A 57,671-nucleotide genomic window follows, 5' to 3' on the forward strand; every position below is an offset into this window, starting at 1 on the left:
ACCAAAAGATGTGGGAGCAGTTTATCGCCCGTTGTAAGTCGAAAGGGACGACGGCAACAGCCACGCTGACCCAATTTATCGAACTCTACCTAGATTCACTAGATAACCTTGATGCAATTGGTGGCGATAATTTAGATAAACGCTTGGACTCTAAGATTAAGGCAAGTGTTGAGGAGTACTTAGTTACTAGTAACAATAGTAACCCCAGTCTGACGAATGAAACGATATTAGCTATTTGCTCACGACTTGATAAGCTGGAGTCACAGTTTTCAAGTGAATCTAGTAACGAAACCGAAGCAATCCATAATCTCGCCGATTTATCAGAAAAAGTGGAGGGGATAACAGCCCGAATGACACAGTTTACCGAGGCGATTATTAAAATTCAAAATCATCTCAACAATCAGCAAAAGCGGGGCAATAAATCGTACAACAACAATTCATCATTCATTGGGCATACTCCGCGAATCCAACCGTTGACGGAAGAAGGTTTAGCTTCCAGACTTGGTGTAAGTCAAGAAACTGTACGCGAACAGCGAATGAAGCTGCACCCACCGCTTTTTGTGGCATGGTGCAAGGGCAAGGATAAATCGGGTATGGGATGGGAATTTAACGAAAATACGGGATCATATCATTCGGTAAGTTAGTATTTTTATTATTTTCAAGAATTTCTGAATTTACACTGATTCGCGCTGTTAATGCGATCGCTCTTAGCGCATGAGTGCGATGGTAACTGAAGAAAAGTATCGTCAAACTTTGCAGGCGAGTATTTTAGAGTCAGAAATCATAACTTCATAAACAGAGATATAAGCGTTATACTTCAGAGATTGCAGTTATCAATTTAACCCGGCACAGGTGAAAGCTGCCCAATAATAAGGGTGAGAGAAAGGTTTAGACTCTCCACAAAAAGATTCCAAATCTTTTTGTGCGTCATAAATTCGGTTGCCAATTTGGTCATGTTTTTTGTATTCTTCATTGCGTTGCTGATACAGTTGAGAATCTTGTGGATGAATATCCCGTTCTTTTTTAGTTGTTTTACGCAGCGTTTCAGTTTCCTTGGCTTTCTGCGTCAAAAAAGAACTTAACTTGGGTTTGTAAATAGTGGTAAGAGTTTCACCTGTAAGGGTACGCAGTTCAAATTGAGCTTGTCTAATTGATTGCAGTCGTTTGTTTCCCTGATGTCGGGATTGATAGTAAAATACTGAAAAGAGTGCTGTTGCCAAGTCATCTACTGCCCAGAGTGTACTGATAACACTTTTAGCGCCAGCACAAAGAAAACCTGTTGAAAGAGTGAGAATATCGTCGGTTATTTCAGTCACACCTAAACCAGTTTCGCAGCAAGATAGAAATACATCTTCTAACTGAGGAGTGCGCCAACTTGGAGTTAATAACTGACTTAACGTAATATAGCCATCTCCTAAAATTAATGCTGATTCTAGAGGATTATCGAGCCGCGATCGCGCATGATGACTAGAATGAATTACTTGAACTTTTTGTATCAGTTGACGATAGTTGCTGACACTAGCTTCTTGACTACCTTTTAAACGTTGATTATCAGAAATATCATACAAATTTGCTAGTTGTTCTCCTTCCCAACTAGCGTAGGGTAAATCTTCAGTAGCATCTTCAACAATACCGTAGTTCATAAGACTACTTACTGAGGGACGGTTGTGACAAAATTCTAAAATTTGGCAGCTAGGAACATAACGAATGAAAAATTTATCTCCCAGATATTGACTTTCTGCAATTGGTAAAGCAGCAAAAGGGATTTGATGTAATGCCAGATGAGGAACAAGAATCAATTCATCAATATTTTTCAGATGTTGTGCAATTAAATCATTTAACTTTAAGACTTCAGCTAGTTCTGCTATTAAAAAACTAAATTGCTCTTTCCAAGTATCTTTGTGATGAACATATTGCCCTAACCAGTGAGTTAAAATCGATGATTGTAAAGTTTCAAATCCTAATTCCGTACAAGTGTGCAAAGTAATTTGATTCTGCCGGATGATAAAGATATGGGTGTCATTCGAGGTAGTATAAAAGCTCAGAATAGCTGTTGTAGGTACTTTAATTAGCTGCTGTATAGATGACAAATTCATGGGACTTACTTGAATTTGACCAGCCAGAACAGGATCTAGACGGCGCATTTGTTCCCAAATTTGCTGTTTTTCAGCTTCCAAATCTGCAATAGTTTCGTTATAAGCTTCGATAGCAGCCCGACTATGTGGGCTTTTACCGAGTTTATTACCATCCAAGTTACTGCTATTATAATAGTGTCTTAGTTCATTATCAATTTGCCGTTGTATAGCTTCAAAATCTTGTAAATACTGTTGAATTTCAGCAGGAATTTCACCATCTGAGTAAAGGTCATTACTTGCCATTAAATCTACGAGTCGTTTTGAGCGAGAACGTTCGACATATTCAATAGCTTTATTCAGTTGTTTATTATTAATACAAGCTTGCACCATATTTTCATAAACATGGAGAGAATTAGCTAAAATTTCTTGACGGCGTGATTCTGAACTTGCCCAAGTGCGACTGGTTTCTACAGCTTCAATTGCCACACTATAGCCCCTAATCGCTTCAGCCCAATCACCAATGTTAAAAGCAGTGTTTCCCAGCATTTGTCCTGCTTTTAGGCATTCGTCAGGAAAAGCGGTGGGAGTGAAGATTTTTAAAGCTGAACGATAAGAGGTAATTGCTGCTTCTATTTGCTCTTGTTGTAAGAAGACATTTCCTAGATTCAGATGAGTCATCGCCCATTGTCGGGGAGATTCATCTTTGGTTAAGACTTGTAAAGCAGATTGATGAGCAGCGATCGCCTTTTCTAAATTTTCGCTCCTATCCCCATGAATTCGGTGAAGATAGGCATTAGCCAAATTCATGTGTACTTCTGCCCAATTTGTGGGAAAGTCTTGTTTTGTGTAGACTTGTAAAGCAGATTGATTAGTAGCGATCGCTATTTCCACATTTTCTGCTGCATCACCTCTGAGTCTGTGACGATAGGCAGATGCTAAATTCATTTGAGTTTGCGCCCAAAGTTCTGGGAAGCCTTCACGAGTACGAATGGAAAGAGCATTTTGATAACAAGCGATCGCTTTTTCTAAATTCTCAGCTTTGTCACCTGCAAGGCGTTGGCTTTGCCCGCCGCAGGCATCGCGGTAAACAATACCTAGATTGTTTTGGATTTTTCCCCATCCTTCAGGAGATTGATCGCGAGTCCAAACCTGCATCGCAGCTTCACCAGCCTTAATCGCTAGTTCTGCATTCTCTACTTGATCGCCACGAATCCGATAGCCATAAACAATGGCCAAATTACTGTAAATTTCTGCCCAAAGTTCGGGAAACTGCTCACGGTTACAGACTTTCAAAGCATTGTGCAAGTAAGAAAGGGATTGTTCCAGGTTTTCTGCTTGCTCACCTTTTATTCGACGGTGGTAAGCATTGCCCAGCATGAATTGACACATACCCCATGCTTCTGGTAAAGCTTCGCAAGTAAAAACTTCAGAGGCAAGTTCATACCCTGTAATGGCAATTTCTAAATTATTCGCCTCATTGCCATATCGAAATTCTTTAATCAGAAGGCTCAAACCTAAAAGGTTGGTAGCAATACCTTTGGCATAATCTGGTAGTGCTTCAGACAGAATAGTTGTTGTCCTCAATCGCAATACAGTAGCAAAGCGTTCATCAAGTTTGTCTTTGTTTGCTTTCAGTAACGGATATACACCTTCAGGGTTTTCTAGGTTCTCGAATACTGCTTCAAATAGCTGAATCTGCAATATTTCGCGAATGGCATCTTGAATGCTTCCCCATTGTTCAGGGAAATCTTTCTTGGTAAAAACAGTAGCAGCTACTTCATAACCTGTAACAGTAATTTTTAAGTTAATTCCTTTATCGCCTTGCGGGAACTCTCTAATCAGATTGCTAAAACTTAAAATAGTTGCAGCAAGTTGAACGGCTTGCCCTGATGTCATCTCTTTGCAAACATCCTCAAGCCTTTGCAAGTACTGAACAAATTGTTCGTCTAAATGATTCAGGTTATTTTCTAGTATTTGATATACAGCTTGTGAGTCACCATTGCTTTCGCTTGTTGCTTGTAATACCTGCTCAATAAATTGTGAATTTGAGGAAATTTGCTGAAATTCATCAGTATCGAAAAAGTTTAAAAGGTGTCGAGAACCAGAACGTTCGGCATACTCCCTGGCTTGATCTCGTTGCCCATTAGTAATGCAAAACACCACCATATTTGTGTAGGCAAGTATCTCTTTTGGAATTTCTTGTTTATGAGAAATACCTGCCCAAAGTCGGCTTTGTTCAACAGCTTCAATGGCAACAGCATAACCTGCAAAAGCATCTGTCTTCATGCCAGCAGCCAAAGCTGTTTTACCTAAACTCAATCCAGTTTGTATACAATCTCTAGGGAAATTGGTGGGAGTGAAGACTTGCAAGGCAGCGCGGAGACAGTCAAGCGCTTCAGTAATTTGACCTGTTTTATAATAGGTATTTCCCAGGCTGGTTTTTGTTTCCGCCCATCGCTGAGGATAATCAGAAATAGTGTAGACTTTTAAGGCGTTAATATATGACGAAATCGCCTTTTCTAGATTCTTTTGTTTATTACCCAGAATCCTCTCAGCGTAGGCAGAACCGAGGTTATTTTGACTGCTAGCCCAATAATAGGGTGATGCCGAATGGGTACGTACTTGTAGGGCAACTTGATAACAAGCGATCGCCTTTTCTAAATTCTGTGCTTTATCACCTTGAATTCTAAAAAGGTACGCATTCCCCAAATTATTTTGAAGAGTACCCCAAAGTTCAGGAAGTTGAGCGCGGTTAATAACTTTTAAAGCAGCTTCATAGCAAGAAATCGACTTTTCGATATTTTCAGCTTTGTCTCCTGTAATCCTATCTGTATAAATAAGTCCGAGATTATTTTGCAGTGTCGCCCACTTTTCGGAAAAATCGTCGCGGGTGTAGATCAGTAGGGCATTATTACAAGCAACAATTGCCTTTTCTTGGTTATCGGCGCGATTTCCTCGAATTCGATGGCGGTAAGCTGGTGCTAAATTAGTTTGGATATTAGCCCATTCTTGTGGAAACGCTTCACGGGTAAAAATGGTAGCAGCAACTTCGTACCCTGTAATCGCAATCTCTAAGTTGATATCCCTCTTACCCAATGGAAATTGATAGATTAGAGTGCTGAAATCATTAATTACTGTTGCCACCATCTCTGCTGTTTCTGGTTTAGCATTCGGCAAAGTAGAAAAAGCCCAGTTATGAATCTGCTGAACAAATTTTTCATCCAGTTTGTCTTTGTTTGCTTGCAGCAGACTGTAGACAACTTGCGGGTTGCCTTGGCTTTCTATAATTGTCTTACATATCTCATCTAAAAGAGGGGGAATTTTTACAGAGTTTGCTCTCTGTGATGCACTTTTGCTCGCATCTGTCGCAGTGGTAGCACTTTTAAAAAATGGTGCATTGGGCAGATGTTTGGCAATATGGATTAAATAATCAGCTAAGTTCTGGTTTCCTTGCTGTGACATCATAGTAGATATCTGCTTAATCGCCTCTACTAACCCATCATCAATTAAGTCAGGATGTGCCATCAGAATCTTTGGCTCTTCTCCATCACGACAGGTTAGCAAATGGTTAATTAGTCTGTAATAATCTTCGCTACGTTGTTCCATTTTTAGACACTTCAAGGCTTATTAAAAGTATGTTACCCATTCCCACAAAAACTACGTAACATCTCCCCAAATTTCGGCTAACTTCTCCAATAGCATTTCGGCTAAATCTTGTAATTCGCTATCATCTTGCTGAATTGCTTCACGAGTAGCACCAACAGCGCGAGTATCTCCAGCTAATATTTCCCCTCCGGCGTAGCGCCACTCAAATTCATCGCCAGTTCGGTAAAGAAGCTCAAACTGTGCCACAATCTCTGATAAGGGTTTGTTGTCTAATACAGAGCGTACTTGTACTGCCACCGAGTCATCAGTTTGCAGAAAAGCGATCGCAACTTCAAGACGAGTAATTTGCTGTAGGAGAGACTCAATCGGCTGGAGTTCTGACACTGCTAGCTGTGCAGGCGGATTCACTTCATCAACGGCTGGTGCAAATCCTAATAGCTGCACTGAATCTAGGCTTTCCTGAAACTGTATAGCTACATAGCCAATCCGATTTTCTATAGTATCTGGTAATAAAATGACAGTTTCTTGGGGTAAAACTGGACTGCATTCTAATGTTCCCACATTTGGAATTACCAAATCAGCTACATTCGATAAAGCTGCTTTAACTGGATTCCAAGAATCTGATGAATTGAAATCTGTTGGTATTTGCAACCATTTTAAATAGCTATGGACTGCGTAAACTGCTAACGCATTCAAATAAACTCGCTTACCTTTTTCTACTGTGCTTTGTTGAGCGGCTAAATGTCTTGCTCTAGAATGAATTTCTAAATCTAGCGGAACCATTAACAAGGGTGAAGTTGTGCTGTTCATAACGATTGCTCCTGTTTATATCCCAAATCTGCGGCAATTTTTTGAAGTATTGGTTCGCATTTTCTCTTCCAATGCGAATTGACGGTTGTATAAGGAATGCTCAACTCTCGTGCTATATCTGCAACTTTATCAGGTGGTTCTTTGAGTACACGTCTTTGGCTGAGGAATTGACAATTACACCCAACAGAAGAACCAGAATAACTATTTTTGAGCTTACCTTCGGGATCTTGCTCAATGTAAAGCTCTAATTCTAGACCAATCCGTTGCGTAGTTTTTCTTTGAGAGTTTTCAATTAAACTATCTAAACCACTCAAAGTAGAATTGGGTAGATTATCCAGCAGAGTTATTTCCCCAAAGTCGGAGGCTATGGGAGCATCTAAACTGAGTGGAGCATCTTTATCAGGAGAGTACAAATCTCTAATTCGCCAACCAAGGTAGCTATTGATCCATTTCAAAAAGCTTTCGGAAACTGAGGGAGAATTCAGATCAAATTTGGCAAGATTAAGGCTGACATACTCTAAAGTACGGTTTAGGGCTGTTGGATAGTCTGGATGAGAGGATTTGGCTAATCTTGGTAGTTGCTGAATTTCTAATAGTAGTCGGTGCATGGACAATCGCCATTTTATGCTGTTAGGTGGTTGTTGACGTACCTCTGTAATTAAAGTATTCAATCGTTGATCTAAATCATCCATACATTTTTATTAATGTGTGGTTTTTATGATGGACATTATCTCATTTAGCCAGAGGCTTACACCAAAGATATGCAGAATTTATCGGAAGTATCTTTTGATAAAATTCAACTAAATGCTATTCATAAGTTCTATTTGTAAGTTCAAAAGTCTTTCTATTTTGTGGAGGTAATAGACTGTTTCCACGGGAATTATTGCAAGTGAAACAAGCCAAACGCAAATTCGAGAGACTATTAGAGCCGCCCAGACTCTTGGGAACTAAGTGTTCAATGGTTCTTTCGGATTTGGTCATTTGCTTGCTACACCAGCAACAGCGGTTTCCATACATTTGTAATAATTGGTGTCTCTTGCTACGCCTAGAGGCTGGAGACATATTAGCCATAATTTAACTGCCTGAGTATCAAGGTTTGAAGGTGTTCACTTGTTTAACAGGGCAGTACTAAAAAATGACGCAGAGTTTTTGATTGCGTTGCAAAAAGCAGAAACTATAGCAGTTCTCATTTGGATGCAACACATCGTAGGGACACAGCGATGCTCATTGGTATCAACTTAACCTTAAAAAGGCGCTTAGAAACCGCACGCCAGTCACCTCTCCTATCGGAGACGCTGCGCGAACAAGTCGAGCCAGTCGCTTGCGGGGGTTCCCCCGTGCGGACTGGCGTGGGAAACTCGCCCACGGCGCTGGCTCGTCTACACAAACAAAAGTTACCGATCCTGGATTCCAGACAAGGGACTAGTACCGCAAGGCGGAATTAAAAATTAAAAATGAATACAGCGTAAGCATTTCATGGTTACTGAGCGGAGCCGTAAAACCTGCGGCATAGCTACGCTTAGGGCGCAGCCTCTCCAAGAGTTGTATTGATTTGAAATGGGTGATTTACTTCCCCTGTGCTGTACTAGAGCTAACAGAGTGTTCTGATTATTCTGTAACTGAAAGCGAAAATTTGAATCATGTAGGGGTACATTTGACGAAGCAATGTAGGGAAATGACCGAACTATATAAGGCTGGAATCATTGAGATAACAGAAGCAGAAGATGAAGATGAAGATGAAGATTTATTTGACGTTGCGGTGCATTTTGACGGCGATATTTTTCTTCCCAACGTCGTTTTTGAAGGCAAAGACCACGCATTGCGGCAAGCTAAAAAGCTCTATGATTGGCTAGAAGCTAATCCAAAAGAAATCAAGGGAGAGCAACTGCGTTGGCAATCATACACAGTTAATCGTGAATCTTTAAGAGAATATCCAGCTTGCTATTTACCTTACTACTACTCAAGATATGAGCAAAGTTTAGAAGTTTCAATTATTGAGCGAGATAAAGAAGCTATTGCTTATGGTTGGTTGAGCGCTGAACCTTTACCTTACTATATGAATAAAGAAGATGGTTTGGTAGTTCTTGGAGACATTTCAGATGATGCTGTGCTTGCTGGTTGGCATAAAGCTATTGATATACGCATTAGACTTTACTCTTTTCTCTACCAGTCAAATAGCAGTCACAATTTTTGCACGAGCTATACTGTGAGGAGGGCAATTGAGCTTTTGACTAATCTTCTCAGAATAGCTTGACTGCAAATCCAACTTCAGTCAGACTCGGCAAGTTGAGGTAATTCACCAGCTATTTGATGTCTTAATATCTATAACAACTGGAATAGGGCTGAGAAACTTTTGGGCGGCAGCAACCATACAATTGTGTAATATATGGCTAACTTGGTCAACTTCAGCCTCTGGACATTCCAGTACAATTTCATCATGCCTTACACAGATGAGTTTTGTTCTGAATTTAGCTAATGGATTTGAAAGTTTTACCATAGCTAATTTGTTGATGTCGGCATTTAAACCTTGTACTGGATGGTTAAATAGCTCTGATAGTCGGGGCTTGTTTACCCATCTCCGTCGTCTATTTGCTAGTGTACGACTTTCCTTAATGCCTTGGATGTATTTACGTTTGATGTTTTCATGCCACCTAGCTATTCCAGGATAAGCTTCAAAGAATCGTTTTCTGAAAGCTTTTGCTTGTTCTAATGTCATTGCCACCCCATATTTTACTTGGGCGTAAATTTGGAGTTTGGCAGCGCCCATACCGAAAATCAATCCAAAGTTTATTGCTTTTGCTAGTCTGCGGTCTTCCTCAGTCACTTCATTGATATGTTTTCCAGTTACTAGAGATGCTGTTAATCGATGTAAGTCAGCCCCCTGGCGATAGACTTGGCACATCTTTGTATCACCACTAAGCCGAGCCATAATTCGTAGTTCTATTTGGGAGTAATCGGCTTTGATAATTTTATAGCCAGGGGCAGCAATGAAGCAGCTACGAGCAGCTTGATCACGGGGAATATTTTGTAGAGGTGGTTTGCGGCAAGAAAATCTACCGGATTTTGCCCCTAATTGATAATAGTTGGGATGAATTCTCCCTGTTTTGGGGTGGATATGCTGGGGTAGTTTCTCGGTAAAAGTGCCGATGATTTTGGATAGACGGCGGTAATCTAGCAATGCTTGAATTATGGGATACTGTGCAGCTAAAGAAACTAATTTACTTTGATTAGTTGAATTGATTTTAATACCAATAGCTTGTAGAGCAGCCAAAACTTGCTGAGGTGAATTCGGGTTTACTGCATCTGTCAGTTCTGGCAGCAATGACATCTGAGAGCTAGCAATACGGAGTTGCTTGAGTTGGTTTAAAGCATCTGTTTTTTCAGCTTCTAGTTTTGCACCCAGTATCTGCCATCGAGATAAGTCAAATAGCATTCCGTTAAGTTCCATTTGAGCTACAACAGGCATACACTGAAATTCCAGTCGGGCAATTTTGAGTAACTTTGCCTGCTTTAACTTCTTGAGGAGAATTGGGTAAAGGTCAAGTAATATGGCAGCATCTACGGCAGCATAGTGCAATTGAACCTTGGTAAGAAGTTTACACCAATCACTGATTTGTTGAGTTTTATCTAGTTGAAGGTGTAGTAGCTTTTTAGCTATATTTTGTAAGGATGAGCTTGTTTTTAATCCTGCGGTTAGAACTTTATAAGCAAGTTGGGTATCAAAGAATTGACCAGAGGGTTGAAGTCCTGCGAGTGTGAGAAATTGCCAGTCGAATTTGGCATTATGTGCAATTTTGACAGCAGAGTTACAAAGCAGTTTTTTGAGCAGTTGGCGATCGCTTTTGGGAATAGCTGGTAAATCTATCAGTACTACCGGATGGTTTGGTGCAGCTATTTGAATCAGTCTAATAGAATCAGTTAGAGGGTCAAGTCCTGTTGTTTCACAATCTATGGCTAAAACTTCTGCCTGAAACAGAGGTTGGAGAGCAGAATTAAGAGTTGAAAGATTAGAAACAAGAGTATATTCTGGAGTATAAATACTGGAATTATTTGTATTTATTAAGCCTGTATTCATAATAAATTAAATTAGAATTTATCACCTAGAAGCGATAGCTTGTATATCTAGCAACTTCAAATTAGTTTTATACAAAGATTTGAAACCTATTAAAGAGAGGTAATACTATCGATATTCCTCTCTTTATATGATTAACTGACTTTACACTTACCTGTTTTTGCAATGCTAGAATGCTGAATATTCTCTCGAACAGATGTAAAAGCAGTAGGAGCCAATTCTCTAATAATGGGTGTGACAATTTCTGGTGCCAGTTCTAAACGATGCTTAATCTGTGCTTGCAACCAGGCTAAAGGAACACTTTTACTGTTGACTTTTTGTTTGATAATTAAGTCAGGATTGGATTTTGAAGCTTTTTTTATGGCAGTGGCAATTTTTCTGGCTGTCCGTAAATCAATTTTGTCTACATCAATGCTAATAAAGTTGTCTGGTTGAGGTTCTGGTTTTGATGTAATATGGTTAGTCGATTGATTTTGGTTTTTCACCTTGAGAGATTTCTTAATATCAATAGATTGCAGGTGTGATTTTTCAGATGTTGTGTTTTCTATGTTGACTGTAAATTTCTGCCACAGATGGACTATTCCCACAACGAAATCAACGACCATTACAATGGTATATAAGGCTGTAATTCCAATGATGAGATGAGTTAAAAATTCTTGAATTTGTTGAGTATTCATGATGAATAACTTGAAAATTTATGTTCATAATTCAAGAAGCGAACGCTTCCATTTAACAGAAAAATCCTCATCTGAAAATTTGAATAGACTGAGGATTTTTTGAAAATTCAGAACAAGCTGATTTGCACAGTTGAATTTGATGAAGGTTTAGGAGTTGGAGTGCTTTGGGTCGATTCTAAGTGAGACTTGGCATTGACATTACGCTTACCCCATCCCTCTTGTGCTGCGTGTTTAACTATGCTGCGTCGAATTGACCTGCTAAGATAGTTGAATTCATTTTTTACCTGATTAAAATGAATGATGCGATTATTGCTGGCATTGCTCGTATCACCATCACCTATAAATTCATAAAAACTCTTGCAACCCTTTGGTAATTTATCGTATTTGGTTAGAACTTCATTACCTACCCAAAGATAAAGGTCAGCGTAGTCCCTATGCAGAGGTGCTTCATAAGTTGCAGGCATCATGTAGGTAAGAACTTCTGTGGCTGTGCTGGAAACACCAACCCGATCCTGTTCGTATTCAGTGAAGATAAGTTCCAATCGCTCCTGAATACAAGCAAACTTCAGCCATTGGGGAATCGTATCACTCCAAGGACTGCGATGAATTACCAATGGCCCTGCAAGGTAGCGAACATGATGTAGGGAAAATTCAGATATTTCTAAGAGACTTGCTAATAATTCTTTTGGTGTATTTAAACTAGCCAGAATTTGCAGCATTTTTTGGGTGTTGTCTGGCAGTTTGGTACTATTACCATTACTAATTTCTGCCATTATTTCTGGTGTAATCAAATTCATTTGCTCCATTTTTCATCTCGATATGAGCGCATCACCAAAAATAGCCAATCGGCTAAAAAATTAATGTCCAATAGGTGAAGGCTGATATTAGATAAATCTTTTTATGCTGGCATTGATACAGCTTTTTTAGGTAATGTCAATGAATAACGAACCCACAATTAACCAAAATCTTGATACTGACGACAGTAGTAATTATCAGTCTGGCAGTGGCTATCAATCTTTATGTTACGGTGTTGAGCAATTAAGTTATGGAGATAGTAGTAATCCCTTGCAAGCAGACCAATTTAGGGATGGTTATCAAGAGAATATTTTTGAAATCAATCTTGGGGATACACCTTACACTGAATCGGCTGCTAATCCCAATCCTCAATTACCAGGATATGGCTCTGGCTCCGGTTACAAGTCTAAGAAAAGTCAACAGTCAGCAGAAGAGGAGCTAGAGTTATAAGTCATATTTTCACTCTCTTCCTATACCCCATAAGCAACAAGTAATTGGGTTATTATTCAATAAATTACTTTGCTTTTTTTGGTATAGTTGCTGTAATTTTTAAACCTAAAATTATGAAGATACCAAAAGCATGGATATCTCTTCTGTTTGTCATTGCTTGTATTATTTATAGTATCGCTGTACAAGCTACAATCAACACATTTGGTGATGGCAATTTACCGACTCGAATTGTAGAAGTTGCAAATCCTCAGTCGAGACTACCTGCTACTAAAGTTTTGCTGCCAGACTGGAGCCGCATTTCTCTGGCCCAGCTACCAGGTATCAGTCAATCCGGTGCAATTGATGGCAGTCCCTACAGTCAAACACTAGGTTATGACCTCAGTCGCACTTGGAATGTGGGTATGACTCCTGACCAATATTTGAAGTTAGGAGATATCAGTGAAGCATTACAGGCAGAGGAGTTTTCTTTGCAGGCGATCCAGGCGATCTGCGCTTCTCTGCGAGACGCTACGCGAACGCAGCAGCGCTTCGCTATCGCTCTGGGCACAGTACCAGAGGCGAACACAGACATTAACAGTATAGATTCAAATAAAATTGCCTTGAGTGAATTTCCCCTAATTGGGGAGCAGACATTGAGCCATTTAGCTCAGGTTGTTCCAGAATTAGCTAAGACACAAGTAAACAATATTACACCTGTTGCAACCTTACTAAAATCTAAGGGAATTGCCGCATCTAATTTAACACTAGCTCAGGTACTAACACAGTATGAAGTTGGGCAAATGAAGCTGGGAGAAATCGACTTGTCAGAGTTTTCTATTTCTTCAATTCCTAACTTAGATGCAGTACAGCTACAACAATTTACAGGTTGGATGAATAGCAATGTTTCGGATATTCCTGGTTTGGGACAAGTACCTTTAGGATTAATGCCTAATCCCATCACTGAAATTGGTAGCTTGGTAATGCGGATTGATGTAGTTTATGGGCCAGCAGAAAACCGCCGTAACAATACGATTTCTGGTTCAGACGTGCAAGGGTTTTCTGTGCCTTGTACTGTAAAAGACTGCGCTTACTTAGAATTGGATGATTTGGAGAATACAGGTCGTAGCGATCGCAGTAAATTGGAAGGAAAGCAGTGGATTTCCGGTAAATACCAAGAAGTCGAGGGCGGGCGGGGTATCCTAAAAGCAGTGAATAACGGTCGGGAACCAACAGGACGGCTACCGTTTGGTAAAGCTTTTAAGGTGGTGGTAATGGAGCCGGATGAAACTACTGATACGGTGGATACGGCTTTGTTCTTTCGGTTCTGTGCTTGGCGAATGGGTTGTACACCTTACTTTATCGGCCCTGTTCCTTTTTTCAGCTACAAGGTTAACTCCCTGATATTTGTAGGTAATTTGAGTGAACAGAGGACAAATACCGCGTCTTTACCAACTGGAGCGACAAGAGAGCCTAAAGCTAGGACTACCAACGGTACTGGAGTAAGAGAGAAGATTAATCCATGCACCTTTAGTAATGGTAGTCGGTCGATAACAGATCAATCACTCTCTGGTATTGATTTGCGATTGCCTCCGGCAGTGCGCTTGGCGCAATCGCTCTCAAATGCAATCGCGGAGATTGAGAGCGCTGGTAGCGGGGATTACAAAGCCATTGGCATACATACTTGTGCAGATGGGGGTTTAAATTGTGGTCGCGCTCTCGGTCGCTACCAGTTCATGAGTTCTAACCCTTATGCAGTGCAGTTAATTGCTGTCAAGCCTGGAGGTCAAGAGTTCCTGAGTCAAGTGGAGCAAGGGCATCAACCAACAGAGGCTGAACTATTTGAGTTTTTTCCTCCAGCTGACCAAGATAGGGCGTTTATGGCTGATATGGCTAACAAAATTCAAGTGACACAAGAGCAAATCGATCCGGCTACAGGAGAGCGATTTACGGGCGAACGCCTAATTGAACGAGTGGCTCAAAAGCACTTTGGTGGTGATTACAGCAAAGTTGATGGAAATGGCTCAGATGCCCTCGGTCGCCTCAGTCTCAAAGATTACGGCAAAACTGCTTTAGCTAGTTATCGCAACAACGGTAATAGCGATAATGGAACGCTGACCTGTTCTCCTAATGTAAATTCTAGCTACATCAGCACTGCTAAAAATACTGAAAATGGGAGGTAGAGTATGGCAGATTTATCTAAAACTTTTATTACTTCACCCCATGAGATAAAAGAAATACTGGATACTGAGTTGCATTCAAAAATACACTTTGGGCAAACAGGGGAAGGAAAGGGAGTTTATTCTGACTCCGCCTCCCCTACTCAGTCTCAACCACTGAAGACAACTGCATATCAATTACCAGCACCGACTATGAGGGTACGCTACTGGGTTCATTGGTTTCGCATTGGTTTGGGCATCTTTTTGTTGCTGTCGATTCTCATGAGCTTAGGGGGCTGTAGCTTAAATGCGGCAACCGTTACTTGGAACAAAGCTGCTAATGTTGTGCCTGCAACAGTCGTTGAACAGGTGATTGTAGAAAATACAGAGTTGAATGCCAAAGTATCTGCTAAAAATATACTGGCTTGGAGTGTGGAAGGGAAAGACGGTAGGTTCGCAGTTTTCAACTTAAATACGCCTGATGTCTGTGGTGCTTTGGGATGTCTGTATACTGGTTACTGGCTCAGAAAGGACAAACCAATTACTCAGGTATTCTTGAGTTACTTGAATCCCAATCTGCCACCAGATAAGCATTTGTTGTCAGTGGGAGAGAACCGAGGTCAGGCATTACCGTGCATTAAAGTACTGCAAACCGAGCAAGAGCAGCTACGCCAATTGAATTTTTGTTTCAATGGCACCGGCTATCAACTTGCTGATAGTCAGCTTTTCACTAATAGTAAAAATTCCCAAAGTTGATAACTTGAAAGCTGGAAGATAACTCTGCCATAGTCATCTTAGCTACGGCAGAGTTTTCTTCTAAAACCTCTAGGAAATTCCCATTAAATCGGTATCTAGGTCAGTGGTGGATGAAGAGTGCTGAGTGCTGAGTAGTGGGTAGTTTACCAGCACAGACGCTATAGTTGCATTGGACTATTCCTCATCATCTAGTTCATCGTCTTCCTCCTCAAAATCATCATCGTCTAACTCAGCTTCCAAATCGTCGGTTTCATTGAGGAAGTCGTCATCGTCAATAAGTTGAATTTTGCGAGGTGGCTTGGCTGCTGGTTTCGATTTCCGAACGCTTTGAGTTTTGTTCCTATTCTTATTTGGTGGCAATACTTCCACGTCTACAGATACCGATTCTCCCGGTAAAGCGGGTAGAGATTGAGGTTCATTAAAACCAGCGATCGCATCATGTTGTTGCCAAATTAGGGCTTTAGCTGTGGGCTGACCCAAATAAAATTGAGACAGATTTTCAACGGTGGGTTTGGTATAAGCTACAGTCTTACAACAGTCGTGTTTATTCTTACCTTCGCCTTCTTTGACAGCTTTGAACTCGACTTCCAGTACACCTAAGCTACGCCACCTATCGCTTTTGCCGCTAAATGGCACTTGGAAATAGTTAGCAAAGGTTTTCTCCAAAGAACGGTAAAACTCCTCACGCACTGACTTAAAACTCCAGAGAGCTACATTCTTAAAGCGGACAACGACAGGAGTAGTATGCAGGGGTTGATTATCCTCATCCAGAAACATCAGTGCATGTTCTGAACACACATCCATTGTTTTCTTGTCAAGGTTATGCTTGTATTCATCATAAAGCCCAACAAAAGAACCACCCAAGTCTTCAACATCTGACTTATAACGGATATATTCTGGTACAAAAGCTAAAACTAGTAACCGTGCTTGAGTAATTAAGAGTCCAGTAACATCTTCAGTTAGGGTGACAATAGTTAGGTCGTCCTCAATTGGCATATCAAGCCAGCCAGCCTTTTCTAGCTGGTCTTCTGGAATTAGAAGTCCGGCAGGTTTGTCATTAACGACAATGCCGTAAGGCAGTAACGGTCGTCTAACTTGGTTATAACTGTCGCTGAGAAGTTCTGGGTCAATATCGTCAATATCAAGGTCTGACAATTGAGTGTTAGGAGCTTTGGATTTGGCTGCTTGAGTTTTAGTATTAGCTTTGGGATTATCAGCAGCAGTTTTGGCAGTAGATTGATTAGAGCGATTAGAGTTGTTTGAAACCCTAGATTTAACCATTGGACTACATAAATATGATTGCCCAACGCATGAGGCGTTAGCCTCAAAACTTAGTTGTTTTGCCTATTTTGCTTACCGAATAAAGGCAGAGGCAGAAGGAAGAAAATATAATTTCTGCCCTCTGCGGAAAGGGTCTAAAGCCCATTAATTTATGAAAAACTCAGGCGGGAAAAAGATTTAAAAAGCTTCTATTACCTCTAAAAAAAATGTCCATAAGGTCAATTACCTAGTTTTAACTTGGTAGCTAAAATTTATGTTAAATCCATACTTAACGGCTATGAACCTTTACCAGAAAAATCTACCAGACAACCAGATCACTGCTAACTCGACATTAATTGAGGTGTCATCCTTTCAAGCACAAGAGGCTAGCATTGACTTTGGCAAGTTGTTTCAACAGTATAACAATCCCCAAGGTTGGATGATGGTAGGTGGAATACTGTTCGTTATACTGTTGTTGCAAATCAGTGGTACTGGTAAGGGAAAAATCACCACTGGTAAAGTCTCCGGTATCAGCGAGAAACTAGCAGCAACTAACCTAGCACTCAAGCAAATCAAGGAGTGCAAACACAATAAAGTTACCCTGTGGTCTGGTACTCCTCGCTATTGGGTAAAAGGTAAATGGCGGGGGTTGCTGGCTAACATACAAACTATGCTTGGTGCTGCACCTACAGTTTGGTTTCCCAATGCCGAAAGGGGGACACTGGTAATAGGTGCGCCTGGGTCTGGGAAAACCTACTCTACCATAGACCGGATGTTAGAAAGTGCGATGCAGCAAGGTTTTCCGATTTTACTCTATGACAAGAAGGGCGACCAACTACGACTCCATGCACCCCTAGCTGCACGTTATGGCTATAAAGTACGAGTATTTGCCCCCGGTGAACCCTTTAGCGGTGTGATCAATCCTTTGGATTATATGCGTGATGCACGCGATGGGGTAATGGCGGGGGAAATTGGACAAGTGATTAACCGCAATGCTTCCAGTGGTGGTAAAAGTGATGAGTTTTTTGCTAAAGCCGGGGACTTGTTAGCTAAAGCACTTTTACAGTTAGTTAAGGGTTCACCTTACCCAGATATGGCGATGCTTTATGCGGTGCTGCGGTTGCCAAAACTGGTACAGCGTCTTGACCATGCGGTACAGTCCAAAAGGTTGGATGAATGGGTGGCGACTTCGTTTATTCAATTTTTGAGTGCCAAGGATGCAGAGAAGACTATTTCGGGGATTTTGACCACAGCAGCAGGTACTTTCTCATCTTTCATCCAAGCTGATTTGCTGAGGGCATTTATAGGGAAATCGGACATTCCCACTAAGCTTGAAGGTAGAGAGATGGTGGTGTTCAAGCTAGATGATGAACGCCGCAGTGTGGTTGGGCCTCTGCTGGCAGCGGCAATGCACTTGATGATTGTTGGTAATTTGAGCCGTCCCCGCAAAGACCCGTTGATTATTTCTTTGGATGAATTACCATCAATTAAGCTAGACCGACTGCCACAGTGGATTAATGAATATCGTTCTAATGGTGCCTGCTTTATTCTGGGTATCCAAAGTTTAGAGCAACTTTACGATATTTATGGGGATAAGATGGGGAGTGCGATCGCTTCTGCGTGTAGTACTCATGTTTTGTTCAATCCTGGTAATTACAAAACGGCTGAGGATTACTCTAAACGCTACGGTGAGAAGGAAGTGCTGATTAAAAATCGTACCACGGGGCGATCGCTTGGCGGACAAATGAGCCGTTCAATTAGCTGGAGTGAGAATTTGCAAAAAATGCCTGTAATCAGTGCTGACGAAATTTTGAAATTTCCTCAAGGCAAGTGCGTAATTACCAGTCCTGGTTATAGTTCAGAGGGACAAGCTTCTATTCCCTATCCTTTAATTATTCCAGTGTCCAAAGCCGATGAAAAACGGGCGCATGATAGTGAGGCTCTTTGGGACACACAAGTTAAACCTGCTTTAGAAAGTCAGGTGACAATTCCAGATATTAAAACGCTAACACAAGCATTACATGAACGGATTGAGTCAGCAGCGCGGATGTTGCCATTACCAGAGGAAGATGTAGCACCTGCACATGAGTCTAATAACAGTGAAACTGATGTTTTAGAAAATTTTCCAACACGAGTTTATCAAACACCCGGATTGCAAGGATAAGAGGTTGGTAGCTTTTAATAAGCGAAATATTGTTGTAGAACCAGCCCTTTCAAGGTCTTGTAATTTTCCCCAAATTATAGTTAGTTGAAAAAATAAAGTTGGTAAACGGGGAATAGCTAGAATGATTATAAGTCAAGTGTTTGAGCGTTTTGTAGAAGAAAGTCCGGTTTCGGTCATGGTTCGCGGACTTCTCGAAACAATTTTATGTCCTCAGAAACTTGACGAGTTATTTGAGAAAAGTGCAAAAACTCAGTATACAAAGGAATTACTGTTCTCTACGGTAGTAGAGATGATGAATACAGTCACTTGTGGCATTAGACCTTCAATTCATGCTGCATATCAAGCTAAAACATCACAAATGAATGTTTCAGTTACTTCTGTCTATAACAAGCTAAATGCAATGGAGACTGATGTAAGTGCTGAATTAGTAAGGGAGACAGGAACTTCAATGGAAGCGATTATTCGGCATTTAAACGGAAGCTTACCAGATTGGCTACCTGGTTATCGGCTCAAAATTTTAGATGGCAATGCAATCGGTGCAAGTGAACATCGTCTAAAACCTCTTCGTGACTGTAACAGTGCGCCTTTACCAGGGCAATCATTGGTGGTGCTTGACCCATCTCTAATGCTAGCAATTGATGTTTTTCCTTGTGAAGATGCTCATGCTCAAGAGCGTTCCTTATTACATAAAGTTTTGACCACAATAGAAGAAGATGATGTGTGGATCGCTGACCGAAATTTCTGCACTTTGAACTTTTTGAGTGGTATCGTAGCGATAAAGGGCTATTTCATCATCCGAGAGCATCAATGTTTTCCTTGGTATGATGTCTCAGAATTTCGCCATATTGGTTCAGTAGAAGGAGGAACAGTTTTTGAACAAACTGTTAAAGTCAGCGATGATCAGGGCTATTTATCGAATATTCGGCGTGTAAAAATAATTTTAGATGAAACTACCCGTGATGGAGACTCAGAAATCTTTATCCTGACTAATCTCTCCACAAAGGTTGCTAATGCTTTACTTGTGGCTCAAATCTACCGTAAACGTTGGACTATAGAAACTTTATTCCAGATTTTAACTGAAATATTTAATTGCGAAATTAAAACCCTCGGTTATCCTAAAGCTGCTGTGTTTGCTTTTTGCGTTGCCTTGGTTTCCTACAATATCCTTTCTGTTGTCCTAGCTGCTCTGAGAAGTATTCATGGCATTAAAAAAATTGAGCAAGAAGTGTCAAGCTATTATCTCGCTGATGAAATTCGCGGGACTTACCGTGGCATGATGATTGCAATTCCCCCTTCAGAATGGAAGGTTTTTGCAAAAATGAATCTAATTGAACTGGCCAACATACTTCGAGACTTGGCATCTCGTGTTAATTTAGTTGTTTTCGCGTCCCATCCTCGCGCACCAAAAAATACAAGAAGGGTACTAAAACGTACTCGTCCTTCCAAACGACCCCATGTTTCTACGGCTAAAATTCTATCCCAAAAATAATACCTAAAAACAGACACCTTGAAAGGGCTGGTTCTATGTTGGATATATTGTTGCTCACAGCGTAGAATCTTCAGTGTTTGCTGTTGGATTTAGGCAGCCTTTTTTCGCTTTTTTAGGTTGTGTTCACCTCGTTTAACTCAGTGTTATAAGCTGTCGCATCTGTAATTTTCTAGAGCATTACAGATAGCAGTTATTTCTCAAATTTGGGTAGATAAGTGCGATCGCCCTCCCGGAAAGTGACATAAGAGGGGTATTACGGCGGCTTGGGAAATGCGATCGCCATTCAAAAACCAAAAACTCTAACTACAAAAATGCGATCGCTATTTTGTGCTAGTTTTGGTACTTTTTTCAGGAGCAGGCTATAAGCCTCTATCTGTTCCTGGAGAGCGATCGGATTCTACTGTTATTTCAGGAGCTTTTTTAGGTTCTTTATTTTCTACTTTGATATTTTGATGACTTGATGCATCAGATTTTATGTCAGTGCCTGTATCTGTTCCTGGAAAATGATCAGATTCTACTGTTATTTCAGGAGTTTTTTTAGGTTCTTGATTTTCCATACCGTTTTTTGCACCCAATGTATAATAATTAACCCTTATGTGAGAATAATAGCATCTTCTTCTCTGTCTACTGCACCAAGAGCTTTCAATATATTTTTCTCAGGTGTTGTTAAACCACTTGCGTTTTTAATATTCATACCTTCATAGGGTCTATCAATTCTGATGGTTTTTACACATTCACCTGTTTCAACATCCCAAAGCTTGATGGTTTCGTCTTCGCTGCTACTAACTAAAATGGGACTATTAGGACTAAAGGCAATTGACCGTACAGCTTTGTGGTGTCCCTGAAATGTTTTGAGAACAACACCTGTACTGGTATCCCACAATTTAACAGTCTGGTCGTCACTGCCACTAGCTAAAATCTTGCCATCTAAATTAAAGGCAATTGTTCTAACTCGATATGTGTGACCTTTCAACGTTTGTAGACATTGCCCCGTATTAACATCCCACAACTTAATAGTCCGGTCTCCACTGGCACTAGCAAGAATATCTGCACGGAGATTGAACATAACATATAAAACCCAATCACTGTGTTCTGACAAAGTTTGTAAACAAATTCCTGTACTTACATCCCAAATTTTGATAGTGTTGTCATCGCTACCACTGGCTAGGATTTTACCGCTAGGGCTAAAAGTAATTGTTTTTACTTCATGAATATGTCCTTTCAACGTTTGTAAACATTCTCCCGTATGCCAGTCCCAAAGCTTTACCGTTTGGTCACGACTGCCACTTGCTAAAATTTGTGCATTTGGACTGAAGCTAACAGAATGTACCCAACTATCATGTCCCCAAAGTGTTTGTAAACACTCTCCTGTACTTACATCCCAAAGTTTGATAGTTGTGTCGTCGCTGCTACTTGCCAGAATCTGACTTTTTCGTTGCTTCCCAATATCAGATGACGTTATGCTTTTTTCACCTGTGTAACCATCTAGGTCTTTGGAAGCAAAGGTAACTGATGATACCAGATTAGTATGCCCTTGTAAGGTTCGCAGGTATTGTCCTGTCTTCACATCCCATAATCTCACCCGTTGGTCTTGGCTACTACTCGCCAACATTTGACCATCTGGACTAAAAGCAACGGATAATATCCAATTAATATACCCATCCACTGTTCTCAAACATTGTCCAGTGCGGATATCCCATAACTTCATGGTTTGGTTTTCACTAATACTCAGCAAGCTTTGACCATCTGGATTAACAGCAACCAACCAAATGCGTGAAGCGTTGCTATCGCCTGTAGGTGAATTACTACCCTCATACAAAGTTTGCAGACATTTTCCTGTAAAGACATCCCATATTTTAACAGTTTTATCCTCGCTCCCCGTCACCAGTGTTTGACCATCTGGGCTGAAAGCAACTGCCCACACATGACTGTTGTAATCTGGTAATATGTTTATGCATTTACCACTGGCTAAATCCCAAAATTTTACCGTTGTGCGATCGCTTCCTGTTGCCAGTGTTTGCCCATCTGGGCTAAGAGCAATAGATAATACCCAATTGATGGGGATTTCTAGGACTCGCAGGCAAGAACCTGTGTTTACATCCCACACTCTCACAGTTTCGTCTTCACCCCCTGTTACCAAAGTTTGTCCATTGTCAGTGAAAGTAGTAAAAATTACCCGATTGCTATGCCCTAACAAAGTTTGCAGACATTCACCAGTTTTGACATTCCACAATTTTACCGTTTGGTCGTTGCTACCACTGGCTAAAATTCCTCCATCTGGACTAAAAGCGAGGGATTGCACCCAACTTGTATGACCTCGCAGAGTTTTCAGACATTGCCCAGTATTGACATTCCACAATTTTACCGTTTGGTCGTTGCTACCACTGGCTAAAATATCTCCATCTGGGCTAAACCTAAGTGATTGTACCCAAGCAGCATGACCATTACAGGTAATAATTTGTTTGATGTTTGCAACAGACCATAACCAAATCTCATTATCAATGCTTGTTCCTAATAGTTTTCCATCTGGGCTAAAAGTCGCTGCTAAAACACCCCCTAAAGTTCGAGTCAAAGCAGACTTACTAAGATCCGCATTGGTGAAGTTAACTCGATGCAAATTCATATCCTGTAGGTAAGCTTGCCAAACTGTTAAGTTAGAAAAATCATAGCCACTCAGATCAATATTAAGCTGCCAAAGTAAATTGAGAATATTACCACCCGCATATCCTGGTTTTCGAGGGGCAAAAGACTTCAGCTTTGATAAAAGTTGATTCAAATAGTTTTGCACATTTTCTGGGACACCAAAAAGGTTTAGTAATTTATCTGCAATGGGCTTGAGGAGTAGCCGAACTTGTGCATTTCTCACATAATCTTTGGCAGTAGCTCTGATTAATGCACAACTATCAAATAGGGCTATTTCTCCAACTTGAATTTCTTGACAAATCCGCTCAACTAAGCTGTTGATAACATACTCCATCACCACTGGTTGTTGAGTAAAATTTCCAGCAGTCTTCTCAATTAGTGAGCGCAATTGTAGAGACTCTAAAGTTTCTAACAAATCTCTGAGTGAAACAGCAGGAATAATGTCCTCTTGTAATTCCCTAAATGATACCCATTCTCGATTAATTGTCAGCCAGTACATTACCTGTTGTTCTAAAGTTGACAATCGATGAAACTGCTGGTCAAGTAAGTCAGAAATATCACCAAAAACAATGGTTCCTTGTTCCAAAAACTGAGCAACATTTCCGTCAAATAACTCATGAATAGTAGTTGCAACAATCTTCAACGCTAAAGGATTGCCTGCATACAACTCTATCAACGATTGACATTCATTTTCTGAAACCGAAAAGCCTTTTTCTGCGAGAATTTTCTCGCCTTCTCCCCCTGTTAAGCCAGATAACCTCAGTGAACGAATCGGAGAATTGATACCTTCTTTAATCCTAATTTCTCTGGGTTTCTCCCTACTGGTCAACACTAGACAACTTTGATGGTCAGTCTCTCCCAAACTTCTGAGCAGTTGTCCATATCCTTCATACCCTTGGCGATATGCTCCTGCACGTTTGTCACTTGATAAAATTGACTCTACATTATCTAAGACTAATAAACAACGCTCTGCACGCAAATATTCTATCAAACAACAGATTTTACCGTCTAAGTTCTCTGGTAAAGTTGTTTCTTGCTGATGGGACAAAAACTTAATTAGGTCATTCAAAAGCTCATGAATTGGTGGCGCATTACGCAGACTTCGCCAAATCAGGTACTGAAATTCGGTTTGCAAAAGCTGCGCTAATTTTACAGACAAAGCTGTTTTACCAATTCCACCCATACCGATTAAAGTAATCAGTCGGCAATGGTCATTAATAATCCATTGTTTTAGTGTAGCTAATTCTTCGGTGCGCCCGTAGAAAACTGAGACATCAATCGCCTCTCCCCAGTTTTGATTATTAGTGGTTACTGCTCCAGTATTTTTATCTTGATCTACAGTCCGGGACGGCAGTTCAAAATCCAAATCAGCGATTTCTCTCCACGAGAGTGCCAACTTCTGACAAAGTTCTTCAAACGTTAGATAGTCAACTGGTTTACCTGTGAGAAAGTTGCTGACTGTAGCTAAAGCCAACCCTACATCAAAAGCCAAAGCTCTTTGGCTGGGGAAGCCGTTACGTTTGACTGCCAGTTTGACTTTCTGAATGAACTCCTGACGAACCCTAAGCGACCTTGACATGGCTCGTTTGATTAGGACTTGATGAATTTTACCACTAACGCGTTCAAAGTCAGTCACAACTCAGAAATAAGTCAGTAATCCTCAGGCGGTAAGCCAGTATGCAGTGGGTTTTGATAAATATATCAGGTTCAAACCAAAGGGAACTCAATGCCAGCTTGATAACCAGAGTTCCTAAAAAATAGAAATTCACATCGATTTTACTAAGGAAGAAAGAGAATGTTGAAATTGAATTACTCTGAAAAATTATCAGTCAAATCTGACTTAGTACAGACCAATTCCTGGGAAGTGCTTAAGCAGTATGTATATCCCATCGAGCAAGTCGAAAATTTGGCACATGAAGCTTTTCAAAATAAACGAGGTCTGGCTTGGCGAAAAATTCAGTTCCTTTTATTTGACATGAACTTGCGCTTAATGCGAGAGGGGTTTGGGTTAGCAACTCCCCGCTTCCTCAGAGAATGGGAACTTCGCCACCTGATTGAGCAAGTTGAGCAGCAATATTTACCCCAGGAGCAACTCCCCACTGAACTCGATTGCGTTGAAGTTTTCATGCCGTGGCTAAAAGAGCGGATTAGCCAGCATCGCGTCAACCACCATCCACTATTTAAGCTGTTTGATCGCGATGATTTGAGCGATGAAGAAGTCCGCTACTTCCTTGCCAATTACCGAGTCAACATGCAACGCTTTCACCTGCACGTTGCCGCCTTCAGCCTGATTGTACCTTTTGAGATGCGCGAAGAACTTTATCACAATCTCCATGACGAGTTCGGTCAGGGGGATTTCGCCCAGGCTCACCCCAATTTATTTGAACCCCTAATGGATTACTTCGGCGGAGCGCGGGAAGAAGATATTAACCCAGAGACTTGCCACTTGCTCAATACCAAGATTAACCTCTGCTGGTTTGCCGATGGACTTCATTACGGCATTGGCGGGATGGGAGCCTTAGAATTGGCAATTCCCCTCCAACAGCGCCGAGTTTTGGCACACCTGCGCCGTCGTGGTTTGAGTGAAAAGATGGTGAAATTTTTTGTCGTTCACTGCGAACTCGATCAAGACCACGGTGAGGGGTGGTTTGCTGCCGGAAAACCCTATATACACACCTCTCTTGACTTGCAAAAGGTGTTCTCTAGTGCGATGCGGATGCTGGAAGCCAGAGCCGGAGTTTATGACGGCATTCTCAAGGGCATTTTAGAAACCCGCAATCAAGCCAATAAAGGACTCTCCTTCGCTTAAATGGAGGATGTTTGAAAAGTATTGTTGGTAACAGCAATACCTCCCAAACCTAGCCCCCTGAGCAAGCCTTCCATATAAATAAATGGCGGTTTCAAAGCCTCTCTTCTGAAGAGGGAAATGAATGGAAGCGGGGTTTTAAGTCTGACTTTTCAAACATCCTCTTAGCCAAGAACAAAGAAAGATTCAATTAATTTAAATAAAGAGCAAGCAAATGTTAAAAAACAACCAAATGTCAAAAATACTTTCATTGGGATACAATTATACAAACAAAAGTGATGCCCCAATTCCAAGAAAAGGCCAATTGATGAGCAATGGGCAAGTAAAGTTCGACCCATTCCCATACAATTCCATCAACGACAGGGTAATTAAGTTTTTAGGCATGGAAAATGTTTCCTTACCGGATGATCTTGAGTTCGTACCTTATCAACCAGAGATTAGAAAAGGTGTTGGAATTCACACAATATTTAGTCTGGTAGATCAAGACCCGCAAGGTTCCGATGCCGCAATTCTTAAATATGAGGCAGGCGCATTTGTTGCCTTGCATGAACATATAGGATATGAAATGGTTTTAGTGTTAACTGGGGATTATATAGAGAATGGTGTCACGTTCTTGCCCGGATCGTTAATACTTCGTTCACCAAGCACTTTTCATACAATGGCTTCCATCAATGGCTGCACCATTTTGGCTACACGTTATATCAAGGTCAAGCAGCGACCTGATTTGTGGAACGAATTTGCTTCAGGCAACGAAGATGTTAAGCCTGTTTCAGGATAGTCATCAGTGGGAAGTACTCTGATCATAAAATCAGAGTATAAGCATCTTCAATGGTAGTTTCTTTGTTTTGGTTAGGCATACATTCCGGCATCCCAAGCAAGTGGGTTTTGAGAATTTATGTTACTAAACTTTACAATATGGGTAATTTTGCACGTCCTTCGTCATATCCCACGATCGCTATATCAGTTCATATTAATAGAGAACCTATGCATTCCTATGTACCCTTGAGTCCAACCACTTTCTTAGAGCGCAGTGGTCAGGCATTTCCTAACCGAAGCGCGATCGTTTACCCTGATGGAATAGTGACTTACGCCGAGCTATTGCACCGCTCTCGCTGTTTGGCACAAGTGCTAAAGCGACTCCAGGTGGGGTATGGAGATCGGGTTGCTCTCTTAACACAGAATAATCAACAGACAATCGAAGCCCACTTCAGCATTCCAGCCATCGGTGCAGTGATCGTCATGCTGAATCCTTGGCTGGCAGCGCCAGACCTCCTATCTCTGCTGGAATATTGCGAGGCGAAAGTCTTGATTGTGGATGCTTCCTTGAGCGAGAAAATCCTCCTTGACCCTCAGTTTCCCCTTGACCACTTACAACAAGTAATTGTGATCAATGGTGCTGCCAACCCAATCTATTCTGGAGTCCTCGACTACGAAATCTGTCTGGCGGGTGAAAATGGCGATTTTCGGCTGGATCAAACCGTTGTCAACGAACTAGATCCCCTCGCTATCAACTTTACCAGTGGTACTACTGGTCGTCCAAAAGGGGTAATTTGCAATCACCGAGGCGCTTACCTGAATGCACTGGGGCAGGCGCTGATGATTGGACTCAACCGAGCCTCGAAGTATCTGTGGCTGCTCCCCATGTTTCATGTTAATGGGTGGGGGCATATCTGGGCAAATGTCGCCGTGGGAGCCACCCAAGTTGTCCTGCCAGGTGATCAAATCTGCGATGGGTTTGCAGATATAAGTCAGGCACTCTCCCAGTACCAGATTACCCACCTATCTGGTGCTCCTCGCCTTGTGCGATCGCTGGCATCAGCCCCTAGCGACAAAAAAGCATTTCGGGGGCTGACGATTACCACGGGGGGATCTGCTCCTGCTCCTACCCTGATCCAACGATTAGATGAGATGGCGGTCAATTTCATCCACCAATATGGGTTAAATGAAACCTTCGGTCCCTACGCCGTCTGTGAGGAGCAAGAAGAATGGCAGGCATTGCCAGCTTCAAACCGTGCCCTTAAGCGTGCCCGTCAAGGAGTAGCAACTATCCATGCTGGAACGGGATTGCGAGTGGTCGATGCCTCAAAGCGAGACGTTCCTTGGGATGGTCGCACCTTGGGGGAAGTGATTGTGGCGGGTAATACAGTAGCGACAGGCTACTACAAAAATTTGGAAGCTACCAAAAAAGCCTTTCGGGATGGGTGGTTCCACACCGGCGACATGGCAATTATCCATCCAGATGGCTATCTAGAGATTCGAGCTCGCCTGAAGGACTTAATCTATATAGAAACTGACTATGGTTGGGAGAACATTTCCTCCATAGAGATTGAGAATGTGCTGTGCCGACACGAACTTGTAATAGAGGCGGCAGTCATTGGGATCTCACCCGAAGATCTAGGGAAAAACCACACCCTTTTGGTGGCTTTTGTGGAGGTAGGAGGCTCCCAAGCCCTCACCAAACAAGATTTGCGCGATTTTTGTGGGTCTCAACTTGCTTGTTACAAGCAACCCCAAGTGTTTTTCTTCACCGACTTGCCCAAGACGGCGACGGGCAAAGTTCGCAAGGACTTATTAGTAGGGGAGGCGCTTAGGAAGATCCAATAAAAAATGTCCCGCTGTCCCTTTTTACTGGATATCAAAAGCGCCAATATGTCAACGCTATGCCTAAAATATTTATAATTCGGCGGGAAATTTTTTCAAGTCTTGTGCCTTACCTACTGCCAACTGAAAATTTAAAAATATTCAGATTCGTACTAGACAAACTTGTCTGTCCAAAGTATCTTTATTTTATGAGCTTACAAAATTTATCTAGTGACTCCAGTACAAAAATCTTACAAACAGCATCTAGGCTGTTTTACGAGCAAGGCTACCATGTTACTGGTATCAATCAAGTGATTGCAGAAGCAGGGGTATCCAAAGCAAGTTTTTATCACCATTTTTCCTCTAAAGAAGAGTTGTGTATAGCGTACTTGCACAAGCGTCATCAAAATTGGTTTTCTTGGTTGCAGCAAGAGGTTGAACTCTATGAAGATCACCAAGAACGTTTGTTGAGCCTGTTTACTTTTCTAGAACGATGGTTGCCTGATAGCAACTTTAGAGGCTGTGCTTTCTTAAACATCGCCTCGGAATTTCCGTCACCCGACAGTAAAATTCGGCTCTTGGTTGTAAATCACAAAAATGCTTTGCAGGATTACATTAGGCAACTAGTTGACAGATTGAATCTTTCAACCAAGAAAAATAATACAGTAATGCTTGCGGATTTCATCTATCTTCTGTTTGAAGGAGCAATTATTGAGAGTCAAATATATAGATCAACACGAGCTATTCAAGCTGCACGAGAAGCAGTTAAGCAGTTAATTAATTAACCATTTATTTTTTGTACAGACCAGTCTGTACAAAGCAGTTAACAATTTGAGGTGAATGTGTATGCTTAGGCAATCAAACAGCGATACTGGTAGCACCAGAAAAACAGCGTCTTGGATAATTTTTTTTTATAAGTTCAAAGGAGATAATAGTAAACTACCTCCTAAGCATTCGGCTAGAGCAATAATACTTGCTTGGTTAGGAGGATTTCTGGCAATCAGTGCGATCGCGCTTCTCTGCAATACATTTTCTGTAGCACTTGTACTAGGCTCTTTTGGAGCGTCCTGCGTTTTGGTTTTTGGGTTTCCAGATGTACCCTTTTCACAACCGCGAAATGTACTCGCAGGTCATTTTTTGAGTTCCTTTATTGGTTTAGTATGTCTGAGGCTTTTTGGAGCAACGTGGTGGTCAGTTGCTATAGCTGTTGGTACTGCCATTTCTGTGATGATGCTTACCCGAACAACTCACCCACCAGCAGGCTCCAATCCAGTTATTATTTACCTGACAAAACCAGTATGGACTTTTCTGCTGTTTCCCACTCTTTTTGGAGCAATAATTTTAATCCTTGTTGCGCTTCTCTATAATAATTTTACCCACGAAAGTAGATACCCGAAATATTGGTAAAGCAAATTCACTAAATCAGGGGTATGAGTAGCATTCGCGCAGAAAACTGGGTTAATAGATATTACATTAGTACCAATACCTCTGCCAATTTACGAGGGTTCAACGCCTATAAAAACGGGATAACTATATTAAATATTAGGAGATAAAATGACCAATATTTTAGTAAACAACGCTAGTCATGAAAGCCAAAACCTCTTAATTAAATGCTTAGAAACAGCAGGGTTTGAGGTGATTATTACAGAAATTGGTCTTGTTAGTGTTCATCTAAAACAGGAGAACTTATCTACTACCACCGAAAGGAAAAAATCAAATACTCAAGAGTCCATATTTCCATCCATTCCTCGACTGTGTGAGGTCTTTGAGTTCATTGAATTAAATTATCATCAAAGTATTAGTCTGAAAGAAGTAGCTCAAGCAGTCGGTTATTCCTCAGCTTACTTAACCGACTTAGTGCGACATCTTACTGGTAAAACGGTCAATAATTGGATTATCGAGCGCCGGATAGTGCAAGCAAGCACCTTGCTTTTAGAAACTAACGAGTCCGTTGAACAGATTGCTTTAAAAGTAGGCTATCAAAATATTAATCATTTTTATTGTCAGTTTCGCATTTCTTATAAAAATACTCCTCGTGCTTGGAGAGAAGTACAGCGTTGTAAAGTAGCTTAGAACCAAATACTGCAAACATTAGAAGGAATGGCTGGTTAAATAAGTCTTACATTTGCTGACTACAATGCTTGTTTGGCTTATGTTACTATTGCTAGTTGCAAGCGAAATAACCTCAATTACCAAATACTCAGTTTGTAGATTTACCAGGTTGTAAATGAGCAGCAGTGAGTAATTGCTGAAGCAATTACTCACTGCTGCTTTTTCCTTTAAGTTTTTTTAGAAGACATTTATCATGTCTAGATTAACTAAAGTTTCTGGATAAAAATATTATAAACACCATTGTTTGTAACTAATACCCAAAACCTGTTTTATTATAGGGGGATATTTTTAGATATAATCATAAAGTTTACACATTTTTAAATTGGAATGCTAATCCTAAATTTTAGAGAATACTTAGAAAATCTTAAATATTTGATTTCCAAGTTTTTTTGAGGACAATCTAAAAATACTTAATCATTAATTATAATTTTACCTAAAAATAGTTAATTGTCAATAATATTGCATTAAAATACTATGTATATATGGAAAGAAAAGAGAGCAAATAAAGTTTCAAACTCTTTGATAATCTAGGAATTAAATTTTAATTACTATGATTATTAATTAAAAGCTTTCCTGCAAACAACTTCTAAACAACAAAACTCAATTATTCAAGGAGAAAAAACAATGGCTGCTGTAGTGCTTTATAATGATATCAATTTTGGTGGCGATGCATTAGGTGCTGATTCTGAGATACTCGATTTGAGTGCCACAAATTATAATGACCAAGCTTCTTCAATTGTTATCAATGAAGGAACATGGACATTCTGTACTGATGCAAATTTACAAGGTACTTGTAAAGTTCTCGATCCAGGAAGTTATGCTAGGGTTGAAGACGTTGGAATTCCTAATGACACCATCTCTTCTTTTAGACGAGTAGGCTAAGTTTTGGAATTTGGAATTACAGCCATATATCCCACAGAAAGTTAATAAATAAAATTAACTTTCTGTTCTTTCAAACTATACTTTTATATACCTACACGTATGGTTATAACAGAGAGGTGCAGGACATAATAGTCCCTATTGACTCTACCCTACTGATATTGCACATAGCTAGTCAAGTTTCCGCAATGGGGATTGGTTGTATAGGAGGCATAGACCTCTTGCAAAAGTCCTAGATAAGTGGGAAAAGTAGATTAGACTTTGGGTAGCATCTATGACCTACGAACAAGTGAAGAGCCTAAAGTCAGAAGACTTTAAACGCTTGTGTGGTGTACGTCCGGATACTTTTAAGCAGATGGTAGAGGTAGTGCGATGTCTACGACGGGCTGCGCCTACTCACAGTCAGCCAAAACAGAAAACAGGACGGCCGGGTAAATTAAGTTTGGAAGACCAATTGTTAATGACATTGGAGAAGAATCTATGAGTGAAAAAACTTTAGTTGGCTACTTTGAGAGTTGGTCAGAGAACTGGGCTAGCGAGCCGGAAAAGCAAAGCTTGTCAAATATAGCCCTGTATGTGAACACGGTAGTTGTAGCTTTTATAAAGCCAGATTGTAGCTACAGTGGAAACTGCAATCTTAAAGGTACAGGCTTAGGATTCTGGTCTGATAATAACGATAGTGATGGCACAGTGGTGAGAAACGCGATCGCCATATTGAAAAAACGCAATCCTAATACCAAGGTGCTAGTATCAATCGGGGGAGCCAACGAAGAATATAACAATTTTGCTCAACTCAATCCTACAGCAATTGCCAATATTATCACAGACTTTGGTTTTGACGGGGTTGATATTGATTATGAGCATAGTAATGGTACGAGAAGAGAATTTAGCGATCTTATGCGTAAAGTTGTGAGCGAAATTCGTCAGGTTCTACCTAGACCTTATTTAGTTACCTTTGCGGCATGGAGTATTGGTGCTTATGGTGAAGATGACTGGATTGATGCCAAACCTTCAAACAATAAGACAGGTATAATGCTGGATTTCTTGCGTTCTTCTGAGGCTACAATGATTGACCAACTTCATGTCATGTCCTTTAATGGAGGTCAAATTTACAACCCTCAAGAAGCTTTAAAAGCTTATCAATATTATTTCAAAGGCAGAGTAGTTATGGGAGTGCAAGTACCACCTGAGTGGAATAATAATAACTATACTCTATCAAAAGTGCGCGATCTAGCACAAGCAGTTGTTGATAACGATGCTGCGGGGATAATGATATGGACTCTACAAAAAGAAAAAGACTCAGATAACTCATCAGATGATATGCCAAGTGCTGAAATGATTGTTAAAACAGCTTGTCAAGTTTTGTCGATTGGGAATTGCCAGCAGCCACTATTCGGAACTGCTAATTAGTCGAATTAGTCTTTTACACCATTTCTGGCAAATTCAGGAATAATCTAATTTGCCAGTACTCAATGTTGCATAAATCTGTACGGAAACGGCAGTTGAAAACTCACAACAACAAGGAAAATATTAATGAATACACACACAACCAAACAGGGTGACAACTATAGAAAACTTGCTGAAATCTATTATCATAATGGAGATTTGTGGCCTAACATTCAACACGCCAACCCAGACATTGATATGAACAACATTCCAATAGGTGCAGTAATTAAAATTCCCGAATCACCCGATCAAAATAAGCTGAGTAATCAGAGTAGCACAATATCATAGCCAGTGGAGATACACCTACTATCTGGAGATTACTTTTGGCTATTTTTGGCAGGGGTATTTATTACCTTTTTCAACCGAAGTATGACTTTCCAAATAGTGCTGTAACCAACTGCAACTTTTTGTAACTAATTCATCAAATGATTCAATATTCCACAACTTGGTAGTTCCGTCTTCTCCCATCGTGACTAATTGCTTTCCGGTTGGACTAAAAATCACTTTTGAGGTTCCACCTGAATGTGCCATTAATTCTACCAATTGCTGGTAATTTAAGTTCCATAGGCGAATGTAACCGTCTTTTCCCGCAGTAGCCAATAACTGCCCATCTTTACTAAAAGTGACATCTTTAACTGCACTTGTGGGATGGGCTTTAAATTTCTTTTCTGGCGTCTTGCTCTTGCTTTGCAAATTCCAAAAGTAGATAAATCCTGCTTCATCTCCAGTCACTAGTTGTTGTCTCTTTGGATTAAAGCTGACACTATTGATGAAGCTTTGATGTGGAAATGCTGCCAAGCTGTCACCCTGTAAATTCCATAAGCGAGCTGTCTTATCATTTCCAACAGTAGCCAGTTGTTGTCCATCCGGACTAAAGCTGACACCATTGACATTCTGCTGTTCGTGCGAAAACATTTTCAACATATCACCCTGTAAGTTCCGCAAATGGGCTGTGAAGTCCCCTTTTCCTGCTGCAACTAGCTGCTGTCCATTAGGGCTAAACTTTAGGCTTGTAATTGGAAAAAAATACCCTTTGAATTTTTTTATCAAGTGCATATTTTGCAGATTCCACAAACGGACAATACCTTGTTCATCTCCGGTAGCCAACTGCCCTCCATCAGGGCTAAAAGTAAGACTGCCGATTAGAGCAGAATTGTCTTTGAGTTTTTTTGTTAAGCCCATATTTTGCAGGTTCCACAAACGGACGATACCTTGTTCGTCTCCAGTAGCCAACTGCCGTCCATCGGGGCTAAGACTAATACTTTTAACCGTCTCTCGCTTCTCTTTAAACTCAGCAATATGCTTATCCTGTAAGTTCCAAAAGCGGATGGTACCATCATTTCCTGAAGACGCCATGTCTACTTTTTGTCCTATCTGTCCTTGACTATTCGGATTAAAACTGATGCTCCAGACCGCACCTGCATGTCCTTTTAGTTCTTTGAATAGCTGAAGTTGATTGCCTTGCAAATCCCACAAGCGGACAGTACCTCGATCATCTCCAGTAGCCAATCGTTTTCCACTTGGGCTGAAACTGACGCTCCAGACCGGGCTTTCATGCTTTTTACATTCTAACTTTTGATAACTTTGCAAGTTCCACAAGCAGACCATACCGTCATATCCTGCGCTAGCTAATAGCTGTCCATCCGGGCTAAAACTGATGCCCCAGATAGAGTTTTGATGCTCTTTTAATTTTTTCACATGTTGATCTTGTAAGTTCCACAAGCGGACTATACCGTCCTCTCCTGCTGTAGCTATTTGTTGACTATTCGGACTAAAACTGACTCTCCAGATACCTTTTTTATCCCCTTCTTGATCCCCTTTTAATTTTTTCACATGTTGATCTTGTAAGTTCCACAAATGAACAGTGTTGTCACGCCCTGCACTAGCTAATAGTCGTCCATCCAGGCTAAAACTGACACTGAAGACCTCGCCTTGATGCTCTTTAAATTTTTTCTTTTCTTGACCCTTTAAGTTCCACAAGCGGACTATACCATCCTCTCCTCCGCTAGCTATTAATTGTCCATCGGGGCTAAAGCTGATACTCCTGACTATGCCTTTATGTGCTTCCCATTTTCCGACCTCTTGACCCTTTAAGTTCCACAAACGGACTGTACCGTCATCTCCTCCGCTAGCCAGGAGTTTGCCGTCTGGACTAAAAATGACACTGGGAATACTACTGCCTTCATGTCCTTGCAGACGATTTAATTCGTTCACTTGATAAATAGCCTTTTGCAGGGTTAATCTGACTTCATTTTGTAAGTCATTATCTGGCTTAAATACCTGCAAAAGTGGGTGTTCAAGGGACTTTACTGACTGTAAGCTAAATAGCAGCGCATCGAACCCAAGGTTAGAACGCAAATTTCCTTCTGCTGTTTCTCGAAAAGCACGAGTTTTATCTATTTGCGCTTGTCTATGACTAATCCCAGCAATAATAGTCAACCCGCTTAAGCCTAACATAACTGCAATCGCAATCCGCCACCGCCAACTACTATTCCGACGTTTTTTTAAAACACTTTTCTGTATAAATTCTCTTTCGACTTGGTTTAACCAGTTGTCATCACCATGAAGTTCTCGATCTAATAACACCAAATAGGGATTACTATCCCAAAGAAATTGGGTGGGGTTCTGCCGAGATTGCCCTTGTTGATTCTGCGAATGCCGTAACAGTCGAGCCAAGTGAACAGAAATTTGAGTGAATAAGTTTTCGACAGTAAAAAGTCGTCCATCTAACCAATCTAAAACAGGATCAACCTTGTCTAAAACTCTTTTTGGCTGTTCTTTATCCTTATTTTTAACACTTTCCCACTCCATCGCCGCTGGAGTCAACCGCCGTTGCAGAATTAAATTTTCCTCATCCTCCTGCTTCCACATCAGCAGCTTTTGCCATCCCCGCACTAAAGCATCATGGGCAGGTTCCAAATAGGGATTACCTTCAGCATCTTCTCCTTTAACTAATAACCGTGCTTTGGTAAAGCGTTCAATTACTTCTTTAGCTGAACCATTTTTAGGAGGCGGATATTCTAGTTCCGATAACGGAACTTGTCTGCGTGCTAATTCACCTCCACCAAGGGCAACCATTCGCAGCATCACATGGCGGATAATCTGGGCATAAGCTGGATTCTCTTTAACTAGTGCCTCATATTCTTCATCAGCTCTTTGCCTCAGTGATTGGATGACTCCTCCCAAATCTTGATAATCTTCTTGAGTCAGCGCTCGGTCAATTGTTATACCTCTATTTTCGGCATCCCATTGTCGCTTTAAGTACTTGAGATAAAGTTCGCTTAAGGCAAAAGAAAGCAGGGGCAATGCTCCTGGCATATCCGCCACTTCATCAATCAATTGTTCTACAAGTTCGTGGGGCTGAAAATACATTACCCGTGTTTCTGCGGGTTTTTCAATCGCTTCTCGTAGTTCCCCTCGTGTCATCGCTGGCACAATAAATCGTCCCGTGTGCCAACGATTTTTAAGCACTGTGTTTGCGACTTTAACGACTGTGGGGACAAACTTCAAGCCAATATCTCTGATTTGGGGTTCAAAGTCAGAGCGTAGGGATAGCACTACCCGCAATCTATCGCTATGGGCATTGATTGCTTTGAGTATCTCTTGGAAAAACTCCTTGCGCTCATCCTCGTTTTGACAGAGTGTAATAATTTCTTCGCTTTGGTCAATAAACAGTAATAACTTATAGTTGGGGTAATTTTTCGCCCAAACATCAATACCAATCGCCAGGTTCTGCTGTGGGTTTTGGGCTGTTAGTTCTGGTAATTGGGCATTTTTCCAAGCATTATTTAACGCCAGGAAAGGAGTCTCACCAGGACGGATGGGTGGTAAAATATACCATTTATCTGTATCGTCTTTCCGCAGTTGGGGAATTAATCCTGCCTTTACCAAACTAGATTTACCCGAACCGGAAGCGCCCAATACTACCGTCAGGGGATGAGTTTTGACAAAATTCTGTAGCTTTTCTACTAATTCATTTCTACCAAAAAACAGCTGGCTGTGTTCCTCGTCAAATGATTCCAAACCTCGGTAGGGATTTTTCGAGGCATCCAGAGATGGTGCTGGCGGTAAGTTAAGTGGATGTCCAGGGGAAAGGAAAATATACTCCCCTTTATCATGCTTCTTTAAAGGCCAAATCCCAGGAGTTTGTCGTTGGCGATGTTCTTCTGTGGCTGGTTCTATGGCATCACGCAGATACAAGTAGAGTTCGGTAGCAGTAATTACTCCATCTCCTAGAGGTTTGCCATTAGTAGAAGGAGGGTAAATATCAGCCTTACCTTCAATCGCTTCGATTAATGCTGCTGCAAAGGGAGAATGGTTGCCATATGAGCCACGTTCTGTATTCAAATTAAATACATCTAAAGCTTTTTGGTCATAAGCAGCGCTAGTTATTACCTGCCAAGCTGAATCGCTAATAAAACGGTCGTAACGTTCTTTATGGATGACCTCTGGTGCTGTTAATAAATCCCTGTTGCTTGACCAACGAAAGGCTCCAGCAAAACAGCAGTCGAGGATTCCCAAGAAATGGCGACAGGGTAGTTTCTCCAAGCATTCTTGCAACTTAGCCATTGGTAGATAGGTTTGGGTAGCATTTAATTTAGCATCTTGGGGAATTAAATAACCTGCTGGGCCATCATCTCCATTCAAGGCTATTCCATGACCAGCAAAGTAAAATAGCAAGCGGTCATTTTCATTTACTTGTTCTGGTAACGTTTTTTCTAAAAGTTGATTTAAATTCTTGAGGGTAGCTACTTCGTCTAAACACACCCATACTTGATATTCATGCTTTTCTCGCAATACTTCAACTAGCTTTTTAGCATCATTGGTAGCATTTTGTAGAGAAGAAATACCGTTTATGTAATTATTGATGCCAATGATAAATGCCAGATTTCTAGAGAACTCAGACATAAAAATAGTTCCTTCATCACAATACCTTAGCCAAAATAAGAGCATGAAGAGGTAGAACGTTTCGTAGTAGAGTTATTGTCTCTCACAACGACAACTCGAAAACCACAAGCCGCCCATGCCGGATATCTTATCATTGTTACAATGCCTGTTACCGCAGATAAACGCTACAACGCTGCGACAATTGAACCAAACAATCCTGGCAATGTTAGCAATGAGCGGCAGAGTCACTATGTTGGGAATCTCGCGTTGGACAAGCATGGGTGGTAGTTACCGGACAATATTGAGATTATTTCATACAGTAGTACCTTGAACAACATTGTTTTGGCTGTTTTTTCGGAAACATTTGTGGAAACGGGATGAACACGACCATTACCACTAAGCTTGGCAAAAATCTGGGTTAATAAAATAGGCTCAGGGATTTCAGTCTCGCATTTTTAACGTCTCGGCTTCGCTCGACGTTAAAGCTGAGCGTAGTCGAAGCTTTAAGATTTCACGGACATATAGAAAGCCATGTTTGCGATGCCGCAAGCGCCCACCGTAGGTGATCGCACCCCAGCTTGGAAATTTATGCGAAGACATAACTCTATTACACTGGCCCTCTCTCTTCATCCTCTTATTTTGGCTAAGGTATTGAACAAGCTAAACCTGATGTTCAAAAAACCTTAATTCTTAAAGGAAAAGAACAATGGCAACTTTTACATAAAATGGTCTTGTTAGCGTTCATCTAAAACAGGAGAAATCTTCTACTAACAACGAAAGTAAAAAAGTAAATACTCAAGATTCCATATTTCCATCCATTCCCCGACTGCGTGAGGTCTTCGAGTTTATTGAAGTTAATTATCATCAAAGTATTAGATTAAAAGAAGTAGCTCAAGCAGTTGGTTATTCCTCAGCTTATTTAACCGACTTAGTGCGAAAACTTACCGGGAAAACGGTCAATAATTGGATTATCGAGCGTCGGATAGCGCAAGCAAGCACCTTGCTTTTATAAACTAATTCCTCCGTTGATGAGATTGCTTTAAAAGTAGGCTATCAAAATATCAATCATTTCTACTGTCAGTTTCGAGATTACTATCAAAATACTCTCTGTGCTTGGAGAAAACTACAGCGTTTTCACTCATTGTTGTAATGACACCCTAAAATATTATCTAAGTATTAGGCGCTAATTAATAAACTAATATATTATCGTGCATCTGATCCGCTTATTATGCAATTTGCAAATAAGCGTATTTATTATTGTGAGGTATCCCCTCAATACTTCGGGGTAGGCAATTATTCTGATTGCCACGACCAACCAAAGGGATTACCAGAAGATTTCTCACGAATAATAGTCGCAAGAGAGTGGATTTTCCCAATCTTAGAAATACGGTCACGCACATACTCAAAAAAGCTGATTTCCAACTTCCGAGTAGTGGCAACAAGAGACATAAAGGTATCCCAAGCTTTAGTACCAAGAGTAGTTTGAGTTGCATAGCTAATATTACGTCGTTGCACCATAGTCCTAGCGGCTAGCTCGGCAGGATTATTATGTAACGGTAGTTCCGGATGCTCATAAACGTGAAGCAACTCCAATGCTTTAGCAGCAGTTAATCGTTTTCGTTCATCCAACTGCTCATAACTACTTTTTGTATCGAACAGTTCCCAGAATTTAGACTTTAGTTCCCGTGCGAGTTTTGCATTTGGAGAATCTCTATAAGCTAGTAATTCTCGATAATAATTCCAAAATGTATCCAAAAACTGCTCTAAAATCTGTTGATGGCAAGCAACCACAGGACTCAACTTTTTGTAGTGTCTCCCTTCATGTACCCAGCACAAAGCCAAATCATCAGTTATTAACTTGAACTGAGGAGCATCATCACAAACAAGAGTATGCACCACTGGCCAGTCGGGTTGCTGATGATAAAAAGCAATCGCTGCTGCTTCTATTACACATATCCTCTAAAAATTCCAGCAGCTTACCTTGGGTCATATTGCCCCCGTAGTACAAACGGGTAGCAAGGGCTTTTACTCCTGGACCAAATTCTCCCTCGTAACCCAATGGTAGTTCTGCTAAGTAGGTTTTTCCCTCGGATGGAGAGTAGTATTTCTGTTTACGGAATAGTACGTTATCGGTTGTGAGTTTGATGTCTTGAACGATTACTTCTTCATAACCCTTGAATTGTGCATCTTCTGGCAGTAATTCTAGGCGATATTCTAATATTTCTTCTCGGTCTATTTTTAGATCAGCGTTCTTACTGCTTTTGCTGTGCTTTTTTGGGATTTGTCGTTCTTTCTCGGATGAGTGGTTAGTTTTTTCGTCTTTGGGTTGCTTGGCTTTAATAGCTGGTTTTCCTTGTTCTCCCTTCAGGCGGTTGTTTTCATCCCGCAACCTTTGATTTTCTTCTCGTAGTTCTTTGAGTTGTGAGTTTAATTCTTCTACGAGATTTAATAATATCTCTACAGTTCGACGCACGGACTCGTCTCCAATCCGTGATGGGTCGATGGCTTGCAGCAGCACGGATACTGAGGAGTCAAACGATTGCTTTTGCCTCATGTGTCATATTCTATGACGTTTTGTGGATCTTGCTCATCTTGTTATTTTTCTCTCGTACCCCGGATTATTGAGCCGATACATTGTGAGAATAATCTAAAAATACTTAATACTTAATTAGTCTCTTACCTAAAAATAGTTAATTATCAATCCAATTAATAAAGAATAGTATTGAGATTAAGAAAGAGCGAAAGGGTTAGCAAGCAAGCTAAACCTTGCCTTTTCCAAAAACTTAACTTATTAAATGAAGTTTAAGGAGTAAAATACCGTGTCTAATCCTGTAATATTGCCTAGTGGCAATGGTACTACTTTTCCGACATGGGCTGCTGGAGGTAATACAACTCTTTGGGTAGAAAATTTAGAAAATCAACCAGGTCAAGTGAGTGTAAACGCTGGGGCAGGACATGAATATGTAGACGTTAACCGATTTTAACTAAAATCTTGCCAGAAGTTCAAAACTTAAGTAAATAATGTGTATGCAAAACAACGCTCTGAATAAGCAATTTAATGTCAAATACTTATGATGAAAAATTTTCACAAAACATTGGCAGTAATAGTGATTATAGCAACCTTCACAAGTGGCTGTAGGTCTACAGATGAGTATAAAAAATTCGCCGAGTCTGGAAAAGCTTTTGCTGAAACTACTAACTCTCTATTAGATACTGCTGGTCAGATTAAAATCAAGGCAACATCTGAACAGGTATTAAAGAGCAGAAGAGATAGGATACAAGTCAATGGTAATAAACCTGCTGATGGAATTGTTAATACCTATAATGAATTGTCAGAACAAGATAAAAAACGGCTTTCACTTATCAATGAACTTCGTAAGCATAATGAGTTATTGCAAGCATACTTTAGTAAACTTATAGAGCTAGCTGATTCTGACTCTCCAGTTAGAACTGAGAAAGCAGTTGGGAATATAACTGCTCAGTTAGAGGAGAGTGATAGCAAGCTTATAAATTTAAGCCCCATCAAAATTGATAAGTTGCCATCAGTCACTCAGATAGTTCTTGATTCTCGGATTAATGGCTCACTTAGAAGAGAATTAGAAAAGCGAAAATACACAATTTATCAAGAAATAACAACACAAGAAAAACTCCTGAAAATCATCAGTAAATTAGTGCAAGAAGATGTCGAAACAATACAAGACTTACAAGAACAACGCCTTGTAATTGAACCTCTTAAATCAGAAAGTCTAGATAATGAAGATACGTGGATTAACACAAGATTAACTGTTCTGACACAGAATGCTGATATAATATTAGCAATAGATAAAGCAAGTAATAATTTAAATAAATTTAAAGAGCTTTTTGTTGCTTCTATTGAAGGAGAATTAACTAGTAAACAACTAAATAGTTTTATACAGGAAACTAATTCCTTATCAGCACTTATTCCCGAAAAAAATAGTCATTAATTAGGAGAAATTAATTTATGTCTACTAACTCTGAAGCAGTAATTGAAGATTTAAGAAACATCTACAGGAAACTTAATCAAATAGATATTAACGATGTTGAACCAGGAGAAAGATTAGCTTTTATCAATAAACGAGATAAACTTGCTGCTGAAATTGGGAAAGTAGAAAATACAATATTAGAAGGACTTTCAGCAGACCTACGACTAAATGAATCTTCACTCCAACAAGGAATAGACGACTTAAACCGCGAAATTGAAGCAGCTAATAGTATAGCTAGAATTACAGAGGGAATTGATAGGCTCTTTAGTATTCTAACTGCGATAGTGATTCCAACGCGAGGAATCGAAAGTCGGAAATTATACGCTTTGCTTGTGGGAATCGACAACTATCCCAACCCTAATCATCGCCTCCAAGGCTGTGTAAACGATATTACAGCAATAGAAGAGTATCTAAACGAACGATTTGACAAACAAGAATACCAACTGTATTTACAAACACTTAAAGATGAACAAGCAACCCGTGAGGCTGTTATTGATGGCTTTCGCAACCATCTTCGTCAAGCTGGAGAAAACGATGTAGTTTTGTTCTATTACAGTGGTCATGGTTCCCAGGAATTAGCACCAAAGGAATTTTGGCACATAGAACCAGACCATCAGGATGAAACTTTAGTATGCTACGACAGCCGTACCGAGAACGGCTGGGATTTGGCAGATAAAGAATTGGCACTACTAATTGCGGAAGTAGCAGAAAAAAAGCCGCATCTGACCATTATTCTAGATTGTTGCCACTCTGGTTCCGGCACCAGAGACCCAATGCAAGAAGCTAAAGAACGACGCTTAAACACAGACAAGCGAGAACGTCCACTGAATAGCTTTATTTTTAAGCTGGAAGATTTAGAGAAACTATCAGATTTCCGTGACCGTGACCCCGAAAAACACCCGACTGGCTGGAAGATACCCACGGGTCGTCATGTTCTTTTAGCAGCTTGTCGAGACTACGAAACAGCAAAGGAATATCCTGGTAAATGTCGGGGTTATTTCTCTTATTTTTTGATGGATACACTTTCCAAAGCCAACGGAAAGCTGACTTATCGGGATTTATTTGGACGTACAAATGCCATTGTTCGCAGTGAAAGGTCAGATCAGTCTCCGCAATTGGAAGTAAATCACATTGAGGATGATAACAAATTTTTCCTCAATGGTGCGATCGCCGAAATTGAACCCTACTTTATTGTTCAGCAAGATCAAACCTCTGGCTGGGTGATTGAAGGTGGTGCTGTCCACGGAGTGCAACCACCCAAAGATAGTGAAACTACTTTACTGGCACTGTTTCCCTTTGATACCACTATCGATGATTTGCGCGACCCCTCAAAGTCTGTGGGTAGAGCAAAAGTGACTCAGGTATTGCCAACTAAGAGCAAGATAGATATCGAAGGAGTGCAAAACCTGAAAAGCGAAAGCGATCGCACTTTTAAAGCAGTTGTTACCAGTTTACCACTACCGCCTTTAGGGGTTTACTTTGAGGGAGATGAAACAGGTGTAAATCTGGCGCTTGAAAAGCTCAAAACAGCCGGACTTAATGGTAAACCCTCAGCCTATGTCTACGAGTCACAAGAAGTTGGCAAAGCCAATTTTCGCCTGTTGTGTCGCAATAACCAGTATATAGTAACCAAACCGACAGATGACCGACCCCTAGTAGCTCAAACTGATGATTACACTCCAGACAATGCAGACAAGGCAATTAAACGCTTAGAACATATTGCCCGTTGGATAACAATTGCTCAACTTGCAAATACTGCGGCGACTCAAATTAAACCTGGTAACGTGAGGATGGAACTCATCTTTGCTGATGAGGATTTATCACAATCAAAGCAGATACGTTTGCAGTACAAGTATAAGGATGGTGAATGGCAAAAACCGGAATTTAAACTTAAACTTACCAATACAACTAGAAAGCCACTTTACTGTGCTTTGGTCAACCTTTCAGATAGTTTCGCTATTAGCGCCCCGTTTTTTGAAGCAGGTAGTATTAGGCTGGAAGCAGGAGAAGAAGCTTATGCTCTAATAAATGGAGAAGAATTGGTGGAACTCGAAGTCCCTGATGAGTATTGGAAACTCTTAATTACTGAGTACAAAGACATTCTTAAATTGATTGTGACCAAGGATGAATTTAATGTCAGATTGCTAAATCAGGATAAACTTGATGCTCCTCGACCTATAACTAGAGATATAGAATCCCCAAATCAAAGTAGTCTTGAGCGTTTAATGACTCGCACGCAAGATCGCGAACGCGAAATGGGAGCGGCTAAGAGGTTTGATGATTGGTACGCTGAGGAAATCACAATCACTACAGTCCGTCCTTTAGATTCTAGCCCAGTTTCTCAGGAACAAGAACAACAATTAGCGGGAGGGGTGAAGTTACAACCCCATCCCAGCTTAGTAGCAAATGTTCGCCTTACAACTACACCACAAGTCAGCCGAGATTTAGGTAATAAAATTGTCCCCCCGATTTTACGAGAAAATCCAGAAGTTATTCGACCCTTCCAATTTACTACCAGTCGCGGTACAGACCCAGGATTAAGTGTACTGGAACTGAGCAACGTTAAAGACCACGAAGTTGTCACCCCAGATGCACCTTTAAAATTATTAGTTGATGGACAACTAGCAAACAATGAATACCTGCTTCCTGTGGGTTATGATGGGGAATTTTTCTTACCCTTAGGTCGCGGGAAAGCAACCGGAGATGGCAAAATCGAAATTGAGTTAGAAAGATTACCAGCCCCCGTTAGCGAGGGAGAACGTAGCCTGGAAGGTTCTATTCGCATCTTTTTTCAAAAAGTGATCGGCCAGGGTTTGGGACGGGAATTTGAATATCCTATTTTAGCAGTAGCCTCTGTGGGAGAGGACAAGAAAGTAACCTATAACCACGATGAGAATTATCTTAAGCAGCAGATAGCGCAAGCAAAACGAATTGCTCTCTACATCCACGGGATTATCGGCGATACTGAAAGTTTAGTATCTACAATCAAACAACCTGTTTTGCAACCGGATGGGCAAAAGTCTTCCATCAGCGAACTTTATGATGTAGTTCTCACTTTTGATTACGAAAATCTGAATACTAACATTGAGCAGAATGCCCAACATTTAAAACGACGACTAAAAGATGTGGGTTTATCAGAAAATCACGGTAAACAATTACACATTATTGCTCATTCAATGGGTGGTTTGGTATCTCGCTGGTTTATTGAGCGAGAAGGAGGTAATAAAGTTGTCCAACACCTGATTATGTTGGGTACACCAAATGCCGGTTCTCCTTGGGCTGTGGTGGAAGATTGGGTAAAATTGACTCTGGGTATTGCACTCAACGGTCTTTCTACAGTTGTTTGGCCAGCAAAAGTGGTGGCTATATTGATGGGTACATTAGAAAAAAATATTCGGGTAGCCCTAGCCCAAATGAACCCAACTTCTGAGTTGATCAAATCTCTGGCTGAGAGTGATGACCCTGGCATTCCCTACTCAATTATCGCTGGTAATACCTCTATTATTCCCGCAGCATTAGAACAAGAAGCAGAGAGAGTATCGATCATAGAACGGCTACAACAACGTTTATTTAAGAAAGTTGTAGAATTGCCCTTTTTTGGCACGCCGAATGATATAGCCGTCAAAGTGGATAGTATCATGAGTATTCCCAAAGGGCGATCGCATCCTCCCAACATTCAAGAAGTACCTTGCGATCACCTGAGTTACTTCCTGAATGAACCTACTACAGTTGGCTTAGAAGCTTTAGTTGCAGCTATTAAAATTTTGATGTGATATTTCCCGAAATAACTGGATAACAATCGGTAGTTAGACTTGTCTAGTGGTCTGCCAAGCAAACTTTGCCTAGTAATAGCCGAAGCTAATAAGCTACCGAATATAAAGAAATCAAAGTAGCATCATGGGAAAAAAATATATCGTGGATTTAAACTTAGCAGAGCGATCGCAATTATAATCGGGAACTAAAACAGGTAAGCACAAAGCTCGAACTATTACCCGTGCCAATATTCTTTTAACGGACAAAAACTAGTTAACCATTGGAGGTCAAAAAAAAGCTCCTGAACAGGAATAGCATTTAAGACCCGACTGATTAGACGAAACATTTGATTTTTGTTGGATGAATTAATGACTTTTCACAGTTTACGATCAGGCTTTCAGGCTTTCAGGCTTTCAGGCTTTCAGACTTTCAGACTTTCAGACTCTAACCCGACCATTGATGGGTTAACGGTACAAAACTGACTTGGAATTTGGGAATAAATTTATGGCTTATAATATTTACGCACTTCTTGTTGGTATCGATGAATATTTAAATCCTGGAAATACACTAAATGGATGTGTAAGTGATATTGAAGCGGTCAAAAGATTTTTAAATAGTCGCCTAAAGTATCAACCTCATATTGAAAAGCTTATTAATGAGCAGGCAACTCGACAAGCTGTAATTAATAAGTTTGAAAATCACCTTTGCCAAGCAGGTAAAAATGATGTAGTACTGTTCTACTTCTGCGGTCATGGCTCACAAGAACTAGCGGCACCGGAATTCTATGTCTTGGAGTATGACAAGGAACCAGATAAAAAAAAGCTGGAGACAATTGTATGCTATGACAGCCGAACTGTAGACGAAAATGGCAATGAAATCCGAGATTTAGCAGATAAGGAATTGAGATATCTAATTGCCAAAGTAGCGAAAAATCAACCGCACATTCTTGTTGTGTACGATTGTTGTCATTCGAGTTCTGGCACTAGAGACACAGACCGCAAGGAGAGAGTTCGTCGGCTGCCCACAGATAGTCGTCCGCCAAGAGCATATAATCAGTTTTGTTTTGCTTCTGATCCCGCGATCGCCCACAACCTGAAACAGGGGATATTTCCTGAAGGGCCACATGTCTTCATGTCTGCTTGCCTTCATACAGAGACAGCGAAAGAAATTAATGATGAACATGGGAAAGGTCGGGGACTGTTCTCTTACTTTCTCATCAAGGAGTTGAATAGTCTCAACGCCGCGCTGTCTTATCCTGACTTGCTCAATGAAGTTAAAGGTCAGGTTCATAGTCGCAGACGGGATCAAACGCCTCAGCTTGAACCTATTGCCATGAGTTCTCAAGACTTGAACAGGATGGCTTTTTTGGGTGATGCAGAAGTGATTAAACCACGAGAGCCATACTTCAATCTGATTTATCGCCAAGAAATACCAGATCAACAATCCGCAGAATGGATAGTTACTGGCGGCGAAACTCAATTTTTGCAAGTAGACAGTGAACTGGCTGTTTATCCAGAGAATTGCACTTTTGATGAAATCAAAGGCAAGTTCCGAAAACTGGGTGACGTGAGAATTACAGATGTTCGGATAGAAGAAAGTGTCGTTAAGTTCATCTCTGAGCCTGAGCTTTCAAAAGATTCTGCTTACAAAGCCGTTTTAACTAAGCGACCTTTGCCCACTGTGCGCTTTTACTTTGAAGGTGATACAGAAGCACTAGCGCAAGTAGAAGAAAAGCTGGTAAATTCTCTCGTTGTAGGAATAGAACGCAATCGCAGCAAATCCCACCAGTATCGCCTCTACGCACGGGAACAGCAGTTTGAAATTACGGATGCTGATGATCGCTTGCTAGTGGTTGCCATTGAAGGAAATGGCAAATATGACGTAAATAAAGCCGTAAAGCAGGTGGAACACATTGCCCGGTGGACAAAAACACGGCTACTACAGAACCCCAATTCGAGCATCCCTAATGATGCGATTGATATTGAAATTACTTATAACAACAAAGTTTATACCAATTCCGATCTGCGGCTAGAATATGTAGGCAACCAAACGCCAAAGATTCAGCTGAAGCTCAAAAACACTCGCAAAAAACTAAGTCAACCGCTTTACTGTGCCATCCTGGACATTTCTGACAGCTATGCAGTAAGCATTCTCAAGGTCTTTCCTGAAGGTGGTGACGGGACATGGATTTGCCTTAATCCAGAACAAGTGTATCAGGCACAAGCGCGTTCAGGAGCCAATTCCATTAACGATATCCCATTCGGGATGCCACAGGAAGTAATAAACCAAGGCTTTACAGAATATCAGGACGTTTTCAAACTAATCATAAGTACGGAAGCCTTTACAAATCTTTCGCAGTTTGAGCAGAATAGTTTGTTACGTGCGGATCAAAAATCTCGCGAAATGCTCACTGATCCCCCAGTTAGTGACTGGATGACAAAGCAGATTACTCTGACAACACTTCGAGCGAAAGATAGTGTGGAATTGACTCCGCAAACTGAAAACGTTCTCTCTGCTGGTGTTCGGGTTACGACACCGCCGGGCTTACAAGCAACTGCCAGTCTCAAAACGCTTTTATCGACAACCCGAAGTATGAGCAGCGCGTTGCCTGCCCTTCTGGATAATACGGAAGCGTTTCAGTTTTCGAGAACCCGCAGTTTAGGTGAAGACACGAGTGTGCTGGAGTTGGAGGTAAATCCATCGACACTCAATGCCGTAAAACTAGATTCACCAATGGTGATATCAGTTGATTGCCCCTTACAGCCGAATGAACGGGTTCTTGCTGTAGCTTATGATGGTCAGTTTTACTTTCCATTGGGAATTGGGCAGACGAAAAACGGTAAAACTGAGATTAAGATTGAACACCTCTGCGAGCCTCAGCAGTCCTACACTAAAGAACGTGAAATTCGTCAAGCCATCCATATCTGTTTTCGCAAGGTTGTGTTGGATAATCTAGGTCAAAAGTCCTCCTATGCTTGGCTAAGAAAAGCAACTGTGAATGGGGACGGTACGGTTAGCTACACCAAAAAAGGAGATGTGGACACTGTTAAAGCAGCCGTTGCCAAAGCCAAAAGTATTGTTCTTTACGTTCATGGTATCATTGGCGACACAGAGAGTATGATTCCGAGCGTGCGCTATGTCAAAGTGACTGCGAATGGGCAGAACAAATCCTTAGAGGAATTGTATGACCTGGTGTTGGCGTTTGACTACGAAAGTTTGAATACATCCATCGAAGACACTGCTAGGGAACTCAAACAGCAACTAGCGGAGGTCGGGCTTGAAGCAAGCCACGGTAAGATACTGCATATTTTGGCGCACTCAATGGGCGGCTTGGTAGCCCGAAGTTTCATTGAGCAGGGGAACGGCAATCAAGTGGTCAGTCATTTAATTATGGTTGGCACTCCTAATGGCGGTTCTCCGTGGGCAACGGTGCATGACTTAGCAACTACCTTGCTATCTTTTGGTTTAAATCTCTCTTCTGTGCCGCTTGTACCCTCGCTGTTAGAGAAATTGCTTGAGGCGATGAGCGTAACACCGCGGGAAATGCACACCACCAAATCTTCATTTATACACGAACTAAAAGCGATCGCCGATCCCAAGTGTCCCTACAGCATCATTGCAGGAAGCACCGCCTTAATGAAGCAAACCTCTGAGGTGAAACAGTTGTTAGATGCGCTGAGAAACAATATGCGTCGAGCGATCGCACTACCCTTTGGAGATCAAGAAAATGATATTGCTGTCGCTGTTAGTAGCATTATTGATGTGCCAAAGGATCGATCGCCTGCTGTTTACACTCCCGCGCCGATTGCTTGCGATCATCTTTCCTACTTCCGACAAGCGGCAGGACTACAAGCGATCGCAAGTGTAATTGGTCGAGCCTTTGGCTATCCGCCCGAACCCTTACCGCCTAACAGTCCGCCTTTTTCCCCAGTATCCTCTGGTAACATCGGCATACAGCCGACCGGGACAACTTCTTAGAATGCACCAACAGAACAAACTCATCATTCAAGTGCTTCCACAAATAGAAATAGTTCCGTCCAGACTATGATATCTCAAACGCCTCCTTCTCCAACCCCAGAATCTGCTCAAGTTTCACCTCCATCTAACCCAAACCATGAAACTCAAACCACAAAATGGTTTGATACAACTCATGTCCTAGCGATCGGGATTAATCGCTACAAACAGCCAATTGACACACTTGAAAACGCGGTCAACGATGCTATAAAAATTTACGACCTCTTTGACGAGAAGTGTTTACTTTCTGGAGAAAGTATCAAGAGATACAAGCTACTGGATCAGGAAGCAACCTTCAACGCAATTCATCAGCAGTTGAAAACATTAACAACTGAAGTTAAGCTGAACGATCGCCTGATATTTTACTATGCAGGACACGGAATTGCGCTGCATAGTCAGGAAGCGAAGGATGAGTCCCTGCCAAAAACCAAAAACAAACCTCGCGGCTATCTCATTCCCTATGATGCCGAGATGGAGGGTCGCAAGAATTATCTATCTATGGATAATTTACTTGATTGGTTGAGCGAAATCTCATGCCGCCATTGTTTAATTATCCTGGACTGCTGTTATGCGGGTTCAATTCAGTGGTCACTCGATAAAACACGAGAGGCTTTACTAGATCAAGTTTATCCAACTGTTTTAGATAACTACATCGACAAAAATGCTTGGTTTATCCTAACGTCCTCTGACGAAAATGAAACAGCAAACGACGGGGAGCCTATCGAACTCAATCCAGAGCAACAGCTAACAAAGAAAACTCGTGGTTTAGGCAAAACATCAAACTCTCCATTTGTTAGGTGTCTACATGATGCTTTAGTTGATGGTAAAGCTGATATATATCCGGAGCATGGTGGAGATAAAATTATTACGACTGTCGAACTTGAGGCGTATCTCGGCGAAGTCACTAATACAACAAGTCAAACAGAAAACCGCCAAACTCCCCAACGATTCAAAGTTCCTGGCAAGCATGGAGGAGGAGAATTTGTCTTTCTTCTCAATGACATTGAAGCAGTTAAAAAACAATTGCCCGAAGATCCGGATGTCACTGCTGATCATGAAAACAACCCCTACCGAGGCTTAGAATCCTTTAGAGAAGAAGATAAAAATTGCTTCTTCGGTAGAAACAAAGTTACAGAGGAATTATTTCATCATGTATGCAAGCATCCGTTAACTGTTGTTGTCGGTACATCGGGTGTAGGCAAATCAAGTCTTGTTAAAGCAGGACTCATACCCAAATTTCAAAAAGAGTCTAATGCAGAAAATAACGAAGAGTTTAATGCAGAAAATAACGTCGACCAGATGCGTCCTGGTCAATCGCCTGCCGATCTTTTGCAAAAAAAATTAGAAGAACTAAATAAGTTGCCTAATGAGACAAAACGTTTACTGATCATCGATCAATTGGAGGAAATTGAAACGCAATGTGCTGATGAGAAACAGAAAAAGGCTTTTTGGAGCACACTGATTGAGCAATCGAAAAGCAATTCAAAAAACCTCTATATTGTTCTCACCTTAAGAGCGGACTTTGAAGCTACAGTGCGAGGTAAATTTGAAGCTGCGAAGAACTACAACCAATCTAAAACTAAAAAATCTCAATCAAACTCATTGGGTAATCCTGAATTTACGCTCAATTGGTCACGATTCATTGTACCAGCTATGGAGCGCCATGAGTTGAAAGAAGCAATTGAAAAACCTGCGAAGGAAAAAGCTGTTTTCTTTACATCAGAACAAGATCCCGAAGGAAAGATTCAACCTCGTCTGGTGGAACACCTAGTTGATCAAGTTGCAGGAATGCCAGGAGCATTAGCACTGCTGTCATTTGCGCTGTACACCATGTATCGTAACTTTGCTCAACGGTATGTGAAATCGAATAAAACGATTAAGCGGGAAATAACTTGGGATGACTATAAAAACCTCGGTGATAATGGCGTGCTTGGTTCGGTGACTCGAAGAGCTGACGAAGAGTTTAACAATCTGCAATACAAACTCAATAAAGTAGAAGAGAATGACAAGAGTCTTCTTAAGGTTGTCAAAGATCAGCAGGGAAAAGGTGTTCCAGAAGAAGTTAAGATCGCGGAAGCCCGACAGGAAATGCTCAAATGGGTGATGCTGCGGATGGTAAGTTTGGATGACGGTCAGGTAGCCCGCAGACGAGTCCTCAAAACGGAACTAAAGTATGATGAGCGTTACAATCTGATAAAATCTGAGCAGCTTGATCTAGTTATTCAGCTGTTTGACCAAGCCCGACTCTTGGTTCAAGGGAATACTGAAGTCGTGAGCGAGAAAGTTGAGAACGGTCAAATTACTCAAGAAACTGAAAAAAAAGAATATGTTGAACCTGCTCATGATGCACTGATTACCAATTGGGAACGGTTAAGAGAGTGGATTAAACAAGAAAATGAAAATATTATTCTACGCGAGCGCGTCATTCCAGATATTAATGACTGGCAAAAACTAAAAAACAACGAAAATCCTTCCAATTGGCATCAGCACATTTTTAACGCTTTAGGAAAAGGTTTCGATTGCACTGTCGAGCAACTTTGGGTTAGATGCGAGTTGAAGCGCTTAAATAACCAAGAGAAAAAGAATGCAAAGCCAAAAAAGAGCTTTGCTGCGTCAAAACATGGTCATTCTTCTAGCGATGATATCAAGTTTGCTCAGAAAGCAGCCGAGACAGCCTCAGAGAATTTGCCCTCCAATGAGAGTAATACTACTGTAGAAGAAAAAGCGCCTCCACAAACTGATTCTAATAATACACAACATATAAAATCAAGCGATCGCCTTTGGGATAAAGAGTCTCGGCTAGAAGTGTTGGGTCAGCAATTAGGCAAATTGCGGACTCATAAAGACAGTTGGTTGAACAAAACGGAGGCAGACTTTGTACTGCAAAGCCTGATTAAGCGGGAGAAGAGTCAGGCAGGGATGATTATTGGACTTTGGATTTTTGTAGGCATCTTATTGCTACTAACAGCTCGGGTTTTTAATGAACACCGAAACACACTGGTTGAGCAAGTTCGGACATCTCGACAATCCGCAGAAGCAAACTTACAAGCAAATCGTGACTTAGAAGCACTCACCGATATTTTACGAGCAAGAAAGACGTTTGATAATGGTTTGATTAGTATACCGCTTATTGGCAACTCGTATTTAAAGTGGGTAAAGTGGGGAACAGAATTAGAACAAACACAAGTTCGAGGAACATTGTATAAAGCGATTTATGCGACAAAGGAGCGTAATCGACTTCAATTAGATCGAGCAGTAATTAATAGTGTAGCGTTTCATCCCAAAAAAGATTTACTGGCGATCGCGGCAAATCGTGGCACTATTCGGCTGTTCAACAGTGCCGGAAAACAAATGGAAACATTTCCGGCAGGCCCCAATGTTTCTACTTTGGCATTCACGCCAGATGGAAATTGGCTTGCAACTGGAGGTGGTAATATAATCAAGCTCTGGAAAGTAGGGGAAGATGGAGTAATCGAAACATCTAACCCATTAAATATAGAAAACAAATTGCAGAATTATGATGTGAGGAATATATCATTTCCACCTAGCAATAAACAAGAAACCGAAGGTAGTGGTGATTACAAAGTACAGATGGCTACGGTTAATCTTATTAAGAATAGTACGGATGTTAAGTATAAAGTGCAGATTTGGGAGCTTCAAATATCAAAAGACAAGCAAGCAAAGCTTCAAGCCAAGCTTATATTAAAGTCAGAAACTAATGAAAAACAAAGTAGCTCTGGTGTAGCATTCCGACCAACCAACAATAAAGAACAACCAAATCAAATTGTCACGGTTGATGACCATAATAAAATTACATTATGGAAGACTGCTAACGATAAATTGACTCTAATCAAGACGATTAATACACATCAAACAAATGTTCACAGCATTGCGTTTAATAAAGATGGCAATCTCGCAACAGGTGGAGAAGATAACACAGTTAAATTTTGGAAAATAGAAGGACAAGGTAATATTAAAAAGTTGATCCCGCTTTTGACAGGGCAACAACAAGTATTTCAAACGCCGCCAAAAAATATCTATGGCATGGCATTTGACGCTAATGACAAACTTGCAATATTTGGCGAAGATAATGCGGTTACACTATTGAATAATTCAGGTAAGATCGACAATCTAATTCAACCCCAGGATACGTATGTCAACGATGCGATCGCAGGAAATATGGCTTACAGTCCTGATGGTGAGAATGTGGCGGTCATTGCTGGGGAAAATACAATTCGATTGTGGAACCTGAAATCAAGTAAGCAGTTACTTCAGTTCTCGATCCCAACTGATAAATATGGAAATGCTATCAGCCTGGCATTCAGTCCGAGTGGCAAGGAATTTGCAGTGGGAACCAAAAATGGATATATCACACTTTGGAACACTTCGGGTGAATTTCTGAATGAGGTGCATACGCAATGGAATGTCAACGAAGGCGTTCCAGGAAAAGGCTCATCTGTGCAGATGAGTTTTAAAAATCAGGCTATTCAACGAATTATATTTTCCCTTGACAGCACACGGCTTGCAGTGTTTGGAGAAAGCGGTGATCTTGGGTATCTGTCGTTTGAGAAGCCGAACACCCAACACGTTATTACAGGGCGACCTGAATTCAAACAAGTAAAAAAAACAGATTTGGGTAAAATCAAGGACGTGGTGTTTGATTCCAGGTTCAATAAGTTACTTTCCATTGACTCCGAACAGAATTTTAATGTCCAATTTCGGAACAAACAGTCGGCTTCGCCGCAAAAGGTTAAAACTCAACAGAATTTTAATGTCCAATTTCGGAACAGACAGTCGGCTTCGCCGCAAAAGGTTAAAACTCAAGCAAATAGTGTGGCGTTCAGTCCAAATGACTCATTCTTTGCTACGGCTGGCAAGGATGGTAAGGTCAAACTATGGGAATTTAATAATTTAGACAAACCGTTTCTCGAATTCGATACTCACCAGAAGAACATTAAAAGTATTGTATTCAATCCCAAGAATAGCAACGATCTTCTGACTGGTGGAGAAGATGGTACTGTTCGATTGTGGAATATCTTTGGTAATAAGCCCACACAATTGCTTGTAGAAAGATACAAGCCTGACCATTTAGCCATTAGTTCTGATGGTAAGCTAATGGCAACGCTGAACAATAAGCAGCTTTTGATGTGGGAAAGGGGAGAACAGGATTACTTTACACAAAAAAATATTTCAGAAACAAAGTTAGCCCAAGGAAAGAACTATACATATATTTCTTTTATGCCTAACAGTAACCGTTTGCTGACTATTGAGAAAGATTCTAATGTCAAATTATGGGATAGCGAAGGTGAGCAGTTTGTGTTAATCAAGAAGAATATTACAAAGCAGCAGCCACCGATTACTTGGACTGAAGATGGTAAAGTTCTAGCTACTTTTGGAGAGATAAATGTAAACAAGTCAAACAAAAAATCAGAGACAGTCAAGCTGTGGGATTTTCAAGACAACAAGTTCCAACAAAGAATTCTTGCAGATACGGAACTAGAAAAGTTCCAAAAGAAAGTAGAAATTACGAGTGTTGCGTTAAGTTTTGATGGCAAGAAATTGGCAACGGCGGAAAGATCAATAGGTCGAATTAAGCTGTGGGATGTATCGTCAGACGACAAGAACAAGCAAGGCAAAATAATTAATCAATTCCAAACGCAGCAAGGCGAAATTAACAATATCGCGTTTAGCCCGGATGGGAAAAGATTAGTAACTGTTGGAGGAGAGAAAAAAACTCTCAGGCTCTGGGATGTTTCAGGGGATCCACTTGACTTAATACAAGAAGATGAGATTAATCACATCATCTTTAGTCCTGATGGCAAGCTATTAGCAGGAGTGAAGAATGATAGTCAGTTAATGGTGTGGGATGTTTCGGGCGACAAATTCAACCCCCTCTATGGACAAAAATTAGATCAGAAGTTTGGAGTCGAAGCCTTTGAATTTAGCGCCAACGAGTTAATAACACTTGGACAAGAAGATAGTAAGGTTAGCCAGTGGCAAATTAATGAAGAACAACTACTTGATCAAGCTTGCGGCTTAGTACAGGAATATCTAAAGAATAATCCCAATGTTGCTGAGAGCGATCGCCATCTATGCGACGGCATAGATAAGATTAAATCTGTAGATAAGGCAGAAAGTCCCTCAATACAGCCAACCATAATAAATAGTAGCGATACCAAAGGTAAGGAATTATTGCGAATAATTGCAAAGGAATATTACCATAGGGGAGAAGAAAAAATTAGCCCAGATCAGATTAATAAACAGCCCAAGAGTGCAGAGGATTATACCAATAGAGGTATTAACAAATTCAGATCAAAAAACAGTCAAGACCCAAATTACATAAATAGTATTATTAACGATTACAACACTGTCATTAACAATTATTCTAAAACGCCTAAACCTATTGAAGCTTATGTAAACCGAGGGATTACTTACTCAACTAGAGATCATCAAAACGATCAAAATCTAGCAATACAAGATTATAACAAAGCTATAGAGTTAGATAGCCAAAAAACAGATGTTTACATTAGTAGAGGTATCGCTTATGCCGCTCTCGGTAAGCTTGATAAGGCTATTGATGATTACAATACGGCTATTAATATCAAGCCCAATGACAATAAAACTCGTGCAAATGGTTACTTTGCTATGGGTTTGACATTAGCTACGTTAAGAAAAGAAGACGCAAACGAACTTACACGAGCACTCGAAGCTTACACAAAAGCCAAAGAACTTTACAAAATAGAACTTAAGAAGGCAAAACCTGAAGATAAAAAGCAAATACAATCATATTTGAGCCGTACACAAAAGAATATTAATTATTTGGAAAGTAAGTTGCGTTCTAATCAATAGCATAGATAATAGACCTCTTGCAAAAATAATTCATGGTACAATAGTAAGCTTTAAAATTTGCGCTCCATTTGAATCAAACATACCAATGAGGTAATAAAAGTTCTCTGTATTAATTTAGATGTGCATTTTTAATAAAACCGCCAATCATACCACAAAATAATTTTGCAAGAGGTCTAGTAATTATTTGGTCAAAAATTAGGGTTGCTATCTATATGAATCTGAATATCTACGCATTACTAGTTGGTATTGATGAATATCTAAATGTTTCTCCATTGCAGGGCTGTATAAATGATATAACTGCAATTAAAGAATACTTAGAAGGGCGGGTTGATACTGATGGATACCAATTACATCTACGTACATTATTGAACAAAGATGCTACCCGACAGGCAGTCATTGATGGTTTTCGTCAACACCTGTGCCTTGCTGGAAGTGAAGATATAGTATTTTTCTACTATGCTGGTCATGGTTCTCAAGAGGAAGCCCCAGAGGAGTTTTGGACTATAGAACCAGACCGACTGAATGAAACCCTCGTTTGTTACGATAGCCGGAGTCCGGGGGGTTGGGACTTGGCAGATAAGGAATTGGCAAAGCTGATTGCAGAGATAGCCGAGAAAAACCCTCAGATTACGATCATTATGGACTGTTGCCACTCCAGCTCTGGCACCCGTGGTGATATCGAAGCGGACACCGCAGAGCGCAAAGCTCCTATTGATAGAAGAAAACGCCCCTTAGAAAGCTTTATCTTTTCCAATAAAGATGCCGAGCAACTATTGACTGAGCGTAGTCTGACAAAAAATACCACTGGCTGGACTTTCCCACACGGAAAACATATTTTTCTAGCAGCTTGCCGCGATCGCCAAACAGCGAAAGAATATAACGTCAGTGGGCAAAGTCGGGGAGCATTTTCTTATTTCTTACTCGATACCTTGAAAAAAGCTAATGGCAGTTTAACTTATAGAGATTTATTCAAACGCACTGATGCTTTAATTCGCAGTAAAATTGCAAATCAATCCCCCCAATTAGAAGCAACAGTACTAGATGATTTAGAACAACCGTTTTTGGGAGGAGCGATCGCTGGACGTAAACCCTACCTGACTGTCACTTATCATAAAGACCATGAGTGGGTAATTGATGGGGGTGCGGTTCATGGAATTCCCCAACCTTCAGGGGATGAAACAACCGAACTTGCATTATTCCCCTTTGATAGTTCCCCCGAAAGGATGCAGGAATTGTCAACAGCCATAGGTGAAGCTAAAGTCATTACAGTTATGCCCCAAATGAGTCTAGTTAAGATTAGTGGTATTGAAACTTTAGAATCAGAGATGACTTTTAAAGCAGTTGTCACTAGTCTACCTCTACCGCCTAAAGGTGTTTTGATTACTGGTGAAGAAGCAGGAGTAAAATTA

General features: G+C 40.8%; 38 protein-coding genes and 1 pseudogene (1 of these 39 running past the window's edge). 25 read left to right on the forward strand and 14 right to left on the reverse strand.

From position 1 onward, the window contains the following. Positions 1–644, forward strand: a 644-nt coding sequence (locus V7K49_RS12560; RefSeq protein ID WP_335205766.1) for a hypothetical protein, incomplete at its 5' end; no start/stop codon positions are given. Between the two features lie 189 nt (positions 645–833). On the opposite strand, the gene V7K49_RS12565 is transcribed toward V7K49_RS12560, so the two are convergent. From V7K49_RS12565 to V7K49_RS12580, 4 genes are all read right to left on the reverse strand, one after another. After that, the gene (locus V7K49_RS12565) at positions 834–5,681 is read right to left on the reverse strand and encodes a CHAT domain-containing protein (RefSeq protein ID WP_335205767.1); all 4,848 of its coding nucleotides are present in this window, start codon (positions 5,679–5,681) and stop codon (positions 834–836) included. Between the two features lie 51 nt (positions 5,682–5,732). Further along, entirely contained in the window at positions 5,733–6,491 is a 759-nt protein-coding gene (locus V7K49_RS12570; RefSeq protein WP_335205768.1) for a DUF1822 family protein, read from the reverse strand. Then, positions 6,488–7,183 (reverse strand): hypothetical protein, encoded by a 696-nt coding sequence (locus tag V7K49_RS12575; RefSeq protein ID WP_335205770.1) that lies wholly within the window; start codon positions 7,181–7,183, stop codon positions 6,488–6,490. The genes V7K49_RS12570 and V7K49_RS12575 overlap by 4 nt, the downstream gene beginning before the upstream one ends. A gap of 115 nt (positions 7,184–7,298) precedes the next feature. Continuing rightward, the gene (locus tag V7K49_RS12580) at positions 7,299–7,562 is read right to left on the reverse strand and encodes an HNH endonuclease (RefSeq protein ID WP_335042836.1); all 264 of its coding nucleotides are present in this window, start codon (positions 7,560–7,562) and stop codon (positions 7,299–7,301) included. 604 nt (positions 7,563–8,166) lie between these two features. Here V7K49_RS12580 and V7K49_RS12585 point away from each other — a divergent pair. After that, entirely contained in the window at positions 8,167–8,745 is a 579-nt protein-coding gene (locus V7K49_RS12585) for a hypothetical protein (RefSeq protein WP_335205772.1), read from the forward strand. A gap of 42 nt (positions 8,746–8,787) precedes the next feature. On the opposite strand, the gene V7K49_RS12590 is transcribed toward V7K49_RS12585, so the two are convergent. The 3 genes from V7K49_RS12590 to V7K49_RS12600 form a co-directional block, all read right to left on the reverse strand. Further along, complete coding sequence (locus tag V7K49_RS12590; RefSeq protein WP_335205774.1) at positions 8,788–10,566, reverse strand: bifunctional 3'-5' exonuclease/DNA polymerase; 1,779 nt, start codon at positions 10,564–10,566, stop codon at positions 8,788–8,790. A gap of 131 nt (positions 10,567–10,697) precedes the next feature. Beyond that, positions 10,698–11,240 (reverse strand): hypothetical protein, encoded by a 543-nt coding sequence (locus V7K49_RS12595; RefSeq protein ID WP_335205775.1) that lies wholly within the window; start codon positions 11,238–11,240, stop codon positions 10,698–10,700. A 107-nt stretch (positions 11,241–11,347) separates the two neighbouring features. Then, positions 11,348–12,037, reverse strand: a complete 690-nt coding sequence (locus V7K49_RS12600; protein WP_335205777.1) for a hypothetical protein — start codon at positions 12,035–12,037, stop codon at positions 11,348–11,350. A 139-nt stretch (positions 12,038–12,176) separates the two neighbouring features. Here V7K49_RS12600 and V7K49_RS12605 point away from each other — a divergent pair, with 139 nt between their 5' ends. From V7K49_RS12605 to V7K49_RS12615, 3 genes are all read left to right on the forward strand, one after another. Further along, entirely contained in the window at positions 12,177–12,485 is a 309-nt protein-coding gene (locus V7K49_RS12605; RefSeq protein WP_335205779.1) for a hypothetical protein, read from the forward strand. Positions 12,486–12,598: 113 nt separating this feature from the next. Continuing rightward, positions 12,599–14,644: a M23 family peptidase gene (locus tag V7K49_RS12610; RefSeq protein ID WP_335205780.1), complete on the forward strand. Its 2,046-nt coding sequence runs from the start codon at positions 12,599–12,601 to the stop codon at positions 14,642–14,644. Positions 14,645–14,647: 3 nt separating this feature from the next. Then, positions 14,648–15,376 (forward strand): hypothetical protein, encoded by a 729-nt coding sequence (locus V7K49_RS12615; protein ID WP_335205781.1) that lies wholly within the window; start codon positions 14,648–14,650, stop codon positions 15,374–15,376. 174 nt (positions 15,377–15,550) lie between these two features. Here the strand turns inward: V7K49_RS12615 and V7K49_RS12620 are convergent, their stop codons facing one another. After that, a complete protein-coding gene (locus tag V7K49_RS12620; RefSeq protein ID WP_335205783.1) occupies positions 15,551–16,657 on the reverse strand; it encodes a DUF5895 domain-containing protein in 1,107 nt (368 codons plus the stop codon). A 253-nt stretch (positions 16,658–16,910) separates the two neighbouring features. Between V7K49_RS12620 and V7K49_RS12625 the strand changes: the two genes are divergently transcribed. After that, entirely contained in the window at positions 16,911–18,800 is a 1,890-nt protein-coding gene (locus V7K49_RS12625) for a type IV secretory system conjugative DNA transfer family protein (RefSeq protein WP_335205785.1), read from the forward strand. 121 nt (positions 18,801–18,921) lie between these two features. Next, positions 18,922–20,289 carry a transposase gene (locus V7K49_RS12630; RefSeq protein ID WP_335205787.1) on the forward strand — a complete coding sequence of 456 codons (1,368 nt, stop codon included), beginning with the start codon at positions 18,922–18,924 and terminating at the stop codon, positions 20,287–20,289. Between the two features lie 359 nt (positions 20,290–20,648). Here the strand turns inward: V7K49_RS12630 and V7K49_RS12635 are convergent, their stop codons facing one another. Both V7K49_RS12635 and V7K49_RS12640 read right to left on the reverse strand, forming a co-directional pair. Further along, positions 20,649–20,846 (reverse strand): hypothetical protein, encoded by a 198-nt coding sequence (locus V7K49_RS12635; protein ID WP_335205788.1) that lies wholly within the window; start codon positions 20,844–20,846, stop codon positions 20,649–20,651. Positions 20,847–20,881: 35 nt separating this feature from the next. Further along, positions 20,882–24,568 carry an NB-ARC domain-containing protein gene (locus V7K49_RS12640; RefSeq protein WP_335205789.1) on the reverse strand — a complete coding sequence of 1,229 codons (3,687 nt, stop codon included), beginning with the start codon at positions 24,566–24,568 and terminating at the stop codon, positions 20,882–20,884. Between the two features lie 159 nt (positions 24,569–24,727). Here V7K49_RS12640 and V7K49_RS12645 point away from each other — a divergent pair, with 159 nt between their 5' ends. The 10 genes from V7K49_RS12645 to V7K49_RS12690 all read left to right on the forward strand — a co-directional run bounded on the left by V7K49_RS12645 (position 24,728) and on the right by V7K49_RS12690 (position 33,043). Then, positions 24,728–25,741 carry an iron-containing redox enzyme family protein gene (locus tag V7K49_RS12645; protein WP_335205791.1) on the forward strand — a complete coding sequence of 338 codons (1,014 nt, stop codon included), beginning with the start codon at positions 24,728–24,730 and terminating at the stop codon, positions 25,739–25,741. A gap of 211 nt (positions 25,742–25,952) precedes the next feature. After that, on the forward strand, positions 25,953–26,516 hold the full coding sequence (locus tag V7K49_RS12650) for a cupin domain-containing protein (protein WP_335205793.1): 564 nt from the start codon (positions 25,953–25,955) through the stop codon (positions 26,514–26,516). A gap of 137 nt (positions 26,517–26,653) precedes the next feature. Further along, positions 26,654–28,342 carry an AMP-binding protein gene (locus V7K49_RS12655; protein ID WP_335205794.1) on the forward strand — a complete coding sequence of 563 codons (1,689 nt, stop codon included), beginning with the start codon at positions 26,654–26,656 and terminating at the stop codon, positions 28,340–28,342. 185 nt (positions 28,343–28,527) lie between these two features. Next, complete coding sequence (locus V7K49_RS12660) at positions 28,528–29,103, forward strand: TetR/AcrR family transcriptional regulator (RefSeq protein ID WP_335205795.1); 576 nt, start codon at positions 28,528–28,530, stop codon at positions 29,101–29,103. Between the two features lie 61 nt (positions 29,104–29,164). Then, positions 29,165–29,725, forward strand: a complete 561-nt coding sequence (locus V7K49_RS12665) for an HPP family protein (RefSeq protein WP_335205797.1) — start codon at positions 29,165–29,167, stop codon at positions 29,723–29,725. A 147-nt stretch (positions 29,726–29,872) separates the two neighbouring features. Next, entirely contained in the window at positions 29,873–30,391 is a 519-nt protein-coding gene (locus tag V7K49_RS12670; protein WP_335205799.1) for a helix-turn-helix domain-containing protein, read from the forward strand. A 663-nt stretch (positions 30,392–31,054) separates the two neighbouring features. Further along, positions 31,055–31,312: a beta/gamma crystallin-related protein gene (locus tag V7K49_RS12675; protein WP_335205801.1), complete on the forward strand. Its 258-nt coding sequence runs from the start codon at positions 31,055–31,057 to the stop codon at positions 31,310–31,312. Between the two features lie 271 nt (positions 31,313–31,583). Beyond that, positions 31,584–31,793, forward strand: coding sequence for a hypothetical protein (locus V7K49_RS12680; RefSeq protein ID WP_335205802.1), 210 nt, complete (start codon positions 31,584–31,586; stop codon positions 31,791–31,793). Next, complete coding sequence (locus V7K49_RS12685) at positions 31,790–32,719, forward strand: glycoside hydrolase family 18 protein (protein ID WP_335205803.1); 930 nt, start codon at positions 31,790–31,792, stop codon at positions 32,717–32,719. The genes V7K49_RS12680 and V7K49_RS12685 overlap by 4 nt, the downstream gene beginning before the upstream one ends. Positions 32,720–32,842: 123 nt before the next feature. Then, positions 32,843–33,043, forward strand: a complete 201-nt coding sequence (locus tag V7K49_RS12690; protein WP_335205804.1) for a LysM peptidoglycan-binding domain-containing protein — start codon at positions 32,843–32,845, stop codon at positions 33,041–33,043. Between the two features lie 39 nt (positions 33,044–33,082). Here the strand turns inward: V7K49_RS12690 and V7K49_RS12695 are convergent, their stop codons facing one another. Further along, a complete protein-coding gene (locus tag V7K49_RS12695; RefSeq protein ID WP_335205805.1) occupies positions 33,083–37,663 on the reverse strand; it encodes an nSTAND1 domain-containing NTPase in 4,581 nt (1,526 codons plus the stop codon). 115 nt (positions 37,664–37,778) lie between these two features. Between V7K49_RS12695 and V7K49_RS12700 the strand changes: the two are divergent. After that, positions 37,779–37,970 (forward strand): annotated as a pseudogene (locus V7K49_RS12700) (transposase); the annotation flags it as partial. 113 nt (positions 37,971–38,083) lie between these two features. On the opposite strand, the gene V7K49_RS12705 reads toward V7K49_RS12700, so the two are convergent. After that, positions 38,084–38,242, reverse strand: coding sequence for a hypothetical protein (locus tag V7K49_RS12705; RefSeq protein WP_335205806.1), 159 nt, complete (start codon positions 38,240–38,242; stop codon positions 38,084–38,086). 247 nt (positions 38,243–38,489) lie between these two features. Between V7K49_RS12705 and V7K49_RS12710 the strand changes: the two genes are divergently transcribed. Beyond that, positions 38,490–38,654, forward strand: a complete 165-nt coding sequence (locus V7K49_RS12710; RefSeq protein ID WP_442948666.1) for a helix-turn-helix domain-containing protein — start codon at positions 38,490–38,492, stop codon at positions 38,652–38,654. A gap of 281 nt (positions 38,655–38,935) precedes the next feature. On the opposite strand, the gene V7K49_RS12715 is transcribed toward V7K49_RS12710, so the two are convergent. Both V7K49_RS12715 and V7K49_RS12720 read right to left on the reverse strand, forming a co-directional pair. Then, positions 38,936–39,541 carry an IS66 family transposase gene (locus V7K49_RS12715; RefSeq protein WP_335205807.1) on the reverse strand — a complete coding sequence of 202 codons (606 nt, stop codon included), beginning with the start codon at positions 39,539–39,541 and terminating at the stop codon, positions 38,936–38,938. Further along, the gene (locus V7K49_RS12720; protein WP_335205808.1) at positions 39,519–40,196 is read right to left on the reverse strand and encodes a hypothetical protein; all 678 of its coding nucleotides are present in this window, start codon (positions 40,194–40,196) and stop codon (positions 39,519–39,521) included. Before V7K49_RS12720 ends, V7K49_RS12715 begins: the two co-directional genes overlap by 23 nt. A gap of 265 nt (positions 40,197–40,461) precedes the next feature. Between V7K49_RS12720 and V7K49_RS12725 the strand changes: the two genes are divergently transcribed. The 6 genes from V7K49_RS12725 to V7K49_RS12750 all read left to right on the forward strand — a co-directional run. Further along, positions 40,462–40,626 carry a hypothetical protein gene (locus V7K49_RS12725; protein WP_335205809.1) on the forward strand — a complete coding sequence of 55 codons (165 nt, stop codon included), beginning with the start codon at positions 40,462–40,464 and terminating at the stop codon, positions 40,624–40,626. An 87-nt stretch (positions 40,627–40,713) separates the two neighbouring features. After that, on the forward strand, positions 40,714–41,607 hold the full coding sequence (locus V7K49_RS12730) for a hypothetical protein (RefSeq protein ID WP_335205810.1): 894 nt from the start codon (positions 40,714–40,716) through the stop codon (positions 41,605–41,607). 17 nt (positions 41,608–41,624) lie between these two features. Next, on the forward strand, positions 41,625–45,419 hold the full coding sequence (locus tag V7K49_RS12735) for a caspase family protein (RefSeq protein ID WP_335205811.1): 3,795 nt from the start codon (positions 41,625–41,627) through the stop codon (positions 45,417–45,419). Between the two features lie 484 nt (positions 45,420–45,903). Beyond that, complete coding sequence (locus V7K49_RS12740) at positions 45,904–49,377, forward strand: caspase family protein (RefSeq protein WP_335205812.1); 3,474 nt, start codon at positions 45,904–45,906, stop codon at positions 49,375–49,377. A 66-nt stretch (positions 49,378–49,443) separates the two neighbouring features. Next, positions 49,444–56,262, forward strand: coding sequence for an nSTAND1 domain-containing NTPase (locus V7K49_RS12745; protein WP_335205814.1), 6,819 nt, complete (start codon positions 49,444–49,446; stop codon positions 56,260–56,262). Positions 56,263–56,474: 212 nt separating this feature from the next. Further along, positions 56,475–57,671 carry the 5' portion of a caspase family protein gene (locus tag V7K49_RS12750; RefSeq protein WP_335205816.1) on the forward strand. 816 nt of this gene lie beyond the right edge of the window, so 1,197 of the gene's 2,013 nt are visible here — the first part of the coding sequence; the start codon lies at positions 56,475–56,477; the stop codon falls past the right edge of the window.

It is taken from the genome of Nostoc sp., assembly GCF_036919675.1.
Lineage (GTDB): Bacteria > Cyanobacteriota > Cyanobacteriia > Cyanobacteriales > Nostocaceae > Nostoc.

Bases quoted from the DNA above. Each gene is read 5' to 3' on its own strand.
- V7K49_RS12720 (WP_335205808.1), bottom strand. From the start codon at position 40,196: ATGAGGCAAAAGCAATCGTTTGACTCCTCAGTATCCGTGCTGCTGCAA.
- V7K49_RS12635 (WP_335205788.1), bottom strand. From the start codon at position 20,846: ATGGAAAATCAAGAACCTAAAAAAACTCCTGAAATAACAGTAGAATCT.
- V7K49_RS12600 (WP_335205777.1), bottom strand. From the start codon at position 12,037: ATGAATTTGATTACACCAGAAATAATGGCAGAAATTAGTAATGGTAAT.
- V7K49_RS12740 (WP_335205812.1), top strand. From the start codon at position 45,904: ATGGCTTATAATATTTACGCACTTCTTGTTGGTATCGATGAATATTTA.
- V7K49_RS12655 (WP_335205794.1), top strand. From the start codon at position 26,654: ATGGGTAATTTTGCACGTCCTTCGTCATATCCCACGATCGCTATATCA.
- V7K49_RS12735 (WP_335205811.1), top strand. From the start codon at position 41,625: ATGTCTACTAACTCTGAAGCAGTAATTGAAGATTTAAGAAACATCTAC.
- V7K49_RS12685 (WP_335205803.1), top strand. From the start codon at position 31,790: ATGAGTGAAAAAACTTTAGTTGGCTACTTTGAGAGTTGGTCAGAGAAC.
- V7K49_RS12665 (WP_335205797.1), top strand. From the start codon at position 29,165: ATGCTTAGGCAATCAAACAGCGATACTGGTAGCACCAGAAAAACAGCG.
- V7K49_RS12570 (WP_335205768.1), bottom strand. From the start codon at position 6,491: ATGAACAGCACAACTTCACCCTTGTTAATGGTTCCGCTAGATTTAGAA.
- V7K49_RS12580 (WP_335042836.1), bottom strand. From the start codon at position 7,562: ATGGCTAATATGTCTCCAGCCTCTAGGCGTAGCAAGAGACACCAATTA.
- V7K49_RS12630 (WP_335205787.1), top strand. From the start codon at position 18,922: ATGATTATAAGTCAAGTGTTTGAGCGTTTTGTAGAAGAAAGTCCGGTT.
- V7K49_RS12695 (WP_335205805.1), bottom strand. From the start codon at position 37,663: ATGTCTGAGTTCTCTAGAAATCTGGCATTTATCATTGGCATCAATAAT.
- V7K49_RS12565 (WP_335205767.1), bottom strand. From the start codon at position 5,681: ATGGAACAACGTAGCGAAGATTATTACAGACTAATTAACCATTTGCTA.
- V7K49_RS12660 (WP_335205795.1), top strand. From the start codon at position 28,528: ATGAGCTTACAAAATTTATCTAGTGACTCCAGTACAAAAATCTTACAA.
- V7K49_RS12610 (WP_335205780.1), top strand. From the start codon at position 12,599: ATGAAGATACCAAAAGCATGGATATCTCTTCTGTTTGTCATTGCTTGT.
- V7K49_RS12575 (WP_335205770.1), bottom strand. From the start codon at position 7,183: ATGGATGATTTAGATCAACGATTGAATACTTTAATTACAGAGGTACGT.
- V7K49_RS12650 (WP_335205793.1), top strand. From the start codon at position 25,953: ATGTTAAAAAACAACCAAATGTCAAAAATACTTTCATTGGGATACAAT.
- V7K49_RS12645 (WP_335205791.1), top strand. From the start codon at position 24,728: ATGTTGAAATTGAATTACTCTGAAAAATTATCAGTCAAATCTGACTTA.
- V7K49_RS12595 (WP_335205775.1), bottom strand. From the start codon at position 11,240: ATGAATACTCAACAAATTCAAGAATTTTTAACTCATCTCATCATTGGA.
- V7K49_RS12730 (WP_335205810.1), top strand. From the start codon at position 40,714: ATGATGAAAAATTTTCACAAAACATTGGCAGTAATAGTGATTATAGCA.
- V7K49_RS12680 (WP_335205802.1), top strand. From the start codon at position 31,584: ATGACCTACGAACAAGTGAAGAGCCTAAAGTCAGAAGACTTTAAACGC.
- V7K49_RS12590 (WP_335205774.1), bottom strand. From the start codon at position 10,566: ATGAATACAGGCTTAATAAATACAAATAATTCCAGTATTTATACTCCA.
- V7K49_RS12670 (WP_335205799.1), top strand. From the start codon at position 29,873: ATGACCAATATTTTAGTAAACAACGCTAGTCATGAAAGCCAAAACCTC.
- V7K49_RS12615 (WP_335205781.1), top strand. From the start codon at position 14,648: ATGGCAGATTTATCTAAAACTTTTATTACTTCACCCCATGAGATAAAA.
- V7K49_RS12585 (WP_335205772.1), top strand. From the start codon at position 8,167: ATGACCGAACTATATAAGGCTGGAATCATTGAGATAACAGAAGCAGAA.
- V7K49_RS12620 (WP_335205783.1), bottom strand. From the start codon at position 16,657: ATGGTTAAATCTAGGGTTTCAAACAACTCTAATCGCTCTAATCAATCT.
- V7K49_RS12690 (WP_335205804.1), top strand. From the start codon at position 32,843: ATGAATACACACACAACCAAACAGGGTGACAACTATAGAAAACTTGCT.
- V7K49_RS12675 (WP_335205801.1), top strand. From the start codon at position 31,055: ATGGCTGCTGTAGTGCTTTATAATGATATCAATTTTGGTGGCGATGCA.
- V7K49_RS12705 (WP_335205806.1), bottom strand. From the start codon at position 38,242: ATGTCTTCGCATAAATTTCCAAGCTGGGGTGCGATCACCTACGGTGGG.
- V7K49_RS12625 (WP_335205785.1), top strand. From the start codon at position 16,911: ATGTTAAATCCATACTTAACGGCTATGAACCTTTACCAGAAAAATCTA.
- V7K49_RS12605 (WP_335205779.1), top strand. From the start codon at position 12,177: ATGAATAACGAACCCACAATTAACCAAAATCTTGATACTGACGACAGT.
- V7K49_RS12745 (WP_335205814.1), top strand. From the start codon at position 49,444: ATGATATCTCAAACGCCTCCTTCTCCAACCCCAGAATCTGCTCAAGTT.